Raw genomic sequence first — 57,671 nt, forward strand, 5'->3', positions numbered from 1 at the left:
AGTAATAATAAACAGGTTAAATTGCTTTTAAACAAAGCTATTTAACCTGTTTAATTAAAAAATCGATACTAAATATATAATTGAAGGTCCAAAACGAAAAACTAGTTAAAATTCAAAAAGTTTTAAATCCGTATACCAACCATTATTTAAAATCTAAACGCTTTAATAATTTAACACCTTAGATATTTTTTTAATATTTTGATTTAAGAAAAACTTAAACAACCTAGTAATTAATATTAGCCAATTTTAAATTTTAAATTTTTTTCATGAAAAAAAGAGTTAACGTTAGGAAAACAAATAAAGGAGAAAAAGTAGTTATAAATGTTTCTGACAGGCCTCGATTTGGGCAAATAGAAAATATCCTACTAAAATTAAATAAATTCCCAATAATTAGAGAATTTAAATTTATTAAAAAAATTATTCATAAAATTTGCGGTGTCCCTTTATCATCTAGTTTTAGTCGTGAATTTTCATTATTAAGACCAATTATTGAAGTTGGTGAAAATACAGCTTTATACGATACTCTTATTACAGGGTGCGGCTTAATAAAAATCGGGAATAACTGCTCCTTTTCTCATCGAAATATGATCGTTTCAAGCGCCCATAATATTGACGACTTTCATAAAATAACTTTAAGACCTGTAACTATAGGCAATAATGTTTGGATAACTTCGAATATAACTATACTAGGAGGAGTTACTATAGGTGATAACACCATAATAGGAGCAGGAAGTATTGTTAATAAAGACATACCTTCAGGAGTATTTGCTACTGGGAACCCATGTAAGGTTATAAAAGAAATTAATTTTAAAAAATAATAAATAATTAAAATAATTTAGGAAACTAAAACCATACATGAAAGAAGCAAAACGCGTAGCTAAAAACACAGGGATTTTATACGCACAAATGGGTATTACCGTATCAATGTCGTTATACACAACACGTTTAGTTTTAGCTGCTTTAGGGGCTGAAGATTTTGGGATATTCAATGTTGTTGGTGGTGCCATCGTCATGCTTACTTTTTTAAATACGGCCATGGCGGCAGCTTCACAACGGTTTATGTCCTTTGCGCAAGGCGAGGGCAATTTTAAAAAGCAAAAAAATATTTTCAACATAAGTTTAGTATTGCATTTTTTGATTGCCATTATTGTCATTATTTTATTGGAAATCGTAGGATATTTTCTATTTAATGGGATTTTAAAAATTGCACCTGAACGATTGGATGTTGCTAAACTTATTTATCAATTTCTAATAATAAGTACGTTTTTTACCATTATTTCTGTACCCTATGACGCTATAATTAATGCGCACGAAAACATGCTATTCGTTGCCATTTTGCGTATTGGAGAAACCATATTAAAATTGGCCATTGCTCTATTTATAACCTATACTATTTTTGATAGACTCTATGTCTATGGGCTTTTAATGGCTTCCTTATCCATAGTATTAATGGTTGTACGCCAAATTTATTGTCATAGAAAATATGAAGAAGTAGATATCAATTTAAAAAAATATTTTAACAAACCGTTATTTAAAGAAATGACCGGTTTTGCTGGTTGGAGTTTTTTAGGCTCCTCCAGCAGCATCCTAACTAATTACGGCCAAGGTATTGTTATAAACATGTTTTTTGGCACAGCCGTAAATGCGGCTCAAGGTGTATCTGCACAAGTAAGTGGCCAGTTAAGTACGTTTGCAAGAACCATGCTTAAAGCTTTGAATCCTCTAATAGCAAAAAGCGAAGGTGCTGGAGACAGAATCCTCATGCTTAAAGCCTCTTTTATTGGTAGTAAACTTAGCTTTTTTCTTTTAACTATTTTTTATGTACCTGTTATACTAGAAATGCCCTATATATTTGGCTTTTGGCTTAAAGAAGTCCCAGAATACGCCATCATATTTTGCCAATTAGTCTTAATCAGGAATTTAATAGAGCAACTCTATATCACATTAATATCGTCAATTGCAGCCGTTGGCAATATTCGAAAGTTCCAAACCTATACTGCTATAATCAATTTTTTACCTTTAATAGCAGCTTATATCCTGTTTACTTTGGGTTACCCACCCTACGCCCTATATTTTGTATTTATCATTTACTCCCTATCTAACGGTTTAATTACACTATTTTTCGCAAAAAAAGAATGTGGTTTATCCATTAAAGAATATTTTAAAGATGTGATATTAAAGTGTATTCTATCTTTTTTAATAGTCCTATTATTAACAGCTATTCCTAATCACTTTATGCCAGAAGGTTTTCTAAGGCTTATAACCGTACTCGCAGTTAGTACCATCTTCTTTTTTATTGTTGTTGGCCTTATCGGCTTAACAAACTATGAAAAAAATATGGCTAAAACCATATTAAACAATGTATACTCTAAATATAAAACCAAATTATAAATGAAAAACCTCTCTGTTTTTGTGTGTTCATCGGATGCCTATTCGGATTTATGGCCTATTTTTTTCGACCTATTTCATAAGTATTGGCCGCAATATAACGGAGCTATTTATTTAAATACCGAAAATAAAACGTATAAGCATCCACATTTAAACATTATTTGTACAAATGTTGGGCACCAAAGTAGTTTTGGTAAAACTTTAAGAAAAGGGTTAGATAAAGTTGAAACTGAAGATATTTTGCTATTAATGATTGATTTCATCTTTATGGGGGATGTAAATACTGATAAAATGGCAGAGTATTTCAAACATTTTAAAGATCATAATCTAGACTCTATTTGCCTATATTATCAAAATTATAGAGCCTTTGAAACAACCAGTTCTAAAGATATTCTAAACGTGATACCACCTTCCAAAGATATGTTTTCATTTCAAACAGCTTTTTGGAAAAAAACAATGCTTTATGAAATGGCCTTGCCACATGAGAACCCATGGACATCTGAATGGTTTGGAACAAAACGAGCAAATAAAATAAAACTAAAATTAGCCTGTCTAGCAAAAGACGTCGTAATACCTATAAATTATGATTTAGCGGGTTGTTTGCATAAAGGCCAATGGCTAGAAAATGCAAAAGAACATTTAGAAAGTATTAATTACAAAATTGATTACAGTAAAAGAGGATTTTATGTAAAACCTAAAGCCTCTATAAAACAAAGATTAAAAGCAAAAAGAATGTATGTTTCCCATGGCTTAAAAGGTAGCTATTGGGATTTAATGCGTAGATAATTAAAAAAATATTTAATCAAGAACAACAGTCAATAAGCTTTATCATGAAGGTAATAGTATTGACCTTATCAATGTATTTTATTATTATCCCTATTTCATTCAATAAATTATATTTCCTTTTTGGGAAACAAAAACAAAGTTATAAAAGTCTATTCATAATTAAATAAACAACCCTATGAACCAATATTCGATACTTGTAAATACCTGTGATAAATTTGAAGACTGTTGGGATCCTTTTTTTAAATTATTCTCTATTTATTGGCCCGATTATAAAGGTAAAATATATTTAAATACCGAATATAAAAATTATACTTATGGTGAATTAAATATCATTCCTCTAAAAGTTGCTGAAGAAAAACAAGATGGCCACCTTATTACTTGGAGTGAATGTTTAATACGTGCTTTAAATAAAATTGATACCGATTTTGTTTTGTATATGCAAGAGGATTACTTTTTAAAAGACAACGTAAAAAATGATATAGTTAATGAATATGCTCAATTAATGAGTAAACATGAAGATATAGCTTGTATTCATTTAACAGATCAAGGTCTTATTAGTAAAGAAAGTGAACAGAAATATAAAGGACTAAATCCTGTAAAATTAAACCAACGTTATAGAGTGAGTTGCCAAGCTGCTTTATGGAAAAAAGAAATTCTATTTAAACATCTGCGGTCTTATGAAAACGCATGGGAATTTGAAGAATTTGGATCTCAAAGAAGTGCCATTTATAATGATGATTTTTATTCCGTTGATAAAAATTGGATTAAGCTCAATCATTTTGAAATTATACCTTATGTATTCACAGGAATTATACAAGGAAGATGGTTTGAAGAAATAATACCTCTTTTCAAAAAACATAATATAGATATGGATTACTCCATACGAGGTTTTGTGAACGATAGACAATCAAAGCCATTTAAAAACAGGGTCGAATATCGATTGAAGAAAATACCTAAAATTTTAAAAAATCAAATAGAATTATTAAAGCTTAAATCGAGTAATAAATAAATTTGTTTTGTCCTAATGAGTTATAAAATATAAAGTAGAGTTTCATAATGCTAATTAACTAAAAAAAACATACTCAACACCTATTTTATACTCAGTATGAATTATTCTATAAAAATAAATTTAAGGACTAAATATAATCGTTATTTGCCTCTGTTTCATTATTTTTTTTACTTATACGCGCATTTTTTTTGGGTTAGAAATAGATGAAAAATTTAGGTAAGGTGTTTTTATTCAATATATTTAACATCTTATTTCACATTTTTTTAACCAATAAATGCATCTATTTATATTCAAAAATAAATTTATATGAATAACCTAATTATATACACTCTCAAAACACTCCGTAAGATCTATCAAAAAATCAAGAAACAACCTTCTTATTTTGTGCGTGGTATTCAGGACAAAGAACAAGCTTCTAGTGCCTTATATAACACGTTATTATTTGATGCTCCTTGCATGATTGCCCGTTTTGGTGCATTTGAGTTATCCATGTTATTAAATTATTTGGCTATACAAAACCATAAATATAAAACACGTTCTTATTTAACAGGCAAAACAGAACAATGGTGGTGGAACAAAAAATTAATGTATAGTATGCAAAATAATGCAGGTTTTTTTCCTAATGACGTAAAACATATCTCTCGTTTTTGCAAATTGATGTTAGAGGATATAAAAGAAGTTGATGTTTTAGGTTCGTGGTTATCCATAGAGAAGCAAGTAGATATGTATAGGTCAAAAAACTCATTAAATGTCCATCTACTTTTACTAGAGCCATTTTGGTCTAAAACCCCTTGGACCGCTGCTTTAAAAGGCAAAAAAGTATTGGTAGTACACCCCTTTAGTGAAACTATTGAAGCACAATATAAAAAGAGAAATCTTTTATTTGATAAAGAGGTTCTTCCTGATTTCGAATTAAGTACTATAAAAGCAGTACAAAGTATAGGGGGCAAAAGTTCATTTAATTCGTGGTTTGAAGCTTTAGAGTATCTGAAAGCAGAAATTGATAAAGTAGATTATGATGTATGCCTAATAGGTGCAGGTGCTTATGGTTTTCCGTTAGCAGCTCATGTAAAACGTAGTGGTAAAAAAGCAGTTCATTTAGGAGGTGCTTTGCAACTATTATTTGGCATTAGAGGAAAACGTTGGGATAACCCTGAATACGCTACTAAAGTTTGGAATTTACAAGAAGGGAGTTATACTAATTTAATAAACGAGCATTGGGTAAGGCCAGGGGAAATAGACAAACCAAAAAATGCAGAACAGGTAGAAGGGGCTTGTTATTGGTAATAATAGAATCAAATATTGGGTATAAAAAGCCAAAGAAGATTAAAGCTTATAATATATTTAATTAAAATTTAGATGATACAAAAATTATTTTACATATTGGTAAAAGCAAAAAGGAAAATAATTAAAATTGTTACTTGTTATTTTGAACAGATTTATTGTAAAATTATTTTATATGGACAGAATGTGAAATTTAAAAAAATAAGTTCTAATGGAATACCGTATGTAATGGTTGCAATTGGTGGTAGTTTTTCTATTGGGGATAACTTTAAAATGAATAATGGATTAAAGGGAAATCCTATTGGGCGACCACAGAAGTGTACTTTCATAGTTGATAAAAATGCCGAATTAGTGATAGGAAATAATGTAGGTATTAGTCAAGTAGCAATTGTCTGTCATTCACGTATTATAATAGGGGATAATGTGAAAATTGGTGGTGGGGTTTGTATATATGACACAGATTTTCATTCGTTAGATTCAAATATAAGGAATGATGATAAAGAAGACAGAGATAACAAAATTAATTTACCTATTGAAATTAAAAAGAATGCTTTTATAGGGGCTCATACTACAATTTTAAAAGGAGTGATTATAGGTGAAAATGCTATTGTAGGAGCTTGTTCATTAATAGCTAATGATATACCATCTAATGAAATTTGGGCAGGTAATCCGGCCCGTTTGATAAAAAAAATATAGATTAAAATGTTTTTTAAGATAGAATTATTTATGAATTTTAAATTTTAGTATAAACAGTGAAAAATAAAATACTTCCTTACCTTATAATTGTTTTAACCTTCGTTTCAATTACACAATGGTTGAATATAGATACGAGTAATTTGACAGTAATTTGGTGGGGTATATACTTATCAATTCTTTCATTATTTATTTCAAGCAAAAAACTTTATTTTAAAGGCCAATCAACACCCTTTTTTATAAAATTATTTTTAATATTAATAGGATTTGAATTTTTGAATGGTATTGTTTTAGCTGAAGGTTATTGGGATTTTAAAGCATTAATAAATAATGCATTGGCATTTTTACTCTGCTTATCTATTTATGTATATTCCACTCCTCAGTTATTGAGTAAAACATTAAGTATTTGGTTTAAGCTAGCCTTAATAGCTTTCTTTTTATTTTTACCAATTATGCAGCCCGAAGCACCTGCTAAATATTTAATACCTATTTTATTTATATCGTTATTTATTAAACCATTACCATTTAAAACCAAATTAATCATTTTACTCTTTTTTAGTTTTGTTTTTATATTCGGTGGCTTAGGTGCAAGATCTTCAGTAATAAAATATTTAATAGCGCTATTAATGGGGGTAAGTGTATATACCAATATCTATAAAAGTAAAATTATAATTCGTATTGCTCATGGTGTATTAATGTTTTTACCGTTTGTTTTGTTAATTGTTGGGCTTTTAGGAGTTTTTAATGTATTCAAATTTGATGAATACCTGCCTAAATCTTTAGATATTGAAGTAACAAATTCTTATGACAAGGACGAAAAAGAAAACCTTAATGCAGACACCAGAACTTTTATTTATGAGGAAGCAATTATAAGTGCAATAAATGGACACTACGTTATGCTAGGGAACTCTTTATCGAGAGGATATAAGTCTCCCTATTTCGGAGACGGTGACTTTTACGGAAGAGGAGAAAGATATAACTCTGAAGTATCAATAATAAATGTTTTTACTCATTTTGGGATTATTGGAGTGTTGGTTTATTTTGGGATTTTTTATATGGCGACTTATAAAGCAATTTACCAGTCTAAAAACAATTATATCATAATGTTGGGTGTGTATGTTTCTTTTAGGTGGGTGTTTTCGTGGATTGAAGATTTTAGTCGTTTCGATTTAAATTATATGTTTATCTGGATTATGATAAGTATGTGTTTTTCTGAACAGTTTAGGAGTATGAATAATAAACAGTTCGAATTCTGGGTACGTGGTATTTTCGAAAAACGTTATCGTAGACTAGAATTCCTTATTAATAAAAGAAAAATGAAATGATTATTAAAGAAATAGCAATATTACTAACTTGTCATAACCGCAAGGATAAGACAATAGAATGCTTAGAAGTTCTTTACTTAAATAAAATACCAGAAGGTTATTCATTTACTGTTTTTTTAGTAAATGATGGTTCTACTGATGGAACGAAAGAAGCTGTAAAAGAAAAATTTCCAAAAGTAAACATCATTAAAGGAAATGGTAATTTATTTTGGAATCAAGGAATGCGTTTGGCATGGAAAACAGCTTCTAACACAAAAAAATATGATTTTTACCTCTGGTTAAATGATGATACCATACTAGAAAAGAATGCCGTAAAATCTCTTTTTGAATGTTATACTGAGGTATTACTCGAAGATGAAAAACCGGCAATAATAACTGGGGCTTGTAAATGTTCAACTAAAAGTAATACGTTTTCTTATGGTGGTAGAACTGAAGAAGGTGCAGTTATACCAAATGGCAAATTACAAAAGTGTACATATATAAATGGTAATTTTGTTTTGATTCCTGATTTTATTTATAAACAATTAGGTAATTTATCATCAGACTATACCCATGGTATGGGCGATTTTGATTATGGCTTAAGAGCTATTAAAGAAGGTTTTAATTGTTATACAACTAAAGGGTTTATTGCAGTTTGTGCACCAAACGAAGGAATTCAGGGTTGGTGTAATCCTAAGAACTCACTCAAAAAAAGATGGAATTTATTACATTCTCCTCTGGGTTTAAATATTAAAGAATATAATACATTTCGTAGAAAATTTTGGGGTACTAAATGGCTTTTATTTGCTTTAAAGGCATATGTAAAAGCAATATCCCCTACTACTTATAATAAAATTTCAAACAAATAAAAAAAATGCAATTAGCACCTATCTGTCTATTTACCTACAATCGTTTAAGTGAAACCAAACAAACGGTAGAAGCTTTACAAAATAATTTTTTAGCTAAAGAAAGTGATTTGTTTATTTTCTCTGATGGTGGTAAAAATGAAGTTTCAAAAGTAAAAGTACAAGAAGTACGTGCTTATATTAAAACTATTGTAGGCTTTAACTCTATAAATATAGTTGAATCTATAGAAAATAAAGGTTTAGCAAATTCTATTATTTCTGGAGTTACACAAGTCGTTAATAAGTACGAAAAGGTTATTATTTTAGAAGACGATTTAATAACATCCCCTAATTTTTTAAATTTCATGAATCAAGCTTTAGATTTTTATAAAAACGATGCTCAGGTTCAATCTATTAACGGGTTTTCATTACTTATAAATTCGAATGTTAACGATGTCTATTTTCAAACAAGACCCTTTCCATGGGGTTGGGCTACCTGGCAAAATAGATGGAGAGAAGAATTGTTTAACAAATCTGAAATAAAAAAAGAAATTGATTTAAATAAAGAGCTTTTAAAAAATTTCAAGAAAAAATGCGGTAGTGATATTTCTAAAATGCTGGTAGACTCCGTTAATGGAGTTAATGATTCTTGGTATGTGAGATGGACCTATAACCATTTTATTAATAAAACCATTTCTGTGTACCCTAAAGAATCATTAATTGCTAATATTGGATTTGGACCGGATGGTACCCATTGCAACGGCATAAATACCTACAAATATAAACTCTTAGAAAAAACCCAAACTAATTTTCGTTTTTTAAAAAACAAAAGCTTGGATAAGCAGACGGAAAAAGATTTTTTAAAATACTTCACATATACTTATAAGTTTAAAGCTCGTTTAAAATATTTGTCAACAAAATCTGGGCGAAAAACTTTGAAAGATGACATAATGGAAAAGTTAAAATAAATTATGATAAAGTTTATAAAGAAACTTAGAGATTTATACTTAGTAAAATTTAGATGGCGGCATTATAAAATTGGTAATAACTTTCATTCTGGTCGAGGCGTAAAAATATGGGCTAAGAATTCAATTATAATCGGTGATAATTTTTATATCGGAAGATATTCTCAAATTGAATGTGATTCCCTCATTGGTAATAATGTTATTTTTGGCAACAATGTAGCCTTAGTTGGTAAATTTGATCATCATTTTCATCAAGTAGGCGTACCTACAAGATTAGCTTCACAAATTAGAGATCAGGATTACAATTGGAAAGGTATACATTCAAAAGTTATTATAGATGATGATGTGTGGGTTGGTTATGGCTCCATTATTATGTCTGGAATTAAGATAGGAAAAGGTTCTATAATTGCAGCGGGTTCTGTTGTTACAAAGGATATTACTCCTTACGCAATTGTAGGAGGTAACCCTGCAAAATTTATAAAATTAAGATTTAACCCGGAAGAACAAAAGAGACACGAGTTATTACAACAATCAAGTGGTATTGAAAATAATGAACCAAACGGATAGCAAGTATTTTATAAATACTATAAATGTGTATTCTTTTTGTATGGCAAAAAGAGATGCACATTTTGCATAGGTTTAAAGATTTAATAACAAAAATAGATCTAACTTTTTTAGCGTTATTAACAATTATTATTTCATTTCTTGTATGGCCTCTCATTATTAGACGTTACCATACATTTTAACCAAACAAAAATAATATTGAGTTATGAAGAAAAGATTAGAATATATAGACCAAATAAGAGGACTAGCAATCATGCTTGTTGTAATTGGTCACATTATACAATTTAATAAAATTCAAGGAGGAATGAAAAGCTCTATTTTTAATATTATATATTCATTCCATATGCCATTATTCTTTTTTAGTCAAGAATGGAATTCAATTAAAATGAATGACATTATTAATACAATTACGTATCCTAACCTTTGGTTTTTAAAAACCTTATTTGAAATATTTTTGTTTTACGGATTTTTTGTTTGGATTTCTTCTTTGAAAAATAAAAGTAATAATATTTTAAAAGATATTTTAATTTTTATTTTTATATCAGTATTAACTATTATTTATAGTCTTATTAGTGAAAATAAAAATTTTTCATCCTTATTTTTATATACTTTATTTTTCTATATGGCTGTTTTTATATCAAAATATTCAATGCTTGAAAAATTAGTTATGAATAAATGGGTTTTTGCTTCAAGTTTTATTCTTTTTATAACACTAATCGGACACTGGAAAATTGAAGGAACAATATATGATGATATATTAAAACTTATTATTTCAACCTTTTCTTTTATCCTCTTTTTAAATTTAACTATTAAGTTTAAATGGAACCCTTTTATTTCAAAGCAAATAATGACTTTTGGACAATACTCTTTAGGAATATATGTAATTCAATTTCATTTAGCAAAACTGACTATAAATTCTCATACACAAATCTTTGATGACATTAACCCAATTTTACTTTTCTTCATTTGCTTAATAATATCAATTCCTATATGCTACCTATCTGTTTGGATTTCGAAACTTATTGAATTGAATAGTCTATTGAATTTTATATTTCTAGGTAAAAAATTAAATGTCAAAAAAGTTAAACTAAATTAATTATTGAATTTTAAAATTATTATTTAAACAAAACGTATGGTAACACCAGTAACTGTTGCACAACCTATTATTTTAAATAAATCGATATATTTTAGATTATTCAAAATAAAAAACTCCTATAAATCAAATACTTATTATTTATACCGATTGATTAAAAAAGGTTTTTTCATGATTTTTTTAGTTGTGTAACAGCCACGCCGCGTATAATTTATTGCTGGTAATCGCCTATTCCGAAAGTCCTTTGAGACTTTCATAGTTCGTGTTTTTTTTACTGCATAACAACGTTACCTCTGTAATAATAAAGGTAAAATTCTATTATAATAACCTCCTATTACAGCCTTATAAAATACTATAATAAAATCTCAAAATCAATTAATAAAGTCCTTACACATATGAATTTAACAGATATCGTTAAAAACAAAATTTATAGCCAACCGCTTTCAGACATAAAAACGGATAGCAAATGTTTTATAAGTACTATAAATGCCTATTCCTTTTGTATGGCTAAAAAAGACCCACAGTTTGCAGAGATACTAAATACTAGTGATTTACTACTGCCTGACGGTACCAGCATTGTACTAGCCTCTAAATTATTAGGGGGTAAAAAAATTAAAAAAATTGCTGGTTGGGACATCCACCAATACTTGCTTTCTGAAGCCCATTTAAAAGGCTTAAAGGTATTTTATTTAGGAGCTTCTCAAAGCACCTTAAAATTGATTGAAAATAGAGTTACCCAAGAGTTTCCTTCCGTAAACGTAGCAAGTTATTCACCGCCTTATAAAGCAACATTTAGCAAGGAAGATAATAATGAAATGATCACTCAAGTCAATGCTTTTTCTCCAGACATTCTTTTTATAGGCATGACAGCTCCTAAACAAGAAAAATGGGGGCAAGAATTTAAAGATGCACTCCATACTAACGTAATATGCTCAATAGGTGCCGTATTCGATTTTTATGCCGGCACCGTAAACAGAGCCCCAAATTGGGTTCTTAATTTGGGTATGGAATGGTTCTATAGACTGGTAAAAGAACCCAAACGCATGTGGCGTAGATATTTAGTTGGGAATACAAAATTTGTATATTATGTATTTGTCGAAAAACTACAAGCGCTATTTAATGTATCAAAAAAACACTAAATACAAGATTTAATAAATAAAACTGTATTTTATATATTAGAACATATTAACTTGTTCTTGAGCAATTAAAAACTATATTTTGAGTTTTCATCGATGTTTTTTAATGTACAAAGAAAAAAAGAAAAAAAACGTAGTATTCACTTCTAAAAATACTATTATTGTAACCAAATAAGCATCTACAATTCTAAAAAAACTAAATTTTAGAGAGGACGTAGTTGTTCTGATTAAATAACCTGACAACGGTATAAACCTTATATATAAAAATAAATACTAAGTATTAACAAATGATCCACCATAAATATTAAGCCATTTTGTCTTTGATTATTTACAATACCTCGATTTCATGAAATTATTTAGGCAATATAAACTATGTCTCTTAAAAAATACATCTCTCAACTATGACAATTAATCGGATCCTACTTAATACACCAATATATAACCCGAATACAGGTATAATAGTTCCAGTTCTCTTACTTATTAATGTTTTGTCCCTAATCTTAATATAATATAATATGCAAAATAAAGAAAAATTTCAAGATTATATGTTTATCGACGACGACGAGGACATTAATATTCGTCAAAAAATCGAAAAATACTTAACCTATTGGAAGTGGTTTGTATTAGGGCTTTTTCTTGCCATAATGGGCGCTTACTTCTATTTGCGCTACACCCCAAACTCCTACGAGATTTCTACAACTATTTTGATTGATAATGAAGATGGTGGTGGATTACCTACAGAACTGGCTGCCTTTGAAGAATTAGGCCTAGGTGGAGGTAATTCTAAAAATATTGAGAATGAAATGGGTATTTTAACCTCTAGAAGTTTAATGACCCGCGTTGTGAACAAACTAGAGCTCAATATTAGCTATTTTAAAGAAGGAAATGTCATAGATCAAGAAATCTATAAGGAAGATCTTCCTTTTAAAACGGCTTTTTTTATTAAAGATTCTACATTTTTTGGGCGTAAAACATCTTTTACTGTTAAAATTCTTTCTGATACAAAATTTGAATTATCGCATGGTGCAGATACACCAACAGTAACCCATACATACGGTGAAAAAATTATGATCACCGATGGTGAACTGATTATTACACCAAAACAAATTACAGAAGCCGATATTAATACGGTTTATATTGTTAATACAGCTCCTATAAAAGATACCGCTAACGGCTATAGAGAAAGTATTGATGTGAGTTTATGGAATAAAAAAGCAAGTATTTTACAACTAACTTTAAGGAGCCCCGTAAAAATAAAAGCAGAACGTATTTTAGATGAATTAGTCCTACAATATAATAAGGATGCCATAGAATATAAAAGTTTGATAGGTAATAATACCAATACCTTTATTAACGAACGGTTAGAGCTTATAGAACGTGATTTAACACAGGTTGATAAAACCGCTGAAAACTTTAAAACAAGTAATAAACTAACGGACATTGCTACTGAAACTGGTATTGTTTTACAGACCAACTCTGAAGTAGGAAAACAAATTATTGATTTAAGAACCCAATTGAAACTGGTAGATTATGTGATGGAAAATATGAGCTCTGATTCTGATAATTTAATTCCAGAAAATTTAGGCCTTAATTCTAACCAGGTGAACTCCAGTACCACCCAGTACAACACCTTATTGCTAGAACGCAATAGACTCATGCAAAGTTCTGGAAAAAACAATCCCATCCTTCTAAATTTGAATGCACAATTAGCGCAATTGTATAATAGTATAAATCAAGGTTTAGTCAATTTAAAGCGAAGTTTAACGATTTCTTTAGGGCAAGCACAATCTCAGGAAAAACGTATTGATAGCAAAATAACCTCGGCACCGAAACAAGAACGTCAATTTAGAGACATACAGCGCCAACAGCAAATTGTTGAAACACTCTATTTATTCTTATTAAAAAAACGAGAAGAAAATTCAATTTCTCTAGCGGTAACTGTTCCAAACGCCAAGCTTATTGATTCGGCAGACGGTAGCTCTGATCCCGTAAGTCCTAACAAAAAAATGATTTATGCTATAGCATTGTTCTTAGGTTTGCTTATACCTTTTGTTATCATATCCATAGTATTTATGTTAGATACTAAAATACACAATCAAGAAGATGTAGAAAACAGCTTAAAAGCGCCTATTATAGGTAATATTCCAAAAACCTTAGAGAAAAATAAAATCCTTACAAAGTCTGATAGAGGAAATATTGCCGAAGCCTTTAGGATGTTAAGAACCAATATGAATTTTATGTTGGGTAATTTGAAAGACAACTCTAAAACCATATATATTACCTCTACTATTCCTGGTGAAGGAAAGACATTTGTAGCTATTAATTTAGCAACCGTTCTTGCGATGTCTAATAAAAAAGTACTCCTTATTGGTGCGGATATACGTAAACCAAAAGTGGCAGAATATTTAGATATGACAACCACAGATAAGGGGTTATCCGTTTTTATGGCAGATAACAGTATTGAAATAAAAGATATTATAGAGCCCGCTAAAAATGGCGCATTCGATCTTATTCAGTCTGGAATGGTACCTCCAAACCCTTCGGAACTTTTGATAAATGGAAGATTTGACGAGGCTTTAACTTTCGGAAAACTACACTATGATTATGTAATTGTTGATACGGCACCGGTAAACATGGTAACAGACACCTTACAAATTGCATCTAAAGCCGATTTGTTTATCTATATTGTTCGTGCTAATTATTTAGACAAAAACCTTTTAGATGTTCCTGAGAAATTATATATCGAAAAAAGAATTCCAAATATGTCTGTAGTAATAAACGGAACAGATGTTAAAAAAGGTTATGGCTATGGCTATGGCTATGGCTATGGAGAAGACGAAGTGAAGCAATCTTGGTTTAAAAGGTTAATTTCTAAAAAAAGTTAAAATCTATTTTCTAATAACTTACTCATTATCTATTTTTAAATTAACTTTTTCTTTACATAAGCCATAATTTTCACAAGGCTTTTTGGAAAGAAAAAGTTAATAAAATTCATTATACAACTCTAAAAAAAGGTATTCAATATAGCTGGATTTAATAATTTAATATATTTAGTTATGTACTTTTTAATTATCTCTATTAAATCTATTTTCAACACCATTACCAATAAAACTTTATATTTTAGGCAATAGCTAACTTAATTTAATAGGTTGTTTACTGTGATTTATAAATATGAGTAGAATAGAGCTTATATTTTTCTTATAGCAAATATTTTAAGACTGTTTGTTAACACATGTTTTATAAAGAATATCCTTAAAAACACTAACAGTTTAAACATAAATAGATTCTTTCAAAGAATATGATATGATAGATTTTCTTTATTAAAAAAAGCGTAATAAATAAATCATCTATTAAGTTAATATTTATTTTTTTATATAAAAAAAGCCTTGTAACATTTACAAGGCTTTAATTTTTTATTTAAAAAAATTATTTTCCTGCTCAAACCAAGCTCCTCCAATAATAAGATTTCCCCAAGCGCCATAATCTTCGGGCAAACCATAACCCTCAACAATTTGTTTTTTAGAAGGATAACCGACACTGCTATTAAATAAATAATAATTTTTTAAATCAACATCATTGTAATACAAATTAGCCATAGCGGCAAGAACAGAATTATGTCTTCTCCCCACAATTGACAAAGGTTCGTTATTGTAAAACCGTATATCATTCCAACCTCCGTTAGCTGAATTTCTTAAATATTTAGATTGTCCCATAATCAAAGTTTTAAGGCTTTTTTGAGTAATACCGTCCGTCGTACTACTTCCTGCATAGCCTAAAATTGTTAAGTTCGTTGACCCTTGGACTATGCCATCTGTTGTTTTATAATCATAAAGTTTATCTCCGGGAAAGTGATTTGCCATTGCGTCCAAATGTGCCATAGAAATTAATGTCGTCAAACTTACATTGGTATAATAAACACCGTATGAATTATCATAAACACTTTTGTTTCTTATCAACTCCCAAAAGGTTCCATCAGAAAACGTACCGTATTTAATAACATTTTTAAATAATTCTCTACAAAAATTTTCTATTTCAAGATCACTATTACTGACTGCCCATGATTCCAAATATATTAAAGCATCTAAAATTCTATTATTAAATATATCTTGTGCCCAAGCCATTGTATAATCCATGTTAGAATTTCCGTTAACATCTTTAATAGGATATGGATCGCCGTACTCATAAGGATATATGCCTTCGGGTTTAAATTTAGATATACCGCTTATATCCCATCCAACTCCCCAATATGTTTCCGTATAACTTCTAAACCATTTATACAAAATATTTTTATACGTTGCGAACCACTCATTGATTAATGCTTTTTCCTCATCGGTTAAAACATCTTGAACATGCTTAGTAAGCGTATATGAATCCTTCATTTTTTTAATAGAAGACGTTTGAATCATATATGAATTCATAGCACGCAGATCTGTCATACCACTAAAATAAGAAGTATTCAAATCATTAGCCCTAATAGTAGCTAATATTTCTGAAGCAACAGCATTAGCTACTTCTACATTATCCAGTGCATAAGCATAAAGTGCAGAATGAGATAAAATTTGTCTTTCTTTATAATACAAAGGAGATTCACCATAAGTAGGTCTATACTGTGTTGGGTCTTCTTTAAAAGAATCTAAATTATCTTTAATAACAATAAAATCATCTGTAAATCCAACACCAGTAATATAGCCATTAGTAAACCGATCTCTAAGCGTTTTTTTCGCCTCAGCAGTAAATAAATAATTTTTACTTTCAGCACTCACAATAACAGTAACATCCCCTGTGCCTGTAAATAATTCACCATTACCATCAAGCGCTTCAACAGTATAGGTAAAGGTATCACTAATTTCTGAACCGCTTATAGGAGCAACATACTCAATAGTATGATCTTCGTTTACTGTTATAGTTCCATTTGTTGGTTTGGATACATCAGAAATTCTAACTTCATGAAAATTAGGGATATTATCATTTATTAAAACATCAAAAACTTGTGTTTTACTGGATCTGACCGTAAAATTATCATCTCCAACATAATATGTATCAACGTCTTCATTACTACCAGCATCTTTGGTAACAGCGGCTTCCTCTACGAAAAGCTCTTCATTTTCAGTACTACAAGATAAGAGTATCGTTGATAATAGAATTCCTATTGGTAGCATACGTTTTGCGCGAGGTTTGTTTATTAATTTCATAGGTTAAGTGTTTTGGGAATTCAAGAATACTACTTTTATCACGAAAAACGCTATAACACAATATTTATTCGATGAAATACATTGTTTGTGCGAAATTAACCTAATATTTAATCGATTAAAGGTAGAAAATCGATTACGAAACTTAAAACTTAGTGTATATAGGTGTGCCATTGCTTCTACAAAAACGTATAACCATTGCCAAAAAAACGAACCTTTAAAATTAAAACCGAAATTAAACGCCACAATGTGACTAATAGCATCGCCTACAGTTTCTGAAACTCTTAACCCCACAGCATTGGGATAAATAACTTTATTTAAAAATGAGGGAAATATTTGCGAGTTAAACTCCGTATGTGTAAAACTCATAAGATCAGGGAATTCGCTAATATCTGGGTTACAAATTAATGTTGAAGCTGGGGTTAGTTCCATACTTTCAATTACTAAGATTAATTAGCAGTCTAAGAACTAAAAAATACGGTAAACTACCAAACGTTTGCTGTTATTAAATTGCGTTTTACTCAAAATATGGGCATATTTTTTTGAGATGCACTTTCCTTATAAATAGCTATTCACATTAAAAAACATTAAAACCTCAAATTCAAAAACCTTTTAGGGTACTAAACCCGTAATCTATAAAGGTATTTTAAAAATTTAATTAGAATGTGTAACTAAACGTCAATAATGGTGGTAATCATGATTTATGAAGTAGTAAATCGTGTAAATTCGAGAATTTCAATATTAACTGGGTTTTATAGATCTCATTTTCAGAAAAAGATTAATCAATCAAGAACAGAACATGTTTCAACTTGTTTTTGGCATATTTGATAACCTTAAGTAGATAAACCAATTACAATATTTTAAGAACCCATTTTTAATACTGGCTTTTTATTCTATCAAAGGTTCTAAATTAATATAATTATAACTAACATCGCCAATATGTTTGTAGGTAGTATCATTTTCATGCAATTGGCCCCAGCCAAAATTATGTTCTAAATCTTCCCCTTTATATTGCTCCAATATATTTCCAGAAAGTAAGATGTACTCATTAAAAGGAATTTTATTTTTTAACAAACGATGGGCTATAATAACATCTTCGCCCATAAGTTTTATATTTTTTCCTATTTGAACGGCACTAATTTTTTCTCCAAAATGCAAAATTATTTTTAAGCCTAAAACATCGGGAATATCAACACCTTTTGCGCGATACCCATATTTTTGATCCAACAGATTTAATTGCTTATAAAATTCGGTGTAAAATAATCTACATTGTTCTACCAAAGCTTTGAATGTGGGTAATCGTCCTGTTTTAAAAAATAAAATGGCATCACCTTCAATCTCCGAAACTTTTAATCCTATGTTATTGGAATAAATGACCTTATTTAAAAGTGCTGGTATTATTTGTGAGCTTAACTCAATATCGGTGGAACTCATAAACTCAGTGAATCCGCTAATATCCGGGATACAAATTAATGTTGGCGCTGGTGTTTGTTCCATGATTTTAAAAATTAGTTTAATTTAAAAGTATAAGAACTATAAAATATGAATGAAAAACAAATATTTCTTAATTATTAAACCACGTTTTACTTACAATTGATTCCATTTTTAACATGATGCTCTTTTACTTTATTATTTCTTCAAATTAAAAAATAGACCTCAACACTTTTATAAGTTCTTTATTCATAAAGATTATAACCTTAAATATATCTTTTTAAATGGCCTTATAATTTATTTCCAAAGACTCTCCCACCCTAAGCCTTTAAAACAAGGACCTTGCGTGAATTCTGCAAAACCAATACCTGTATGAAAACCATTCCATTCCATAACCTGAACGTTATCATTTTCATCTAGAATCAGATCCCAACCAATACATTTTACAAAAGGCATGGAACTCTGCAATTCAAGTGATTTTTTAATGATTTTATCAAAATTTGGAATTTTCTTGTTCCTGAATTCAAACCCTGTATCTGGATGAGTATCTAGCGTATACCAAGATTTAGAATAACCTAAATTATTCAATTCACCATTTTCCACATCAACAGGAATGGATATTTGTGAACTTGACATAACATGAGAGTCTCGATTTCTTCCAACTCTAAGATAAACAGCCCTTACTGATGCTTTGCCATCATTAGTCAATACAGTGAGTACACGAATAGTAGAAACCGAATTAGGCATTATTTGATTAAAAAATGAATGTTGTTTAATATACTTTTGAAAAACACCATCGCCCAAACGCTTCACTTGACTAAGATTAAAAGATTCCTGATCCACAACTATGACTCCCATACCTTGCGCAGAATTATTGATCTTAAAAACAACTTTATCCGTATCTTTAAATAAATATTGAGCAACATGAGTATCTTTAATACATTGATAATTTTCTGAATAAAACGTTCCATTTACAAAATGCCCCACATCTGGAAAATCGAAACTATTAAAGAGTTTTTTTGATAAAGGTTTCAAAAAAGAAGTTTTTCCTACCTCACCTTGAAGTTTAGGCACAATAACGCTTCCGAAATAATTTTCCGGAATCCATCCTTCTTTAAATTCGCCAACCATAGCACTATAAGCTTTAAGCCATGGCGCATAACCACTCCACCCTAATACATCTTTTGCATATTCATTAGACAGATTAATCAACTTGGGGTTAGTTCTACCTTTAATAGACTCAATAGTTTTAAGGGCATTTTTAGCCATAGTATGATGACTATGGTTATAATTATACTTTTTAATAAAATTTACAAATTGTTTGGAACTAGATATAAGTTTTGCTTTCATAGAAGTAACTGAAATATTTATATATGATCTTAAAAAAAATAAGCCAATTTACTCTCGAAATATTACCTGTAAATTTTATAAACAGACAACCTCTTAAAAGTAATTATCAAACCATTATGGAGAAAAACTCTTAATTAAATTTTTTTTCTCTAAACAAAACAAGTGCCTATTTATTATATTTTTCTAAACCTATTTTTACTAATACGCTTTTAATTTTTTGTTTTAATTTCACTTTGGAAGTCTCAGGATTTATAGGCTCCAGTAAGACTTCTGGCCAAAGCATCTTCATCGTATCCCTGTATAAAACATAATTTGGTTTTGACCGATACTTTGTATCTATATGAAGCATAAGATCTAACAATTCACGATTGTTAAAAGGTGTAAAGGTATCATGAACAATATCCCACTCTAACTGACTCTGCGTTTGCCAACTACCCGTACTCACTTCCCAATGAAATAAGTCTAGAATGTTATAACCTTTATTATTTTTTGATTGTTTAACTTCATCATACCACACCAACATACGTTCTTCGATAAAAGGAATCCCTTTCCATTTAGGGTAGGTATCAATGAAATCTTGACTAGAGTTAAATTTAGGATGAACCCCATTTTTATAAAAGAAACAACGCCCTGTTTCTGAGCAACTTCCTTTAACAGACATTGTATCCTTTGGTAAATTCTGAGAAATACCATAAGCAATAGTACCCCAATCATCGAGATGTGCCATATCTGAATTTTCTAAATACACTTTTTTGAATGAATCAGTAATAGGAATGCGGCAATCCATAACCTGATGAGGTATTTTAAGTTTGCTTGTTAAAGAAACAGGTATCCTTATATCATTGGAATTTTTATCGAGATTTCTATATTGCAACGTGTAAAACAACATGTGCTCTGCAGCATCTTTACTAGCGCTTAGTAATATTCGGCTATCATAACCACTTGTAAGACCTAAACCAAGATTATACTTTTTACTACCAGCTTCCATTGTAAGTTTTAAAAGCTCGGCAAATTTTTCTTTGGATTCTTCATAACCACCAATTTCTAAATTTTTAATTGGCCAATATCTTGTTTGCTCTAATGACTCACTTTTTAAATAATGATTCGCCACTAAATGGTATACATCTTTATATAATGAAGTACCACTAGGAAACCAGTGCTCCTTACTTCCTTTTACATAATCTGAATTATGGTAGCTCTTGTAACGCTCCCCTTCCACAATAAGGTCTTTGGTAACTAGTTTTAAAAGTAAAGGTTGTGAAGCCGCATAAAAGTCATTATTGTATTGCGTGTAAAAAAAAGACTTTAAACCACAGGCATCATTAAAAAAAGTAAAAGTATTGTTCTCCTCAATAATTAATACAAACCTACCAACTAACTCGTACAAAACCTCAGCAATACCTTGCTCATTATTTTGTTCCAATAGAGATTCTAAAATAGAAGTATTTGTTAGGTCTGATTTCCTTGGGTTCAATATATGCCCGAGCAACACTCCTTTTTTACCGTTAGTGGTAACTACAGTTTTTAAACAATCTGGATGCACATACAACTCATGCTCTCCTAATAATTCCTTATTCCAGCCCTCCAATTCAAAGCAAGACTTTGGTGATAGTAAAAATTGTCTTCTAAATTTTAATTTTTCTAAACTCATACTTTTAATCTCGCATATTTTGTTAAAATGATAACTTTAGCTTCCAGTCATTTAGTTTGTTACTCCATTTACCTTAAGGAAATATAACATACCGAAATAGGCCGACTTTTTTAGTTTCATTTATACCTTTTTAAAATATTTTTTTTAGCTCATTATAAATCAAAAAACGGATTGAGCTATGCTTTTTATAAATTATTTATTCAGGCAAACTTACATTATTTCTTCGATATGATTTGTATTTGATATTTGGATTCATCTGTACCTTAGTTGGTTTTCTTAAATCGAAGCTAAAATACGTTCTTAAATTATTATAAATATACTAATTGTTTAGTCTTTTTTTAGCTATCCCTATTTTTTTTTTAATAGTTCGTTTTAAACCATTTTTAAATTATATTAATACGCACTGTAATATCATTTTCATAGGTTTCGTATTGTTCGGTTTCGTGCATTCTAATACCATTGTTTTTCGGTTGAGTGTTTTCTGTTTTTTTATGGCTATAATTTCAACACAAACATATTAGTTAACAGGTAGCTTCAGTAAAAACCATAGTTTATTCACTTAAAAAAAGAAGCAACTAATAAAAAGACTCGCTAATACTAATTTTGTAAGATATAATTTTTAGGGTTACTATTTTGAATTCTAGTTTCAAAACAATCTCCTAAACTAGATTATTTGAAGACATATTATTTCTTCTCTTAAACCATTTTACCACTTCATACCAAATAACAGATAAAAAACCAATACCAATACTTGTAATTATGAGTGAAGTATTCAATATTTCGAATTGGAAGAATTTATTAAAGGGTTTAACAAACAATAACAATGCGCTAATAAAAACGGTAATACCAATGATTAAAGAAATTAATCTATTTTTATACTTGATGGTGGTAAAAACTGAATAATAAAAAGAACGGTTTACAAAGGTTAGAAATATATTGGCCGACATAAGAACCGTAAAGACCATCGTTCTTGTAATAGATTCGTTATAACCTTGCAACACTGCATATTGATAGGCCATAAGAACTCCTACAGTAATCATTAATCCCTGAATAACACTGGTTATTAACTCTTTCCCTTTAAAAAACTTAGTGGTAAAAGGACGAGGCTTTTGATACATAGTATTCTTTTCCATAGGCTCATTTTCATAAACAATAGAACAAGTAGGCCCCATTATTAATTCTAATAAAATAATATGCACAGGAGATAAAATGTTAGGATAAACCCAACCTAATACCAACGGAATGAATACCGTTAATATTATAGGTATATGGATGGATATAATATACTGAATGGCCTTTTTTAAATTACTATAAATTTTTCTGCCCATAGCCACAGCATCTACCATTTTAGACAAATCATCATCCACTAATATCAATGACGCAGAATCTTTTGCTATTTCAGTTCCTTTTTTCCCCATGGCAATCCCAATATGAGCACTTTTTAATGCAGGCCCATCATTTACGCCATCACCTACCATAGCAACCACTTCTCCATTTGCCTTTAATGCATTGATAATTTTTAATTTGGCATCTGGAAACATTCGTGTAAATATTTGAATTTCAGAAACTGTTTTTAACAATTCAGAATCGGGTATTTTCATTAACTCATCACCAGAAATACTGTATTCATAACCTCTAAAACCAATTTGCTTTGCAATTGCCATGGTGGTTGCAGAATTATCGCCTGTAATGATCTTTACATTAATTCCGGCAGTATTAAAATCTTCAAAAACAGATTGGATATTTTGCTTTGGAGGATCATAAAAAGCCACTAACCCTTTGAAGGCAAATTTGAAATCTTGTTGTTTAGAAGGGAAAACATCTCCATTAAAAGTAGTGTGACCTACTCCTAAAACGCGATATCCATCATTTGCGAGCAAGTTTATAGCTTCTTCTATTTCTTTTCTTTCTTTAGGTGTAAGAATTGATACGTTTAGCAAGGCTTCTGGCGCTCCTTTGGCGGCAATTATTCGATGGCCTGAATCGTCCTGAAAAATATGCGTCATCATTGGTGGTTTCCCATTCAAAGGATATTCGTGAAACATTTTATAGTTTGGTCTTTCATCTACCGTAAAAAGACGTTTATAACTTTCATGCAATGCTATTTCCATAGGATCGAAAGGAATAGGTTCGCTTGCCCACATAGCCATACGCACAAGTTCTTTTTCATTTTTATTTAGCGTTTCTTTAGTTGAAGTAATTTTTCTGCTTACTGCACAATAAAGCTTAGCAAGGCTCATTTTATTTTCTGTAATTGTTCCGGTTTTATCCGTACAGATCACCGTTGCACTTCCTAAAGTTTCAACCGTTTTCATCTCTTTTACAACAACTCCCATTTTCATAAGTCGCCAAGCACCCATAGCCATAAAGGTTGTAAAAGCAACGGGAATTTCCTCTGGTAAGATACTCATAGCAAGCGTTAATGCTTTCAGTAAACTATCTAGTAAATTATAAGACTTAAAATAATTAACACCCCAAACCAATATAAAAACGGCAATACCTGCGATAACCATTTTCTTTACAAAATTGTTAATTTGTAATTCTAACGGTGTTTTTTCTTCTAATACATCTTCAAGACTTTTACCTATTTCACCTAATTTGGTTGCATTACCAATATGGGTTACCGTTGCAATAGCCAATCCGCTAGCTATCATGGTGCCCATATATATTACATTACGTTCCGCTGTTTGATTTTTGTTGACCGAAAAAGATTCTCCTGTAAGTATAGATTCATTAACCGAAAAATCATTAGAATGAACAATAATACCATCTGCTGGAATTGTAGCACCTTCCTCAACCATCATACTATCTCCAATAACTAGTTCTTCACTATTTATTTCGATAACTTTACCTGCTCTAATAACCTTGCAATTAGGTTGTGTGTATATTTTTAATTTTTCTAAAGCATTTCGACTTCTAGAATCTTGGTACAAGGAAATTGTAGCAACCAATACAATGGCGACAGCTAAAAAAAGGCCGTCACCGAAATTTCCTGTTATAAAATATATTGTAGAAGTAACCAATAACAGTATAACCATTGGTTCTTTAATGATATTCTTAATGGCATAAATAAATCCGCTTTCTTTCTTAAAATTCAAGATGTTTTGCCCATACTTTTCACGTGCTTCAAGTACTTCACTATCTGTAAGACCTTTTATATTGTAGTTTTCAATGGCCATTTATATTTTTATTATTAATGAAAGAATGAAATTGAAACACTTTTTAGAAGAAGAAATATCCGAGAATTACAAATACCTCATTTTCAAATTGTAAAAAAGCAAATCCTTTTCCATAAAGCACTAATGTATTTCCGTTCTATCGTCCTGTGATAATATGGTTTCTTCACTATCCGATTAAATTCCAATATTTTTCATAGTCATGTTAGGATATAAAACCATGAAGAAATTATTCTTCTATCAAATATAGCATCCTCTTAAAAAAATGGCAATGATAATTATCAGGCAGTAAAGATGTTAGTTGAAGCTAACAGAGAAACGTATTTTACAACTCATGTTCTTATTAAATATAAATTATTGGAATATCCGCCATAGCTGTAAATAGTTTCTGCCGCTTTAAACTATTTAATTTTCTACTATTATCTAATTCATTAATATCAACTTACAGCTCACTATTTAAAAAAACAATATTTTACTAAATTCTGAAGTACTGATATCTATCATTTCGAAATACGCTTTATAAGTCTATTTTGGTAATTAAAATGGTTAATTATGATACAGATAAAAGACCCCACAAGTATTACTTTTTCTACGACTAAACAGAAGACCCAACTAAAAGCACTAGGGTTTCTATTCTGTATATCATTTATTTGTTTTACTGGTTGTGCCAATTTTAATAAAAAAAACACCGTATTAGATTCAAACACTACTAATAATCCACCCATAAAAAAAGAAAGCGTTCTAAAGAAACCGGTTATTAATAATAAAATTGTTGTAAATAAAGATGTCCCTATACGTGTATACTTTAAGTGGATGGACAGTCTGGTTACTGTTCTCAATCAAAAAAATAGTTATCCCATTGACGAGTATATTATTGTAAGGTTTAATCCTTGGATATTAGATACTTTGGCACATACCGATTATTATTACTTAAAAGAAAAAGGTGTTTTTAATGAAGATTCGCAGGCGCTATTTGCACTTGTAAAAGACCAAATAATTAGTATTCCAGATTCTCTACAAACTCAGAAAATAAAGGAACGAATGGCAAACACTTATATCGATGTTAATATACCCGAATTTAAACTTCGAATTATAGAAAACGGTAAAGTTAGCTATACGTTTCCTGTTAGAGTTGGCCAGAATAACAAACGGTATTTAGAAATGGCAAAACGCGAAGTTGATATGCGGACAAAACCTGGAATAGGAAAAATAGTAAGAGTTAACAAAACGCCTGTTTTTATCAACCCAAAAGACAACCATAAATATTACGCCACAAAACGAGATGATAATAAAGTCACCAAATTACCTGCAATACCTTGGATAGAGCCAGAAATTGATGGTCGTCGTTTTGGGCAACTTATTCATCCTACAACTAATATGGCTACTTTGGGTAAGGCATATTCTAACGGCTGTATTGGCTTAAGAGAATCTAATGCTTGGTTCGTGTATTATTATGCTCCGTTAGGCACAAAAGTATTTATTAGATACGAATTGCAAGGTAAAGATGATGAAGGTGAAAACATCCAGTTTGCAAATATCTACCCCGGTTTTGAGAATAAAACATATCGAAAAGAAGCTATTGAATCTGCATTTAAAGCTATTGACGGAAAACCGACAACAGCTTGTGATTGTAGAGTTTTGGAATGATAGAAGTCTTTTGCCGCAAATATCTAGGAGACTAATTATTTTCTTTAGCTATTTTAATGGCTGAATGAATCTCTTCAACTACAAAATCATTTTCTATAAATGAAAACACCTCATTTTTCTCAAAATCTTTTCTTAAGTCTTTTCCAATACCAGAAATAATAACTTTTATTTTCCTCGCCTTATAGGTTTTTATTATTTCTTTTATACTTTGATACCCTGTAGCATCAATTAATGGTACATACCGCATTCTAATTATAATAACTTTAGGCTGCAAATGTGTATTGGTAATGGTTTCCTGAAATTGTCTGGCCGCTCCAAAAAATAATGGCCCATTAATTTCATATAAAGTAACACCTTCAGGAAGATCCAATAATTCATCATCAAAAAGATGTTCACTTTTTCTGTTTTCAGATGAAAATCCCTGAATATCCATAGATTTACTCATTCTTTTCATAAACATAAAACTAGATAACACAATCCCAATTTCTATAGCAATTACCAAGTCGAAAACAACGGTAAGAAAAAAAGTGGTAAGTAAAATAATAATATCCATTCTATTGCCTTTTAGAATAGATCTGAATTGTTTCCATTCACTCATATGGTAAGCAACAACCATTAAAACACCGGCTAAACATGACATAGGTATTAATTTAGCATAGGGTCCGAATAAAAGCATAATGGCCAATAAAACCAAAGCGTGAACGATACCAGCAATGGGTGTTCGCCCTCCATTTTTTACATTAGTTGCTGTTCTTGCAATGGCTCCTGTTGCAGGAATACCTCCAAAAAGAGACGACATTATATTTGCTCCTCCCTGCGCTACCAATTCCATATTTGTACGATGTTTACCCCCAATCATTGAATCTGAAACCACGGCAGACAGGAGTGATTCTATACTTCCCAAAATAGCAATGGCAAATGCTGGCTGAATAAGTGCTTGAATGGTTTCGAAATTAACATTTGGAATATGTGGTAAGCCCAATTTATTTGAAATAGTTCCAAAATTACTTTCAATAGTATCCACAGGAATATCAAATATAACCACCACTATAGTAGATAATAATATAGCTATAATAGACCCTGGGATTTTTTTAAATAGCTTTTGAAAATAAATTGTAATAAATATTGTTACAACAGCAATACCAATAGCATACCAATTAATTTTGTAGAAATTATTAAAATACACCACCCATTTATCTATAAAATTAGCAGGAACTTTAGCAATATGAAGCCCAAAAAAGTCATTAATTTGAGAGGAGAAAATAACAAGTGCAATCCCACTTGTAAACCCCACAATAAGAGAGTAAGGAATGTATTTTAGCAAATTTCCAAGCCGAGCTAATCCAAAACCAATAATAATAAAACCGGCCATAAAAGTAGCAATGGTTAAGCCATCTGTACCATATTCTTGAACAATACCATAGACAATAACAATAAAAGCGCCAGTTGGCCCTCCAATTTGAACCCGGCTACCTCCAAAAGTAGAAATAACGATACCTGCAATAATGGCTGTTAAAATTCCCTTTTCGGGAGAAACACCAGAGGCAATAGCAAAAGCGATGGCCAATGGTAAAGCAACAATTCCTACAATTAATCCCGAAAGAATATCTTTAGTCAATGTTTCTTTTGATATCCCTTCTTTTAAAAGAGAAAATAATTTTGGTACAAATTCTTTGTTCATTAGTTTACTAATTAAATATTGATTTTTAACCTGTTATTATTTCTTAATAATTTGCATTATAATCAATAGTTATATTCAACAAAACAGCTCTCGCAACACGCATTAACGGTATCTGTAGCATTAAACTTAAGACTATAATAAATGGATAAATAATTTTGAAAAACCCACTAATATTATCCAATGAATACCCCAATACAATTAAAGGGACAAAAATGATAAGCACGATAGGATAACTAATCCATAAAGCCGCTGTATAAAACCCTGGTTCCAACTTAAAATCTTGCTTACAATGCGGACATTTATCAGGCATTTCTAAGATTCTTGAAAACACAAAAAGTCCTGGATTATTGAATAAATTTCCGATTTGACAACGTGGACATTTTAGTTTTAAGACACTGTATCGTTTTGTTCCTTTTTGCATAAAATAATAAAACAAATAGTCTTTAATAATAAGGGTTATACATATAATCGGAAATAGTTTGCTTTAAATTTTTTGGTCTTTCTATTCTGGTAATACCCAATTCAAATGCTTTTTCAGCGACAGATAAAGCAATCTCCAATGAAATGCTCTGGATTTCATTTAATTTAGGATATATGGCACCTTCAACTATGTTTTTATCGCTTACCATTTCAGAAAGCGTTTTAGCTGCAGTTAGGAATATTTCGTCTGGAATTATTGTCGCTTTTGCAACAATAACCCCTAATCCTATTCCTGGAAAAATATAAGCATTGTTTCCTTGTCCGGGACGATATTCCTTTCCATTAAGTTTAACCTTATCAAAAGGACTACCGCTTGCAAAAACAGCCTTCCCCTTACTCCACAAATAAGCTTGCTCTGCTGTACACTCCGCCTTTGATGTTGGGTTAGACAAAGCAAAAATTATAGGACGTTCATTAATGTCACTCATAGCCTCAATCACCTCTTTTGAAAAAGCTCCAAAGGCTCCAGTGGCACCAATTATTGCATGTGGTTTAATTGTGTTAATCGATTCGATAAAATTTAATTGATTATGATTGTGGGCATAGGGTAAATTATGTGGCATTAAATCTGTTCTTCCAGAGACAACTAATCCATTTATATCAACAAACCATAAGCGCTCCAAGGCTTCTTGTTTGGTTAATCCTTCTTTTACTAATGCCAAAACCAACAAATCGGCTATTCCTGTTGCTGCAGAGCCGGCACCTAAAAACATAATTTTTAAATCTGAAAATAGAATATCTGTAATCCGTGTGGTTGCATACAAACCTGCCAAAGCAACAGCTGCGGTACCCTGAATATCGTCATTAAAACATAATGTTTTATCTTTATAAATATTCAATAAAGCATAAGCATTAGGCGTTAAAAAATCTTCAAATTGTATTAAAGCATCTGGATATTTTTCTTGAACAGCCATTACAAATTCATTAACCAACTCTAAATATGCCTCGCCTTCAATTCGTTCTTTGGGATACCCCAAATACATTATATCTTCTCGTATTTCTTTATTATTCGTACCTACATCTAGCATTACTGGCAAGCATTGATTAGGGTGTATTCCGGCGCATGCCGTATACAATGCTAACTTGCCTATAGGTATTCCCATACCGTTTGCCCCTAAATCCCCTAAACCCAAGATTCGCTGTCCATCGGTTATCACAATAACTCGTATATCCTTTTCTGGCCAATTTTCAAGAATTTTTAGCATTTCCCCCTTATCATCAGGTGTTATATAAAAACCTTTAGCTCGTCTAAAAATATGAGAAAATTTTGTACAAGCTTCACCAACTGTAGGTGTATAAATTATAGGCATAATTTCTTCTATATATTCACTGGCTATTCTATAATAGAGCTTTTCATTTCTGTCTTGAAGCGCAGAAAGCATAATATATCGTTCAATATCCGAATCTTTCCGGCGCAAGCCCTCTATCACACGCTTCACTTGAACGCTTTGATTTACAATAGAATACGGAAGCAAACCTCGCAATCCTAATTGTTCCCTTTCGTTTTTTGAGAAAGCCAACGATTTACTTATTGTACCATCATATAAAACCTCAAAACCTTTTTTATTAGTAACCATTATATAAATTATATTGTCGTTACGCATTAGTAACGATTGCTTGTAGAAATCCAGAACATCTAAGAAGGACTGCTCCCTCTATTAATAAAACTAATTATGTATTCATAATACATATTAAGTTAAATCGACCACAAAAATACAACAAAAGTTATTTCAAAACCCAACAAATGTTATGTTTTTATATGTTATTTGTCATATATTTGACTGATGAAAAACTTCTATTCACAATTTGATTTTCAAAGTAAGCTCCTTTTTGAAGCATTAACTTCTAATGAAAAAAAATTAGTTCTCGAAACTATGGAACCGTTAATAATAAAGAAGGGAAGTCTTTTGTTTTATGAAGAAGGTGTTCCTACAGGAATCTTTCAAATTAATAAAGGGAAAGCAAAAAAGTTTAAACGCGGTTTTTCGGGAACAGAACAAATTTTTTACATCTATACGCCTGGCGATGTTTTAGGATATCATGCTTTATTTGGTGAAGAACGCTATCAAGATTCTTGTGAGGCATTGGAAGATTTGGAAGTAAACTTTATACCCAAAGATGTTTTTTTTCAACTTTTAAAGGAAATACCTGCTTTACAACAAACTTTTATAAAAAATATAGGTCATGAATTTGGTGTTCTTGCTAATATTATTGCTGTATTAGCACAAAAAAATCTAAATGCACGCTTGGCTATTAATTTGCTTATTCTTGATAATCGATTTCAAAAACAAGACGAAAGAAGTGGTATTGATTTAACACGAGAAGATTTGGCTAATATTATTGGCACTTCTCCCGAAAGTTTGGGAAGAAGCCTTAAACAGTTTAAAGATGAAGGAATTATTGAAATACATAAAAAAATTATTTATATAAAAAACAAAGAACATATACTGCAATTATTAAATATTGATTTTGAGCTTTTAAAGGCTTGAACATGTTAGTCACTTCTCACCTACATAAAAATTGATCTATTCAACGAGTCTTTTTATTCTCCAAGCTAGTTTCCCCATTAATAAAAGAGTTAAAAAAAAGCGTTGATAAGATATCTTACCAACGCTTTTAATAAAAATTAACTTTATTTCTATTTAAAATTAATTATTTACAAAACGTTATCCATGATATTTTGAACACATTCAGGGTTTAATAACGTACTAGTATCTCCTAGATTACTGGTGTCATTACTTGCTATTTTTCTAAGAATACGACGCATAATTTTTCCAGAACGCGTTTTCGGTAGTTCATTTGTAAATTGAATTTTATTTAGCTTAGCAATTGGGCCTATTTGTTCGGTAATAATTTGATTGATTTCTTTTCTTAAATTATCATGGTTTCTTCCTTCTCCTGTTTCTTTTAAAATTACATAACCATACAATGCATTTCCTTTTACATCGTGTGGAAAGCCAACTATTGCACTTTCAGAAACCGCTGGATGTTCATTTATAGCATCTTCTATTGGTGCAGTTCCTAGATTATGACCAGATACAATAATAACATCATCCACTCTACCTGTAATTCTGTAATAACCAACCTCATCTCGAAGTGCGCCATCGCCTGTAAAATACATGTTTTCATAAGCTGAAAAATAAGTATCTTTATAACGTTGATGGTTTCCCCAAATAGTTCTAGCCATACTTGGCCAAGGGAATTTTACACATAAACGACCATCGGCTTGATTGCCTTTTATTTCTTTACCATTTTCATCCATTAATACGGGCTGAACACCAATAAACGGTAGTGTTGCATACGTTGGTTTTGTGGGTGTACAAAAAGGAATAGGCGTTATCATAATACCTCCTGTTTCGGTTTGCCACCACGTATCTACAATTGGTGATTTTTTCTTACCAATATTATCATCATACCAGTGCCAAGCCTCTTCGTTAATTGGCTCTCCAACAGTTCCTAAAACTTTTAAGGATGATAAATCGAACTTTTCAACGTGCTCTACGCCTTCTTTGGCTAACGCTCTAATCGCCGTAGGTGCAGTGTAAAATTGTGTAATTTTATGCTTTTCTACAATCTCCCAAAAACGACCATAATCTGGATAGCTCGGTACGCCCTCAAACATAACGGTTGTTGCTCCATTTGCTAACGGACCATAAACAATATAACTATGTCCTGTTATCCATCCAATATCTGCCGTACACCAATAGATATCATTTTCTTTATATTGAAAAACATTCTTAAAAGTATAGGCACTATAAACCATATAGCCTCCCGTTGTATGCACCATTCCTTTTGGCATACCTGTAGAACCAGAAGTATATAGTATAAACAAAGGATCTTCAGCATCCATAACAGTGGCAGCAAGTTCGTCTGAAGCTTCATCTAATAAAGGTTGAAGCCATTCATCACGTCCTTCTTTCATATAAATATCTGTATTGATACGCTTTACCACTAAAACAGATTCTACACATTTACAATCGTTTAATGCGTCATCTACAATCACTTTTAAATCGATCGTTTTTGCACCACGATATGAACCATCTGAAGTAATGACCATCTTGCAATCACTATCATTAATTCTAGTTGATAAGGCTATAGATGAAAAACCCGCAAATACAACAGAATGTATTGCTCCAATTCGAGCACAAGCTAATACGGAAATTGCTAATTCTGGAATCATAGGCAGATAAATACAGACGCGATCTCCTTTTTTAACTCCTTTAGCTTTCAATACATTTGCAAACTTATTTACACGATGATATAAGTCTTGATAAGTAATGTGCTGTGCTGCTTCTTTGGGATCATTTGGTTCAAATAATATAGCTGTTTTATCGCCTCTTGTAGACAAATGCCTATCAATGCAATTTTCCGTAATATTTAATTTTGCACCTTCAAACCATTTGATTTCTGGTTTTTTAAAATCCCAACTTAATACATTATCCCATTTCTTTCGCCATAGAAAATGCTCTTCAGCTATTTCTTCCCAAAAAGCTTCGGGATTACGAACAGACTTTCTATATACTTGATAATATTCTTCTAAATGTTTTATGTGATAATTACTCATTATTAATTAGCTTTTTATTTATGAATCCCGATATTATGGGCTTGATATATTAATTTTATTTCTTCTATTATGTTAACATCATCAATGGTTGATGGTGTATTATACTGATGTTCATCTGCTATATTTCTCAATAATTTCCTTAAAATTTTGCCCGAACGTGTTTTTGGTAATCGCTTAACAACTAGCACATCTTTAAAGGATGCAACAGCTCCTATTTCACGTCTTACATCTTGTACTATTTCTTTTTGAATCTTATTATCTTCAGAAATTTCATCAGATTTTAAAACAACCAATCCTAATGGTTTTTGTCCTTTTATTTCACAGTGAACTCCAAAAACAGCACATTCTGCAACTGCTTTGTGTGAGGCTACAATTTCTTCCATTTCGGCAGTAGATAATCTGTGTCCAGCTACATTTATAATATCGTCTACACGACCAGTGATAAAAACATAACCATCCTCATCTTTATACCCACCATCTCCAGAAAAATAATAACCTAGAAAACGATCTAGATAACCCGCTTTAAAACGCTCTGGATTCCCCCAAAGATTACTTAACATTCCCGGTGGTAATGGTAATTTTACTGCAACAAACCCTTCTACTCCAGCTTCTACTTCTTTTCCTTCTTTATTTACAATTTGTATATCATAACCACAAACAGGAAAGCTTGCAGACCCAGGTTTTATAGGTTGTAATTCTACACCAACCATATTAGCCAACATGGGCCAACCACTTTCAGTTTGCCACCAATGATCTATAACGGGTACTTTTAATTTTTCTTCTGTCCAAGTTAAAGTTGCCACATCACACCGTTCTCCCGCTAAAAACTGATATTTTAAACAAGACATATCAAATTGCTCTAGCAACTCTCCATTTGGATCTTCTTTTTTTATAGCTCTAATCGCTGTTGGAGCCGTAAACATTACTTTTACATTATGCTCACTAATAACACGCCAAAAAGTTGAAGCATCTGGTGTTCTTATAGGTTTGCCTTCAAATAAAATGGTTGTATTTCTATTTATCAAAGGTCCATATACAATATAACTATGCCCAACAACCCAACCTACATCACTAGCTGCCCAAAAGGTATCTCCTTCATCTAGACCATAAATATATTTCATAGAGAATTTTAATGCCGTGGCATAACCACCTGTGTCTCTAATAATTCCTTTCGGTGTTCCTGTAGTTCCGGAGGTATATAATATATAAGAAGGGTGTGTAGATTCTACAAAAACAGCTTCAATTGATGGAGATTTTTCTACTAAGGTTGCGTAATCTACATCGTAATCTTTCTTCGGAATCTCAACATCTAATTCTCTATCGAATACAATAACATGTTCTGGTTTATTTTCGGCCTTATCAATTGCTTCATCTACAAAAGGTTTGTAAGGAATAATACGTTTTATTTCTATTCCGTTAGAAGCCGTTATAATGGCTTTAGGTTTACAATCATCTATTCTAATAGCAAGTTCGTGCGGTGCAAAACCACCAAACACCACTGAATGAATAACACCAATTCTAACACAAGCCAACATAGCATACAATGCCTGCGGAATCATTGGCATATAAATAATGCAAGTATCTCCTTTTTTAAGTCCTAAATTTTGCAATCCACCAGCAAGCTTTGAAACTTCTTGGTGTAATTGATTGAAAGTAATATGTTGCTTAGTATTTGTAACTGGAGAGTCAAAAATAATTGCATTTTGAGTACCAAAACCATCTTTAATATGCTTGTCTATGCACAAATAACTTAAATTAAGTTGTCCATCTTCAAACCATTGATTATGATCGTATTTATCTTTAGATAGAATTGTTTTTGGCGCTTTAAACCAATCCAATTTATTAGCGTGTTTAGTCCAAAATTGTTCTGGATACTGAATGCTTTCTTGGTAAAATTCTTGATAATACATAACTTACTTTTTATTAGAATTAAGTAAGCCAAACCAATTAGGATTAAGCACATTAAGCTTGATGAGTACCCAAATAATAACCACAAAACAAATACCCATAACTATAGATAGCACAGGACTTACATTTGTAATATTTTCGTATTTGAACCTTAAAAATAGCGTAGCAATAGCATAGATACTAATTATAATATCTGAGGCTAATGGAGTGATGCGAAATTTCATGTCTTTAAACTTTAATTAAACTTAGTTTGTTTGCACACAAAACCAATTTTAAAAAAAGACTTTAAAAGACTTTTATTCTAAAAGCTCCAGTATTTCTGAAACTATTTTTTTTACTGAGAAAGGTTTAGTTAAATATTTATCAGCTCCAAGATTTAACCCTTTCTCAATATCTGAAGCTTTATTTTTGGCAGTTAAAAACACCACTTTGGTATCTTTTAAATTGCTCGTATTTTTTATATGTGTTAACGTTTGATATCCATCTACATTTGGCATCATAACATCTAGCAAAATAACATTAGGAATCTCATGTTTTAATATCTCTAAAGCCTCACTTCCATCTCTTGCAATAAACACTTCAAAGCCTTGTTTTTTGAAAGTGTATTCTAACGACATTACAATATTTGGCTCATCGTCAACAATTAAAATTTTCTTCTTCATACTTTAAGTCAACAATTTACTTAAAAGGGATGGTAAAAACAAGCATTGCTCCATTTTTTACATCTTTTTTTGCCCAAATTTTTCCTTTGTGTTTTTCAACAATTTGCTTAGTAATCGCTAAGCCTAACCCGCTTCCTTGCGGTTTTCTTGTATTTTGATCTTTAGATTGATAAAATTTGTCGAAAATAAAATCGTGATCTTCCTTCGGAATCCCTTTACCATTATCGGTTACAGAGATTTCAACTAACTCATTTCCTAATCTATAATCTATTTCTATCTTCCCTACTTTAGGCGGACAAAACTTTATGGCATTAGATAGCAAATTGGTTAATACTTGAAGTATCCGATCTTCATCATAACTTGTCATAAAAGCATGTAAATTACTATTAATAATTTGCACTTCTTTTTTTGCTGCAATTTGTGAGATACTACCAATAGCTTTTGCAATCGTTTTTTGAATGTCTTGATATTGTAAATCTAAATTTAATCGCCCTGTTTCTAATTTTTCAAAATCTAGAATATTATGTATTAACCGCCCTAAACGCTCAGAATCTTGAAGAATATTTTTTAAGAACTGCGCCTTTATTTCCTGTGGCATATCATCATCTTCATCCATAAGCAACTCCGTAGCTGCACGAATACCAGTAATTGGTGTTTTAAGCTCGTGCGCAACCGTATCTAAAAACTCATCTTTTTGTTTGTCTTTACTTATTAATTCTTCATTTGCTTCTTTTAATTTTGAAGACAATTGAGAAAGCTCATTTGACTTATCTAGCAAAACTTTATTACTAACAATGTTTTCTTTAGATTCTTCCAAGATCTTCAAAACTTCCACTAAACTAATCTGCTCCTCTTTAACCACACTTGCTATTAATATTTTGGCTGAAGCCGAACCAATACTACCTGTTAAAAGTTTTTCAGAAAAATTAATTAAACGTGCATCTGCCAATTGCGTATCTTGAGGTAGTTTATACTTGGTAAAGAAAATAGCCAAAGCACGTGTCGCTCTTTTTTCACCTAAAAACCGAACCAAAACATTTTTAATATCCTGCACGTAAGCTTCACCTTTCCAGACCAAAGCACTATCTTGAAGTGATGAAAAATTATTACTATCTACAAACATTTCTGCATAGTTACGTTCTCTATAGTTCCCTTTTGCAATTAGCGAAAACACTAAATAACTCATAAGATTAAATGTTATACTCCAAAAGAAAGCATGCGCTGGCGGACTTAAAAAATCGATTCCAAACAAAGCGTAAGGTTTTAATGCTGTAATACCCAATAAACCATGATGTATAAAACCGCTTGTACCAGTATAAGCTTGAAATGTAAATGGCAGAACCAAGGTGTAAACCGCAATACAGAAACCTACAATTATACCCAGAATAGCAGCTTTTGATGAACCACGATTCCAGTATAAACCAATAAAAAATGAAGGTGCTAATTGAGAAATAATTACAAAAGAAATTAAACCTATTGAGTACAATGATAACTCACGTGAAAATGACACATAGAAAAAATATGCAGCAATTATAATTGTAAAAATTGAAATACGACGAATATTCTTTATGTATTTAGAATTTCGTTCCGGTTGGTTTTTTATAAACTTATCTAAAAAACCATAAGGAATAATTAAATTGTTACTTACCATGGTTGACAAAGCAACGGTTGACACAACCACCATAGAAATAACAGCAGAAAACCCACCGAGAAAAACGAGGACCGCTAAAAAATAATTATCATTTTCTAAAGGCAACAACAATGTATAATATTCAGCATTTGAATCTGAACCAAATGTGAGCTTTCCTGCCCAAGCAATAAAAATAACAAATACGTTAAATAACAATAAGTATAACGGAAATAACCAAATCGCTTTTTTTAGATGCTTCTCTCTATTATTTTCTAAAACTGAAACTTGAAACTGTCTTGGTAATAAAAAAATAGACATAAAAGATAATGCAATTAGAAAAAACCAATTAAAGCCATCTTCTACTCCGCCTAATGTTGTAAGCTCTTTAAAATTTTCGGTTATTGAAATTTGATTATAAATATCGGATGTACCATCAAATAAATAAAATGTGATATACACTCCAATGATTAAAAAGAAAACGAGTTTTAAAACCGATTCGAAAGCAACAGATGCGATAATTCCTTTATGTTTTTCTGAAGCATCTGTGTTTTGTGTTCCAAAGAAAGCTGCAAAAACGGCAAGTAATAAAGCAACATAAAATGTAGAATCACCTAAAATAGTTGATGAAACATAACTACTTTTATTGGCCATGATTTCGAAAGTTTCTGAAACAGCCTTTAGTTGTAATGAAATATAAGGCAGCGTTCCAAATAGACAGGTTAAAGTTACTAAAGCTCCTAAAAACCTATTATTTCCGTAGCGAAGTGAAATAAAATCGGCTATTGATGAAATTTTATGTTGTTTAGAAATCCTAATAATTTTTCTGAGCACTATTATCCACAAAGGTGCTGCTATAACTGGCCCTAAATAAATGGGTAAAAAATTAATTCCGGAATTAGCTGCAATACCGATACTTCCATAATAAGTCCAAGCAGAGCAATAAACAGCTAAAGATAATGTATATACATAAGGGTTATTAACCCATTTGCTTCTTCGTTTTTTTTCAGCAAGAAAAGCAACGAAAAACAATACTGCTAAATAAATAATTATTATGGTGATTATCGCGTAATTACTCATAATGACGTTTTAGTACGATATATGAAATAATAATTGAGATTAACCAAATAGAAAATATTGAAAAATACAGGGTTGGAATACCCCAAATGGCACCTTCAAAATTAAAAATTAAGATGAAAGGTATATTGAAAATTAAGAACAAAGCTATAGATAATACAACTAGCTTTTGTTCATGACGTTTTTTCATTTGGTTTGTTTTTTTTATTTCCGAGAAATCGAAAACAATAAAATATCTACTAATATAAGAAATCAGCATTACAAAATTGTAATGCTGATTTACTATAACTAATAAATTAAAATTAATTAATTTAAATAAGAACCATAATCTAATGATCTGAAGCTTCACCTGCTCCAGAAGGTATTCTTATACTCTCTACCATGTCTTGAACATTTTGAGGTGGAGCTGGTGTTAATCTAGAAACTACCAATGAAATTACAATATTTACAGTCATTGCTATAGTACCAAATCCTTCGGGAGATGTCCCGAACCACCAATCTTCACTTGTACCACCGCCAAACATATCTAGTTTAAACTTCATCATGTAGAACAGCATTAATACAATACCTACTACCATGCCTGAAATAGCACCTTGACTATTCATTCGCTTATCAAAAATCCCTAAAATAATGGCAGGAAAAAAGGAAGCGGCTGCAAGCCCAAACGCCAGGGCGACGACTGCTGCTACAAATCCTGGTGGATTAACACCAAAGTAACCAGCAATTAAGATTGCTACAAAAATTGAGATTCTTGCCGCTGTTAATTCTGCTTTATCAGAAATATCTGGTTTTAATTGTTTTTTAATTAAATCGTGAGAAATAGATGTAGAAATCACTAAAAGCAATCCTGCTGCAGTAGATAATGCTGCCGCAAGTCCACCTGCTGCAACTAAAGCGATCACCCAATTTGGAAGATTTGCAATTTCTGGATTAGCCAACACCATAATATCTCTATCTACATATAATTCGTTTTTCGCTTCACTTGCGTTAGAAACCATACGTTCTCCGTGTAAACCTCTAGCCTCTGTATACACTGGTTTTTTACCATCTAAAGAATTACCAGCTACATACTGGATTTTTCCATCACCATTTTTATCAGACCAAGCAATTAAGCCCGTATTCTCCCAGTTTTTAAACCATACTGGTATTTCAGAATATTCTTTATTACTTACTGTTTCTATTAAATTCGTTCTAGAAAATACCGCAATTGCAGGTGCTGTTGTATATAAAATAGCTATTAAGAATAATGCATAACCTGCAGATTTACGTGCATCTTTTACTTTAGGTACTGTAAAGAAACGCACAATAACGTGAGGTAAACCAGCAGTTCCTGTCATTAATGCTAAAGTAATTGCAAAAACATCCCAAGTGGATTTTGTTCCGCTTGTGTATTCATGAAAACCAAGCTCTGTATGCAATAAGTCTAACTTATCTAGTAAAAAGGCTCCGCCTTCTACTTTGCCTCCCATTCCTATTTGGGGAATAATGTTTCCTGTCATTTGCATAGAGATGAAAAAGGCTGGTACCATAAAAGCAAAAATTAACACACAATATTGTGCTACTTGCGTATATGTTATTCCTTTCATTCCTCCTAAAAGAGCGAAGGTTAAAACAACCGTCATCCCAATGACTACGCCGAGATTAATATCTACTTGTAAGAATTGCGAAAATACAATACCTACACCACGCATTTGTCCCGCAACGTAAGTAAATGAAACTATTAATGCGCAAATTACTGCTACTGTTCTTGCTGTGTTTGAGTAATATCGATCTCCAATAAAATCTGGCACAGTAAATTTCCCAAACTTACGTAAGTAAGGCGCTAGCAGCAATGCTAAAAGCACATATCCACCTGTCCAGCCCATTAGGTATACAGAGCCATCATAACCCGAAAAGGAAATAATTCCTGCCATACTAATAAAGGAGGCCGCACTCATCCAATCGGCTGCAGTTGCCATACCATTTGCCAAAGGAGAAACGCCTCCACCAGCGACATAAAATTCTTTTGTTGAGCCTGCTCTAGCCCAAATTGCTATTCCAAAATATAAGGCGAAAGTAATCCCTACTAATAACCATGTCCAAAATTGTACACTCATAATTTTTATTGTTTTTGTTTAGTTAAGGTTTACTCGTCGTAACCGTATTTTTTATCTAATTTGTTCATTAATCTTACGTATACGAATATTAAAATCACGAATACATATATCGATCCTTGTTGGGCAAACCAAAAGCCTAGCTTAAAACCGCCAAGTCTAATTTGGTTTAATTCTTCTCTAAATAGAATTCCACATCCAAAGGACACGACAAACCATATAACAAGTAATATTGCTAAATACTTGATGTTTTCTTTCCAGTACGCCGATGCGTTGTCTTGTTTTTCACTCATAGTTGTTCGTTTTTATAGATATATCATTGCTTGAAGCGAAATCGTATTTGCATCTAAAGCACCAAATTTTTGATTTTTATATTCTAAAGTTAATTTCGAGTTGTGACCGCTCATAAAAGCATTAATTCCAATACCTAGTGTAGACCTATCATCACTTACAGCATCATAAGTATGCGTACCATAACTTACATAAGGCTGGTATCTTGTTTTGGTTTTTTCACCATTTAAAACATAACCCACATGTCCATAAACCATGCTTCCTGTTCCATAAGCACTATACAAATAATTCTTACCGTAATCGCTATTTTGATATACAGCGTATGCCGTAATTGCGCTTCCATCCTCACCTATTGGTGCATCGTAAAAAGCATCTACAGCAAATATGGATACATCTTCGCCTTCAAGATTTGACGATAGCGCGGTACCTGTATCAATTACAGATCCTTTTGGATGCAAGAAGAAACCTGCACCTACATTAAATACTTTTTTTCCACCTAAGTATGTTCCTACTTTGTAAGGTAAAAAGTTAGATTCTTGATATAAAAAATTATAATCGAAATAACCAGCGTATGTTTTACCTGCATCTTTAGATCCTAGATTTGCACGACCATTGTAAACAGCATCTCCACCTGCAACAGCAGTTCGAGCATCTAAAGATGATACTGAAGCATCGTTTATGGCAACACGATATTGTAGTTTATCAAATTTACCTTTTAAGAATACACCTAAATGACGCGCAAATTGATCTGATAAACCAATAGTTGCCCAAGATTGACGGTTGTTATCCAACGTCATCATATTAAGTGTGCTCTGATTATTTAATCTTGAAATACCATTAAAGTAATGTAAACCTCCGCCAACAGTGTGGTCTTTACCTAAGTTGTATTGTGCCCAAACGTCATGAAAAAATAGCTGAGAACCATCCCCTTTTCCTGTTGGACTTAATGTAGAACTTGTTAAACTGTTTAAACCAAAGTGTGTTACGATTAAAAAATCTTTATTAATTTGCGCAAACATTAAAATACGAGCTCTTCGTAAATTAAAATTCAACGGGCTATTTTCATTCCCGTTTCCATCAAAAGATTCTTCTAAACCATAATTAGCCTGTACTTGTGCCCAAGAAATAAGCCGAAGATATTTAGAACCATCTTCGTTAAATTTAAACTTAAGACCTCCGTTATAATCTGGAGAGCCTTGAGCATATAAACACTGAAAGGACGCAAGACATAGCCCAAACAGTAGTAATAGATTGTGTTTTTTCATTCTTTGGTAGTTTAGTTAGTGAATAATTGGTTTTGTGTGCACCGCTAAACTCTGAAAAACAATCTGTTAAATAATAATTAATATATTTATTTGCTAAATAGATATACTTAATCTTTAAAACGCTCCCATTTTATAAGCATAAACTTATCCCCCAACTCGGTAACAACAACACCTGCTCCTTTAATATTCTCAGCGTTAGCAAAGTATTTACCTAGCTCAAGAGCATTTAATATCTTATATGTTGGATGGTAATTAGAATTATAAGGACGTTTAATATTATACTTCTTAACCCAGTTCATTATACTAACATGAGAAATACCTAAAATACGCTCAATCTCCCGATAGGTCAACCCTTCTAGATACAACTGAAGAGACTTGTTAACATAATAATCATCTATCTTCTTCCCTATCTTATTTACAGTAAAAAAATAGCCGCATTCCTTACACTTATAACGCTGCCTATCATTTACAATTCCACTCTTTATATTTCTATCTGAACCGCAATTTGGGCATAGTTTAATTTTCATATATACTAATTTAGCATAAATATATCAATTTAGCAACATATTATTTAATAGACTCTTAAATATTTCACTATATTAAGTGTTAATTAATAATAGAAAAACCGTGAGCACTAACAATTCGCAGAGAATTTATGATTTCTTAAAAGCGTATCCTCCGTTTGATATTCTTGAAAAAAATCAATTAAAACTAATTACATCAAAAATTAGAACACTCCATTTAAAACCTAACCAACTCGTGTTTTCTCAGAAAGAAACGCCGCATGAGTATTTTTATGTTGTAGTTCAAGGCGCTATAGAATTACGTGCAAAAATGGAAGAAAGCTCTATTTTATTAGATATTTGCGACGAAGGCGATGTCTTTGGATTACGCCCTTTAATTCAAAAAGACAACTATTTAATGAGTGCAAATGCAAAAGAAGAATCTATTATTTATGGTATTCCTATAGCGACATTTAAAGATATCATTAAAGAAAACAACAAAGTCTATAATTTTATAATTGCAAGTTTCACAACCAATATTAAAGACCTTTATTCTAAAAACGAACCAAGCGAGTTATTTGCAAATGAAGATATTATCAAAAAAAGCAATTTGTTTTTTGATAGTCAACTTGCAACTTACAGTACTAATCCCATTACCTGTAAAAAAGGTGCTTCAATAAAAGAAAGTGCTCAATCTATGAGTGAGCATCAAGTAGGCTCCATTGTGATTGAAAAAAACAATAAACCAATAGGCATTATAACAAATAAGGATTTACGATCTAAAATTGCTACTGGACTTGTTTCTATTGAAGAAAATGTAACACAAATAATGTCCTCTCCGGTTATTACAGTTTCAGACGATATAACAGTAGCCGAAGCTCAAATAATCATGTTAAAATATAATATCTCACATTTATGTATTACCACTAAAGGCGATACTAATTCTGACTTAAAAGGAATATTATCTGAGCGTGATATACTTATTTTAAGAGGAAACAATCCTTCTGCTTTTATAAAAAACATTAAACGAGCAAAAGATATTGAAGCTTTAACACTTATTCGTGAAAAAACAAGCACGCTTTTAGCTCAATATCTTGAGCAAAAAACACCGATAATTTTTATTTCAAAAATAATATCTGAAATTAATAAATCTATTACAAACAAAATAATTGAATTTTCTTTAAATGAAATGCCCTATACGCCTCCTGTAAAATTTGCTTGGTTATCACTAGGTAGCCAGGGTAGAAATGAACAATTACTATTAACAGACCAGGATAACGCTTTGGTTTTTGAAGATGTAAATGAAGAATTGCATAAAACAATAAAAGCCTATTTCTTAGAACTTGCTAAAAAGGTAACAGAAAAATTAAACAAAGTAGGATTTGAATACTGCCCAGCAGATATGATGGCCAGTAACCCTAAATGGTGCCTATCTTTAAGCGAGTGGAAAAGTCAATTTAACCATTGGATACAAAAACCTTCTGAAAAGAGTATAATGATGTGTACTATTTTTTTTGATTTTAACTGTTTGAATGGAGAAGAAGATTTAGCAAAAGAAATATCAAAAAGTATTATTAAATCGATTAATTCTTTTGATATATTTTTAAATTATCTAGGACGAAATGCTATACTAAACCCACCTCCTATTGGATTTTTCAGACAATTAATTGTAGAATCTAATGGAGCACATAAAAATGAATTCGATTTAAAAGCAAGAGCTTTAATGCCTTTAATCGATGCGGCAAGATTATTAATACTTTCTCATCAAATTGAAAACAAGGTTAATACCATATCCCGTTATCAAACTTTAGCAGAATTAGAACCTCAAAATAAAGACCTATATGAGTCTTGTATCGATTCATTTAAAATTTTACAAAGGCATCGATCTGAACAAGGATTATTAAACAATGATTCTGGAAGATACTTAAGACTTCAAACCTTAAGTAAATCTGAAAAACTGCGTTTAAAAGGATGTTTTAAACCCATAAAAGATGTTCAAGGATTATTAACTACGCGATATAAATTATCTCAAATAATGTAATAAACGGTTCTTCTTTACATAACAAAACCAATAACGTTAAGGCTCTCTTTTAAAAGATTTCAAAAATTAATAAACCTAATACTGTAAAAGCCTGTCCTAATGATACAAAAACAGTAATATTGGTCATATTTTGCGCTTGATATATTTTATTAGCAAAAAGTACACTTCCCAAGAAAACCTAAGCATATTGAACGTCTCAAGAAATTAAAAATAGGGAAAGAGGTTTAGAATTAGCTTGTAAAAGCTTTGATATATAGCTCCTCGAAACTTTACGAATTCTTAACTAAAAAAAATAGCTTAATTGATAAAGCTCATGATTAATCCCACTTATATAATCTATTTTTATCGCAAAGAATGATATATGCTTACTTTTAAAAACTTCAATATTGCTGATTGGTTTTCATTTTATAGAATATTTGCTGCACCATTTTTATTGGCTTTAATTTGGTTTGATTTAAGATTGATTTTTACTTGGCTCATATTAATAAGTTACTCTACCGATGCTATTGATGGTTACTTAGCAAGGAAATTAAAAATTACAAGCCCAAGAGGGTCGCAACTCGATTCTTTTGGAGACCAAATAACACTTATAGTTGGTCTAACTGGGTTATTATATTTTGAAAATGATTTCATAAAAGAAAACCTAATTTTAATTCTTATCGCTTTTGTTCCTTACATTATTCAAATGCTGATAGCGTATTTTAAGTATGGTAAAGCCACTGCTTTTCATACGTATTTAGCGAAACTATCAGCCGTTTTTCAAAGTTTATTTATCCTATGGTCGCTATTTTTTACACCAGAATATATTTTATTCTTTATAATGATTGTTATTGGGCTATTAGAAACCTTTGAAGAAATCACTCTCATTTATATGTACGATAATTGGGCATCAGATGTAAAAGGAATTTATTGGGCTTTGAGAGACAAGCGCCGCTTAAAAAAGTAAAAACATAAACAAATACGCTATGCGCACTTATTCATTATTTACAATCTTGCTATTATGTTTAGCAATCTTGCTAATAGATATTGCAGCATTTTATTGGTTACAGTCTATTACCAAATTAATTCCATCAGTACTTTTAAAAACTATTATTAATATTTTATTTTGGTCATTTACTGTTGGTTTAATATCGGCAATTATTGTCCTAAAAATAAAATTAGATGATATTAACCCAAAACGTAAACAATTGCTAATTTCATCATTGTATGGACTTACGATTTCTTCTTTTATTCCTAAATTTTTATTTGTTATAATAATCTCTATTTTATTTTTCAGCAACTATATATTTTCAGAAAAAGAATCCTTAATTATTATTCCTCTTATTGGTTTATTCTCTGGATTTCTACCCTTTTATATTGTAATGTATTCCATATTTAAAGCGGTGTATCATTTTAAAATCCATCGTCATAAAATAGAGTTTAGTAATTTACCTAAATCGTTTGATGGTTTAAAAATTGTTCAAATATCCGATTTGCATTTGGGTAGTTTTAATTACCGCTATAAAGTTTTAGAGAAAGCGATTAAGCTAATAAATGATTTGCATCCAGACCTAATTTTTTTTACCGGAGATTTAGTTAATAATTATGCTTGGGAACTGGTTGGCTGGGATAAAGTGTTCAAAAAATTAATTGCTAAAAAAGGTAAATATGCCATTTTTGGAAATCATGATTATGGTGATTATAGCCAATGGAATTCTGATGAAGAAAAAGAAGAAAACTTAAATAAAATTAAAAAGTTTTATAAAAATATAGATTTCAAATTATTATTGAATACATCCGAAATCATTCAAATTAATCAAGATAAAATAGTCGTAATTGGTATCGAAAATTGGGGAAAACCTCCGTTTAAGCAATATGGCGATTTGCAAAAAGCCTTAAAAAACACTTCAGATATTGTATTTAAAATTTTACTTTCTCATGATCCTAACCATTGGAACGAAGAGGTTATAGATGCAACAGATATCACACTTACCCTTTCCGGACATACCCATGGTATGCAAGCTGCCATTAATTTTAAAAATAATTCGTGGAGTCCTATAAAATATAAGTACAAACATTGGGCTGGTTTATATCAACATAATAATCAGTCTTTATATGTTAATAGAGGCCTCGGTTGGCTTGGGTTTCCAGGTAGATTGGGAATGCGACCAGAAATAACTTTAATTAAATTAAAGCGCAAAGAATAACACTTTAATTCTATTATATCAATGGCTTTTTAATAAAAAAATAATTCTTACTATTCTAGTTTTTTTACTCTAGTGAGCAAAATAAAAACCTCCTCAATCGTCTTTATAACTGATGGTTATCATTTACTATCTTGATTTATATGGATAAATTTATTTCATATTAACTTTTAATACTTAAAGTCATGAATAAAATAATCCTAGGTTTATTAATATTGGGATTAACTCCCCAAATAAATGCCCAAGAGCCAACCTTAACGGTACAACTTCCCGAAGTTTATATTGTTCATAATTATAAATACTTGAGCAGCGCAAATTCAGAAGAAGCCGCCATTCCGGTTGAAAACCTGCAAATAAAAGTAAGTGATTTCAATATAAAAGATTTAGATGTCTATACTGATGAAAATGATCTATACGATGTATATTTTATTATTCCAGAAGGAAAAGTACTTGCTTCTTATAACGATAAGGGAATTCTATTGAGTACTGCAGAAAGATATACTGATACAGAATTACCTAGTCTCGTTGTAAAAGCGATTAATAACAGGTTTCCTAATTGGTCTGTAACAAAAAACGTGTATTTAGTTAATTATCACGAATCTAGTAAGACAAAAAAACTATACAAAATCACACTTGAAAATGGTAATCGACGAATTAGAGTTAAAGTTGACGAAATGGGGCTTTTTCAATAGGATTTGAATATTTTATAAAGTCTAAAAATATTTTAGTATGAACGAAATACTAAAAGCAAAACTTTGGGTGAGTATTGAGTAACAGCAAAAGATATTGAGTCCCAGATTTCAGATATACTTCAAAAAAAAAGCAATTTGGACGCTTGTTGAAAAAAAATTGATACAATTCCTATTATCGATTTATATACGACTACAGAACAGCTAACAGAGGATTTGTTTTATCATGTTAATCTTGTAGTTTCAAAAAAAAGATACGCGAACTTGAGAGCATAATTGAGCCATTTAAAATGAAATAAAATCATTAATCTAGTTTCACCCCCTTAGAACATCCTAAACCTCAACTATAAGTTTTTATTGACTCAAACAGCCTTTCTATTGAAAATATTTGAATTCTAACCATAATAATTGCAGTTTTACAGTATCTTAATAGAGCTTAAAAAGTATTATGAATCTAGAATTCTTAAACAAACGCAATTCAAAGATTTTTGAGTTAATTTTTATTTCAGCCTTTTGGTTGTTATTATTTACCGCACCCCTATTCTTTCAGTGGATTAACGTCGATACAGTTAATTGGAACATCATTTTTAATGTTTGGTTCGATTACTTACCGCTACTCATTATATTTTGCATAAACAGAGTTATTTTAATTCCTCTGTTTTTATTTAAATCTAGAGTTTCTTTATATATACTTTCTGCAACGCTATTAATTGCACTAACCGTTCTTGGCTCTATAACAATACGGCAACAGGAAAACCCACAACAAGCACCACCATTACACGGGCAAAATCTACTGCAGTTTCCTGATTCTAATAAAGAACTCAGACAAAGAAAGACAAGAAAACAAGAAGCCCCAACATCTGCAACACCACCCTATATAAACCTTATATTATTATCAATTTTATTGGTAGGTTTTGATACAGGAATGAACCTTTCTGTAAAATGGGCACAGGGACTGCAGGAAAAAGCCGAGATAGAAAAAGAAAATATTAAAAATGAATTAGCATTTTTACGCAATCAAATTAGTCCGCACTTTTTAATGAATACACTCAATAATATTCATTCCTTGGTTGATTTCGATACTAAAGAAGCAAAAAGTTCCATTGCCAAACTTTCTGTATTAATGCGCCATTTGTTATACGAATCCGACGCAACGCCAACTACTTTAATAAAAGAAATAAATTTCATTAATAGTTATATTGAACTCATGAAATTACGGTTTAGCGAAGAGATTGATATTCAATTTAACTTACCAGAACAGCTACCCAATATCACTATTCCGTCATTACTTTTCACAAACATTCTAGAAAACGCGTTTAAGTACGGTATAAGCTATGATGAAAAATCATTCGTTCATATTAACTTATTTATTCATAAAAACGAGCTTGAATTTAGTATATCCAACAGTTTACATAAAAAGAAAAAACCCAAAGAACAGTCTGGGATAGGTATAGAAAACACTGAAAAGCGACTTAAATTACTTTTCAAAAATAATTATACATTTACCCATACAGAGCACGACAAGATATTTAATTCAACTATTAAGATACCTATATGATAACCTGTATAGCAGTAGACGATGAACCTCTAGCATTGAGGCAGATTGTTTCTTACATTGAGCAAACGCCATTTCTGCAACTTTCTGCAAAATTCACGAATGCATCATTGGTTAAGGAATACCTGAAAACTAACGCTATAGATTTGATGTTTTTAGATATTAATATGCCAGATCTTAGTGGTATGGAATTGGCCAAATCACTTAAAAATCCGCCTAAAATAATTTTCACCACAGCTTATAGTGATTATGCCATAGAAAGCTACAAAGTAAATGCTGTAGATTATTTGCTAAAACCAATTGAATACAACGATTTCTTATCTGCATCTACCAAAGCTGAAGACTTTATAAAAAAAGATACGCTTCTAAAAACAGAAATTAAAAAGACTGGTGATTACCTGTTTATCAAATCTGGACAAAAGCATATCCGAATCAATTTTAACGATATAGAATATCTAGAATCTCAAAAAGAATATGTCTGTATCCATTTAGTAAATAGAGCTCCTGTAAAAACATTAATTCGTCTTAAAAATATTGAAGAAGTATTACCTCAGGAAAATTTTATGCGTATTCACCGTTCCTTTATTGTTAACCTCAACCATATTATTACCGTAGAACGTAACCGAATTATTTACAGCGATAAAAGATTTATTGTTGTGAGCGACACTTACATCGATCAATTTAAAGAATTTATTAGTAACAACTTTTTCAGCTAAAATTCCATTGATTAAATACTGGGTTCCGTTGATATTACTTTTTTTTGACTCTTATCTTTTAGATCTTTATAGTAAGTTAATACTAAAAATAAAGAAATGATATATTATAGCAAAAAACTATTTACGGCGCTTAGCCTATTTTTGTCGGTTATTTCTGTGGCAAAAGCCCAATCTAACTATGCTATTGTAGATACAGGTGTAAAAGTATTTTATAGCGATAAAGGCATAATAGCAGAACCAACCAAAGCACAGCCTTACTATGGGCAAGATGCAACATACACTGGCAATCAACCATCTTACAACGATAATAACGACGGCACTATTACAGACCATGTTACTGGCTTGGTTTGGGAAAAAGATATGGGAGCAAAAATGACTTTTGATGAGGCCTTTAAAAAAGCTGAAAAATCAAACCTTGGAGGTTATACAGACTGGCGAGTTCCAACAATAAAAGAATTGTATTCACTTATTTTATTTACGGGTAAAGTTAAAGGCGCTGTTGCCATAGATAAGTTTATTGATACAGAATATTTTAATCAGCCACTTGGAAACACAAATATTGGGGAACGTGAAATTGATGCACAAACTTGGTCGGCAACAGAATATGTAGGCAAAACTATGAGAAAAGACGCCACTGTTTTTGGCGTTAATTTTGTTGATGGAAGAATCAAGGGCTATCCTAAATATAAACCCAGAACAGGAGATGAAAACACCATGTATTTCCGTATGGTTCGAGGAAATACTGAATATGGAAAAAATAATTTTATCGATAATCGAGATGGTACAATAAGCGATTATGCTACCGGATTAATGTGGCAAAAAACTGATGATGGAAAAGGACGAGATTGGGAATCATCTTTAGAATATGCCGAAAACTTAGAACTCGCAAACTATTCCGATTGGCGTTTACCCAATACCAAAGCGCTACAAAGTATTGTAGATTACTCAAGGTCGCCTCAAACAACAAATTCTCCGGCTATAAACCCTATATTCAACACAACAGAAATAAATGACCCAGAAGGAAAATCTGGACAGTACCCTTATTTTTGGACGAGCACAACACATTTAGATGGTCGAAATCCATCTGCTAGTGCTGTTTATATTGCTTTTGGCGAGGGACAAGGAAAAATGAGAGGAACATTAATGGATGTTCATGGTGCGGGCTGCCAAAGAAGCGATCCTAAAAGTGGAAGTAAAGATAATTACCCGCAGTTTTTTGGACCTCAAGGCGATGTTCGCTATGTATATAATTTTGTAAGATGTGTAAGAGATATAACAGAATAATAATTCAAATTTCTTAAATCTAGATTTTCATTGATGAAACAATGTATTCTATTTATACCTTTTTCTTTAAACTTATACAGTAAGTAAATTTGACTTTAATAAAAAAAAACATGAATATTAAACATATTAATTTTTTAGCAATCTTTATACTTGCCATTACATTATTTTCATGTAATAATGACGACTCAGAGATATCAGATGATGCTTCTACTTTGGACACAACAGACAAAACCTATCCAATTGTAGATACAGGTGTTTTCGAGTTTTACAGTAATGATGCTCTAATAACAGCACCAACTTCGGGGCAAGATTTTTACGGGCAAGACGCAACTTACAATGGAAATCAACCATCGTATACCAACAATGGTGACGGAACAGTTACTGATAACATAACAGGTTTAATGTGGCAACAAGATATGGGCGATAAAATGTCTTATTCAGATGCTGCAGCATTAGTCGAAACTATAAATTTGGGGAATCATACAGACTGGAGAATACCTACTATCAAAGAATTGTACTCATTAGCTAATTTTACAGGAAGATGCTTTGGCGATGATGCCGTAGACCTATTTATTGATACCAATTATTTTGAACAACCTATTGGAGATGAATCTATAGGAGAAAGAGAAATAGATGGACAAACTTGGTCTAAAACACATTATGCGGGACTTATAATGAATGGAGACGAGGCCATTTTTGGTTATAATTTTGTTGATGGTCGATTAAAAGGATACCCTAAATATAAGCCTGCAGATGGTTCTCTTAACACTATGTATTTTAGAATGGTAAGAGGTAACGAATCTTATGGCGAAAACAACTTTACAGACAATGGTGATGGTACTATTACAGACCTTGCAACAGGTTTAATGTGGCAACAAGCAGATAATGGTAATACTTACGACTGGGAAAACGCATTAGATTACGCCGAGTCACTTACACTTGCCGAACATAGCGACTGGAGAATGCCGAATGCTAAAGAATTACAGAGTATTGTTGATTATACACGAAGCCCTTCAACGACTTCTTCACCAGCGATAGACCCATTATTTTCTTGTACTCCTATTATTGATACCGATGGTAATTCTGGACAGTATGGTTACTATTGGTCCAGCTCACCATTACAAGATGGACCAACTCCATATACCGATGCCGTTTATTTTTGCTTTGGAAAAGCACAAGGCGTAATGAATGGCAATCTAATGGATGTACATGGTGCCGGAGCACAACGTAATGATCCTAAATCTGGAGATGCAACAGATTTTCCTGATAATTTTGGTCCACAAGGTGATGTTCGCTATGTTTATAATTTTATTAGATGTGTAAGAGATGTAAATTAAGCACTTATACCATAACGCACTTTTAAATTAACGCTCTTAAATAAGAAGCCAAAAATAATTGAATATGAAACACTTAAAATTTTTAATAATTATAATCATTGGTTTTTTAATTTTCTCTTGCGAAAAAGATTCCAATAGTGATAATATAGAGACACCAATAGATGATACAATAAGTAAACTTAGCGATGGATATGTTCTTTACTCTTTTATGGGAGACAAAACAATACATCTTATCGATACCATAGGAAATGATGTAAAATCATGGACATCTTCATTCCAAACTTCTGGGGGATCTTATTTATCTAAAAATAATAACCTTCTTCGTTTAGGGTCCACACCAGAAGCTAAAGCAGGAGTTTTTTCTAGTGGTGGTGCTGTTGGAGGAATTATCGAAGAACTAGACGATAATAGCAATGTTATTTGGTCTGTTCAAAAAGATAGTGACGATTCTACATTTCATCACGATTTTAAAGAGGTAGATGAAAATACAATAATTGCTCTTACATGGGAACTTCTAGAATACAATGGAGAAGAATACTGGAATGAAAACATATTACTAATAGACAAGACTAGCAATTCGGTTATTTGGGAATGGAGCGCAATAAATGACGGTGGCCTTATTCCAAACGATAATGATAAAACAGACTTTCTTCATTTTAACTCTATTGATTATAAAAACGGCTCTATTTTAATAAGTTCCAGAAGTCAAAATAAACTCTATTTAATCAATAAAGAAAGTAAAGAAATAACAACCACTCTATCTGTTAATGGCACTCTATCTGGTCAACATGATGCTACTCTTTTAGATAATGGAAATATTTTAGTCTTTAACAATAATGCAGGTAACAATAAATCAGAAGTATTAGAAATTACAAAGTTAGATGAGCTTATATGGCAATATTCAAATGATTTTTATTCTGATCATATATCGGGAGTTTATCGTTTAGAATCCGGCAATACCATCATTTGCTCGGGAATTGAAGCACGCATTATAGAGGTCTCTGAAACTGGAGAAGAAGTTTGGGACTATTCACCAGAGAGCACGAATACAAATAAGAGCTCTGAAATATTCAAGATTAGGAAATATTCTAGTTATTAAAAGTAAATAAGCGTTATCATTGTAATCTTACTTGCTATAGACTTCCCTATTTTAAAATGAAGTGCAATATATCCAATACTACTCTTACAAGTAGCTGCCATCGAAAATATTTCAACAAAAAAACATTTATCAAAATAGAATCTATATGAAATCGAAATATATTAAAAACTTCACCATAATAATGATCTTTTTAAGCCTTGCTAGTTGTAGTGAAGACGATAAAGTAACACCCCCTGAAACTATAGAAGTTCCTGATGTGTATTTAAAAATTTATGGTGCAACAAGTATTACAAGCGATGGCACTTATATTACCATAAATACAAATGGCAAACCAGACCATAAGAGTGTTTATTACCCAACTTCAAGTGAGTTATACGAAGATTTTAGTGGTACAACTTTCGAAGGTTATACTTTCAAAAAAAATCCCAATACAATAGCTTCTTTTGATTACACCTTTAAAATCCCTTTAAACCCAACAGTAGCTACTAATCATGCAGCAACACCACTTGGAGCCATCGGTGTTTCATTAAACGGAGTTCCTCTATTTAATCAATATGCAGGACCTAACCAGCCGCTTACAGACGAGTTTCAAAGTTTTGATAAATATTTGGGACACCCAACAGCAAACGGAACCTTCCATTATCATATTGAACCATTATATTTAACAACCGTAACGGCTAGCAGGTCTGCACTACTTGGTTTTCTTTTAGATGGTTTTCCTGTTTATGGTCCTGAAGAAAATGAAATGGACGTTACTGGATTAGATGCATATCATGGTCATAACCACGCTACCGAAGATTACCCTGATGGCATTTATCACTATCATATTACCAATACAGACCCTTATATAAACGGAAACGGATATTATGGAACACCAGGAACTGTAACACAGTAATGAAATACGCCCATTTAATTTTCCTGATTATTTGCATGTGTTCTTGTAAAAACGAAACAAATAAAACTGTTATTATTAAAAACATTCCAGCTTCATTTGTTTTAAAATCAAATACCACAACAAAAACCAGTTCACTCTATTTGGAAGACAAAATCTATTCAGGTTTCGTTTACGAACTACATCCAGGGTCCGTAGATACGATTTTAATAGAAAGTTATTACAATGGGTTAAAAGAAGGTGCTTCAAAAAAATGGTACACTGATAATAAATTAAAGGAATTGCGACATTATTCTTCTGGACAAAAAAACGGTAAGCAAATTGCCTTTTGGAAAAATGGAAATAAAAGATTTGAATATACAGCCAAAAATGATGCTTATGAAGGTGAATTAAAAGAATGGAATAGCTATGGGTTTTTATTTCATTTAGCTCATTATACCAACGGACAAGAGGAAGGCTCACAAAAACTATGGTATGATAACGGGAAAATTAGAGCAAACTACGTTATCATTAGTGGTAAAAGATATGGGTTATTAGGAACTAAAAACTGCGTAAATGTATCGGATAGTATTTTTTTTAATAAGTAGTATTTTACTCATTGGTTGTAATGGAAACAAAAAGCAGCTTCAGAATATAAAAGACACCATAGCTTTGCCTTACTATAATGACCCGACTTTTACCCCCGTATTTATAAAGGATAAATCTAGCGTTCAAAAAGAAATTACACATACTATTGCTGATTTTGAATTCTTAAATCAAGATAGTGTTTTGGTGAATCAAAATATAATTAAAAATAAAATACACGTTGCCAATTTTATTTTCACGACTTGCGGTAGTATTTGCCCAATAATGACAGATAATTTAAGAATAGTTAGTGATAGCTTGCAAAACAATAAAGATCTTGTCTTTCTATCTTATTCTGTTACACCTTGGATAGATACGCCAAGTAAACTAAACACTTACAAGAAGATTCATGACATAACCAATAAGAATTGGCAATTTCTAACAGGTTCAAAAAGTGACATCTATAAATTAGCGAGACAATCTTATTATGCCGAAGAAGATATTGGTTTCAGTAGAGATAGCACAGAATTTCTACATACCGAGCATTTAATTTTAGTAGACAAAAGCAAAAAAATTCGAGGTATTTATAATGGCACCGTAGCTTTAGATATGAAAGCGCTAATCAATGATATAAATACTTTAAAAAATGAAGAATAATACTTTCGTTAGCAGCGTACTCTTGTGAAAAAAAAGTAAAAGAGCACTGCTTTTAGTAAAAGCACCTTTATAAGTATCATCATATATTTATTCACCTAAGTGTAAAACTCAAATTTAGAATGAGCGTTCATACGCTGTATTTATTATATGATATCAAACGATATCATATAAAACAAAAAAACACTGAAAATCATACGATTAACAGTGTTTTTGTCTTCCCTATCTCTAGGTTAGTCGGGGTGGCAGGATTCGAACCTGCGGCCTCCACGTCCCAAACGTGGCGCGATAACCGGGCTACGCTACACCCCGAATAGTTATCTCTAACGGGATGCAAATATACTTTTTTATATAATATATGCACTAAATATTTTATATAATTTTTAAAAAAATTATTTTTAACCTTTATAAGAATAAAACAAGTTGCATTTAATATTAGCATAACCTGACATAAAAACTCACACAAACAGAAAATGAAAGAGCATAACCATTTGTATTTCAGCAAAATAATAACGTTTATTATTTTGCTTATTGGAGGCTTAAATATAAATGCTCAACAAATTATAACAGGCAAAATTATTGATAGCGAAAACGGAACTCCGCTTGAAAATGTAACAATTAAAGATAGCCTAAACCATATTGTTTCAATTTCTAATGTTTTAGGTGCTTTTAAACTGCAAAAATCTGGATTATATCAAATTGAAAAAATAGGCTATCAAGTAAAAATCGAATTTGTAAAATCTAACTATACTACTATTCAGTTAGAGCTAAACCCTTCTCACTTAAGTGAAATTATTGTTAACGCACACCATTTACCCCTAAAACTAAAAAAAGCAAATACAACTATAGACATAGTTACATCTAAAGATATTGAACGCGGAAACACAACAAACCCAATCCATGCTTTAAACAGAGTTCCTAGTGTGTTCATGCAATCGGGAGCTTTAAATACAAACAAAATTTCTATTAGAGGTATTGGTTCCAGGAATCTATATGGAACTTCAAAAATTAGAGCTTATTTTCTGGATATCCCGCTTACATCAGGGAACGGAGAAACTAACATTGAAGATTTTGAATTGAGCACGATCTCCCGCTTTGAAATTATTAAAGGTGCTGGCTCTAGTATTTATGGTGCTGGATTAGGTGGTACTATCCATTTAATTCCACAAAGCGCTTATTTAAATCAGACGTCGTTTCAAACTGATATTTCGTTTGGATCGTTCGGACTTATAAAAGGCCTATTAAATATAAATCACGGTACAGGTAAAAACAGTTTTAAAATTATACATAGCAACACACAAAGCGATGGGTACCGCGATAATAATAAATACAATCGGCAAACTTTTACTATCAACACTAAACACTTTTTAAGTGAAAAGGATGATATTTCATTTTTAGCCAGTTATTTAGATTTAAAAGCTTTCATACCAAGTTCTATAGACAAAAGCACCTTTACAAACAACCCCAAATCAGCAGCTTTTACTTGGGCACAATCTAAAGGCTACGAAGATTCGCAACGTGGTATTTTCGGGAGTTCTTGGAATCATCAATACGCAAGTAACCTAAAACAAATAACAAGTATTTTTACCTCATTTAAGAAAGCATACGAACCAAGACCTTTTAATATTCTAACGGAAAACACAGCTGCTTTTGGTTTAAGAAGCCGCCTTTTAGGATCCTTTAAAAAAGTAAATTGGACTCTTGGTGGCGAGTTTTTTAAAGACACCTATACATCTAGAACTTTTGAAAACCTATATCAAGATTTCCCTGTAGGAACAGGGAGCATTAAAGGAGACAAACTATCTGATTTTAAAGAAAACAGAACGTATTATAACCTTTTCTTTGAGACTAATTATCAAGCTTCAGAAAGAACAACATTTTCCCTTGGTTTAAACTTCAACAAAACATCTTACAATCTATTAGACCAATTTGTTACAAATGAAAACCCAGACCAATCGGGGGACTACAAATTCAAAGCTATATTATCTCCAAAAT

General features: G+C 31.3%; 45 protein-coding genes, 1 tRNA gene and 2 pseudogenes (1 of these 48 cut by a window edge). 29 read left to right on the plus strand and 19 right to left on the minus strand.

All coding sequences use genetic code 11. The features are described 5' to 3' along the window. The first annotated feature begins 266 nt into the window (after positions 1–266). The 14 genes and pseudogenes from M4I23_RS15660 (at position 267) to M4I23_RS15725 (ending at position 14,952) form a co-directional block, all read left to right on the plus strand. A complete protein-coding gene (locus M4I23_RS15660; RefSeq protein WP_249755036.1) occupies positions 267–818 on the plus strand; it encodes a hypothetical protein in 552 nt (183 codons plus the stop codon). 37 nt (positions 819–855) lie between these two features. Then, positions 856–2,391: an MATE family efflux transporter gene (locus M4I23_RS15665; protein WP_249755037.1), complete on the plus strand. Its 1,536-nt coding sequence runs from the start codon at positions 856–858 to the stop codon at positions 2,389–2,391. Beyond that, the gene (locus M4I23_RS15670) at positions 2,392–3,174 is read left to right on the plus strand and encodes a hypothetical protein (protein WP_249755038.1); all 783 of its coding nucleotides are present in this window, start codon (positions 2,392–2,394) and stop codon (positions 3,172–3,174) included. A gap of 175 nt (positions 3,175–3,349) precedes the next feature. Then, positions 3,350–4,183: a hypothetical protein gene (locus M4I23_RS15675; RefSeq protein WP_249755039.1), complete on the plus strand. Its 834-nt coding sequence runs from the start codon at positions 3,350–3,352 to the stop codon at positions 4,181–4,183. 306 nt (positions 4,184–4,489) lie between these two features. Then, entirely contained in the window at positions 4,490–5,470 is a 981-nt protein-coding gene (locus M4I23_RS15680; protein ID WP_249755040.1) for a hypothetical protein, read from the plus strand. A gap of 72 nt (positions 5,471–5,542) precedes the next feature. Then, on the plus strand, positions 5,543–6,163 hold the full coding sequence (locus M4I23_RS15685; RefSeq protein ID WP_249755041.1) for an acyltransferase: 621 nt from the start codon (positions 5,543–5,545) through the stop codon (positions 6,161–6,163). Between the two features lie 56 nt (positions 6,164–6,219). Beyond that, positions 6,220–7,485, plus strand: coding sequence for a hypothetical protein (locus M4I23_RS15690; RefSeq protein WP_249755042.1), 1,266 nt, complete (start codon positions 6,220–6,222; stop codon positions 7,483–7,485). Continuing rightward, positions 7,482–8,333, plus strand: coding sequence for a glycosyltransferase (locus M4I23_RS15695; protein ID WP_249755043.1), 852 nt, complete (start codon positions 7,482–7,484; stop codon positions 8,331–8,333). The genes M4I23_RS15690 and M4I23_RS15695 overlap by 4 nt, the downstream gene beginning before the upstream one ends. 5 nt (positions 8,334–8,338) lie before the next feature. Then, the gene (locus M4I23_RS15700) at positions 8,339–9,277 is read left to right on the plus strand and encodes a glycosyltransferase (protein ID WP_249755044.1); all 939 of its coding nucleotides are present in this window, start codon (positions 8,339–8,341) and stop codon (positions 9,275–9,277) included. Between the two features lie 3 nt (positions 9,278–9,280). Further along, positions 9,281–9,484 (plus strand): annotated as a pseudogene (locus M4I23_RS19965) (hypothetical protein); the annotation flags it as partial. Positions 9,485–9,604: 120 nt separating this feature from the next. Next, positions 9,605–9,778: pseudogene (locus tag M4I23_RS15710) on the plus strand (DapH/DapD/GlmU-related protein); the annotation flags it as partial. A 265-nt stretch (positions 9,779–10,043) separates the two neighbouring features. Further along, positions 10,044–10,934 (plus strand): acyltransferase family protein, encoded by an 891-nt coding sequence (locus tag M4I23_RS15715; RefSeq protein WP_249755045.1) that lies wholly within the window; start codon positions 10,044–10,046, stop codon positions 10,932–10,934. 392 nt (positions 10,935–11,326) lie between these two features. Next, positions 11,327–12,070 (plus strand): WecB/TagA/CpsF family glycosyltransferase, encoded by a 744-nt coding sequence (locus M4I23_RS15720; protein WP_249755046.1) that lies wholly within the window; start codon positions 11,327–11,329, stop codon positions 12,068–12,070. Between the two features lie 512 nt (positions 12,071–12,582). Next, entirely contained in the window at positions 12,583–14,952 is a 2,370-nt protein-coding gene (locus M4I23_RS15725) for a polysaccharide biosynthesis tyrosine autokinase (protein ID WP_249755047.1), read from the plus strand. Positions 14,953–15,480: 528 nt separating this feature from the next. Here the strand turns inward: M4I23_RS15725 and M4I23_RS15730 are convergent. The 6 genes from M4I23_RS15730 to M4I23_RS15755 all read right to left on the minus strand — a co-directional run bounded on the left by M4I23_RS15730 (position 15,481) and on the right by M4I23_RS15755 (position 24,867). Further along, positions 15,481–17,259, minus strand: a complete 1,779-nt coding sequence (locus M4I23_RS15730; RefSeq protein WP_249755048.1) for an Ig-like domain-containing protein — start codon at positions 17,257–17,259, stop codon at positions 15,481–15,483. A 3-nt stretch (positions 17,260–17,262) separates the two neighbouring features. Beyond that, on the minus strand, positions 17,263–17,688 hold the full coding sequence (locus M4I23_RS15735) for a hypothetical protein (RefSeq protein ID WP_249755049.1): 426 nt from the start codon (positions 17,686–17,688) through the stop codon (positions 17,263–17,265). Between the two features lie 456 nt (positions 17,689–18,144). Next, positions 18,145–18,753, minus strand: coding sequence for a DUF2652 domain-containing protein (locus tag M4I23_RS15740; RefSeq protein ID WP_249755050.1), 609 nt, complete (start codon positions 18,751–18,753; stop codon positions 18,145–18,147). A 231-nt stretch (positions 18,754–18,984) separates the two neighbouring features. Then, positions 18,985–20,037 carry a sugar-transfer associated ATP-grasp domain-containing protein gene (locus M4I23_RS15745; protein ID WP_249755051.1) on the minus strand — a complete coding sequence of 351 codons (1,053 nt, stop codon included), beginning with the start codon at positions 20,035–20,037 and terminating at the stop codon, positions 18,985–18,987. Positions 20,038–20,203: 166 nt separating this feature from the next. Continuing rightward, on the minus strand, positions 20,204–21,688 hold the full coding sequence (locus M4I23_RS15750) for a hypothetical protein (protein ID WP_249755052.1): 1,485 nt from the start codon (positions 21,686–21,688) through the stop codon (positions 20,204–20,206). A gap of 659 nt (positions 21,689–22,347) precedes the next feature. Then, the gene (locus M4I23_RS15755) at positions 22,348–24,867 is read right to left on the minus strand and encodes a cation-translocating P-type ATPase (RefSeq protein WP_249755053.1); all 2,520 of its coding nucleotides are present in this window, start codon (positions 24,865–24,867) and stop codon (positions 22,348–22,350) included. 549 nt (positions 24,868–25,416) lie between these two features. Here M4I23_RS15755 and M4I23_RS15760 point away from each other — a divergent pair. Beyond that, positions 25,417–26,511, plus strand: a complete 1,095-nt coding sequence (locus M4I23_RS15760; RefSeq protein ID WP_249755054.1) for a L,D-transpeptidase — start codon at positions 25,417–25,419, stop codon at positions 26,509–26,511. 31 nt (positions 26,512–26,542) lie between these two features. Here M4I23_RS15760 and M4I23_RS15765 read toward each other — a convergent pair whose 3' ends face one another. The 3 genes from M4I23_RS15765 to M4I23_RS15775 are packed head-to-tail and all read right to left on the minus strand — an operon-like array spanning position 26,543 to position 30,249. Then, positions 26,543–28,192 carry a SulP family inorganic anion transporter gene (locus tag M4I23_RS15765; protein ID WP_249755055.1) on the minus strand — a complete coding sequence of 550 codons (1,650 nt, stop codon included), beginning with the start codon at positions 28,190–28,192 and terminating at the stop codon, positions 26,543–26,545. A gap of 43 nt (positions 28,193–28,235) precedes the next feature. After that, positions 28,236–28,613, minus strand: coding sequence for a DUF983 domain-containing protein (locus M4I23_RS15770; protein WP_249755056.1), 378 nt, complete (start codon positions 28,611–28,613; stop codon positions 28,236–28,238). Positions 28,614–28,635: 22 nt separating this feature from the next. Further along, the gene (locus M4I23_RS15775) at positions 28,636–30,249 is read right to left on the minus strand and encodes an NAD-dependent malic enzyme (protein WP_158847864.1); all 1,614 of its coding nucleotides are present in this window, start codon (positions 30,247–30,249) and stop codon (positions 28,636–28,638) included. A gap of 207 nt (positions 30,250–30,456) precedes the next feature. On the opposite strand from M4I23_RS15775, the gene M4I23_RS15780 reads away from it, so the two are divergent. Beyond that, a complete protein-coding gene (locus tag M4I23_RS15780; protein WP_158847862.1) occupies positions 30,457–31,161 on the plus strand; it encodes a Crp/Fnr family transcriptional regulator in 705 nt (234 codons plus the stop codon). A gap of 167 nt (positions 31,162–31,328) precedes the next feature. On the opposite strand, the gene acs is transcribed toward M4I23_RS15780, so the two are convergent. The 9 genes from acs to M4I23_RS15830 all read right to left on the minus strand — a co-directional run bounded on the left by acs (position 31,329) and on the right by M4I23_RS15830 (position 42,686). Then, positions 31,329–33,236, minus strand: a complete 1,908-nt coding sequence (gene acs, locus M4I23_RS15785; RefSeq protein ID WP_249755057.1) for an acetate--CoA ligase — start codon at positions 33,234–33,236, stop codon at positions 31,329–31,331. 14 nt (positions 33,237–33,250) lie between these two features. Beyond that, positions 33,251–35,146: an acetate--CoA ligase gene (locus tag M4I23_RS15790; protein ID WP_249755058.1), complete on the minus strand. Its 1,896-nt coding sequence runs from the start codon at positions 35,144–35,146 to the stop codon at positions 33,251–33,253. A 3-nt stretch (positions 35,147–35,149) separates the two neighbouring features. Continuing rightward, positions 35,150–35,368, minus strand: a complete 219-nt coding sequence (locus M4I23_RS15795; protein WP_158847855.1) for a hypothetical protein — start codon at positions 35,366–35,368, stop codon at positions 35,150–35,152. A 72-nt stretch (positions 35,369–35,440) separates the two neighbouring features. Continuing rightward, on the minus strand, positions 35,441–35,806 hold the full coding sequence (locus M4I23_RS15800; protein WP_158847853.1) for a response regulator transcription factor: 366 nt from the start codon (positions 35,804–35,806) through the stop codon (positions 35,441–35,443). Positions 35,807–35,822: 16 nt separating this feature from the next. Continuing rightward, positions 35,823–38,513, minus strand: coding sequence for a sensor histidine kinase (locus tag M4I23_RS15805; RefSeq protein ID WP_249755059.1), 2,691 nt, complete (start codon positions 38,511–38,513; stop codon positions 35,823–35,825). A 326-nt stretch (positions 38,514–38,839) separates the two neighbouring features. Further along, positions 38,840–40,606, minus strand: coding sequence for a sodium:solute symporter family protein (locus M4I23_RS15815; RefSeq protein ID WP_158847849.1), 1,767 nt, complete (start codon positions 40,604–40,606; stop codon positions 38,840–38,842). Positions 40,607–40,635: 29 nt separating this feature from the next. After that, complete coding sequence (locus tag M4I23_RS15820) at positions 40,636–40,896, minus strand: DUF4212 domain-containing protein (RefSeq protein ID WP_158847847.1); 261 nt, start codon at positions 40,894–40,896, stop codon at positions 40,636–40,638. Positions 40,897–40,908: 12 nt separating this feature from the next. Next, a complete protein-coding gene (locus M4I23_RS15825; protein WP_249755060.1) occupies positions 40,909–42,159 on the minus strand; it encodes a hypothetical protein in 1,251 nt (416 codons plus the stop codon). A gap of 107 nt (positions 42,160–42,266) precedes the next feature. Continuing rightward, positions 42,267–42,686 carry a helix-turn-helix domain-containing protein gene (locus M4I23_RS15830; RefSeq protein ID WP_158847843.1) on the minus strand — a complete coding sequence of 140 codons (420 nt, stop codon included), beginning with the start codon at positions 42,684–42,686 and terminating at the stop codon, positions 42,267–42,269. Positions 42,687–42,786: 100 nt separating this feature from the next. On the opposite strand from M4I23_RS15830, the gene M4I23_RS19970 reads away from it, so the two are divergent. From M4I23_RS19970 to M4I23_RS15890, 12 genes are all read left to right on the plus strand, one after another. Beyond that, complete coding sequence (locus M4I23_RS19970) at positions 42,787–44,703, plus strand: DUF294 nucleotidyltransferase-like domain-containing protein (protein ID WP_249755061.1); 1,917 nt, start codon at positions 42,787–42,789, stop codon at positions 44,701–44,703. A 361-nt stretch (positions 44,704–45,064) separates the two neighbouring features. Then, positions 45,065–45,649: a CDP-alcohol phosphatidyltransferase family protein gene (locus tag M4I23_RS15840; protein WP_249755062.1), complete on the plus strand. Its 585-nt coding sequence runs from the start codon at positions 45,065–45,067 to the stop codon at positions 45,647–45,649. A 19-nt stretch (positions 45,650–45,668) separates the two neighbouring features. Further along, a complete protein-coding gene (locus tag M4I23_RS15845; RefSeq protein WP_249755063.1) occupies positions 45,669–46,889 on the plus strand; it encodes a metallophosphoesterase in 1,221 nt (406 codons plus the stop codon). Positions 46,890–47,071: 182 nt separating this feature from the next. Next, complete coding sequence (locus M4I23_RS15850; RefSeq protein ID WP_249755064.1) at positions 47,072–47,578, plus strand: nicotinate-nucleotide adenylyltransferase; 507 nt, start codon at positions 47,072–47,074, stop codon at positions 47,576–47,578. A 445-nt stretch (positions 47,579–48,023) separates the two neighbouring features. Next, positions 48,024–49,133 carry a sensor histidine kinase gene (locus M4I23_RS15855; RefSeq protein WP_249755065.1) on the plus strand — a complete coding sequence of 370 codons (1,110 nt, stop codon included), beginning with the start codon at positions 48,024–48,026 and terminating at the stop codon, positions 49,131–49,133. Next, complete coding sequence (locus M4I23_RS15860; protein ID WP_249755066.1) at positions 49,130–49,846, plus strand: LytTR family DNA-binding domain-containing protein; 717 nt, start codon at positions 49,130–49,132, stop codon at positions 49,844–49,846. Before M4I23_RS15855 ends, M4I23_RS15860 begins: the two co-directional genes overlap by 4 nt. A 96-nt stretch (positions 49,847–49,942) precedes the next feature. After that, entirely contained in the window at positions 49,943–51,130 is a 1,188-nt protein-coding gene (locus M4I23_RS15865) for a DUF1566 domain-containing protein (RefSeq protein WP_249755067.1), read from the plus strand. Positions 51,131–51,240: 110 nt separating this feature from the next. Further along, positions 51,241–52,467 (plus strand): DUF1566 domain-containing protein, encoded by a 1,227-nt coding sequence (locus tag M4I23_RS15870; protein WP_249755068.1) that lies wholly within the window; start codon positions 51,241–51,243, stop codon positions 52,465–52,467. A 64-nt stretch (positions 52,468–52,531) separates the two neighbouring features. Beyond that, positions 52,532–53,566, plus strand: a complete 1,035-nt coding sequence (locus tag M4I23_RS15875) for an arylsulfotransferase family protein (RefSeq protein WP_249755069.1) — start codon at positions 52,532–52,534, stop codon at positions 53,564–53,566. Between the two features lie 145 nt (positions 53,567–53,711). Further along, entirely contained in the window at positions 53,712–54,461 is a 750-nt protein-coding gene (locus tag M4I23_RS15880; protein WP_249755070.1) for a YHYH protein, read from the plus strand. A 140-nt stretch (positions 54,462–54,601) separates the two neighbouring features. Further along, positions 54,602–55,045 (plus strand): toxin-antitoxin system YwqK family antitoxin, encoded by a 444-nt coding sequence (locus M4I23_RS15885; protein WP_249755071.1) that lies wholly within the window; start codon positions 54,602–54,604, stop codon positions 55,043–55,045. Next, on the plus strand, positions 55,014–55,679 hold the full coding sequence (locus M4I23_RS15890) for an SCO family protein (protein ID WP_249755072.1): 666 nt from the start codon (positions 55,014–55,016) through the stop codon (positions 55,677–55,679). The genes M4I23_RS15885 and M4I23_RS15890 overlap by 32 nt, the downstream gene beginning before the upstream one ends. Positions 55,680–55,913: 234 nt before the next feature. Here M4I23_RS15890 and M4I23_RS15895 read toward each other — a convergent pair. Next, positions 55,914–55,988: transfer RNA gene (locus tag M4I23_RS15895), tRNA-Pro, on the minus strand. Between the two features lie 161 nt (positions 55,989–56,149). On the opposite strand from M4I23_RS15895, the gene M4I23_RS15900 reads away from it, so the two are divergent. After that, positions 56,150–57,671: the 5' portion of a TonB-dependent receptor gene (locus M4I23_RS15900; RefSeq protein WP_249755073.1), read on the plus strand. 776 nt of this gene lie beyond the right edge of the window; only the first 1,522 of its 2,298 coding nucleotides appear in the window; the start codon lies at positions 56,150–56,152; its stop codon lies off the right edge, out of view.

This window comes from Algibacter sp. L4_22, from assembly GCF_023473045.1.
In the GTDB taxonomy this organism is placed as follows: domain Bacteria; phylum Bacteroidota; class Bacteroidia; order Flavobacteriales; family Flavobacteriaceae; genus Algibacter.

Bases quoted from the DNA above. Each gene is read 5' to 3' on its own strand.
- M4I23_RS15660 (WP_249755036.1), top strand. From the start codon at position 267: ATGAAAAAAAGAGTTAACGTTAGGAAAACAAATAAAGGAGAAAAAGTA.
- M4I23_RS15665 (WP_249755037.1), top strand. From the start codon at position 856: ATGAAAGAAGCAAAACGCGTAGCTAAAAACACAGGGATTTTATACGCA.
- M4I23_RS15670 (WP_249755038.1), top strand. From the start codon at position 2,392: ATGAAAAACCTCTCTGTTTTTGTGTGTTCATCGGATGCCTATTCGGAT.
- M4I23_RS15675 (WP_249755039.1), top strand. From the start codon at position 3,350: ATGAACCAATATTCGATACTTGTAAATACCTGTGATAAATTTGAAGAC.
- M4I23_RS15680 (WP_249755040.1), top strand. From the start codon at position 4,490: ATGAATAACCTAATTATATACACTCTCAAAACACTCCGTAAGATCTAT.
- M4I23_RS15685 (WP_249755041.1), top strand. From the start codon at position 5,543: ATGATACAAAAATTATTTTACATATTGGTAAAAGCAAAAAGGAAAATA.
- M4I23_RS15695 (WP_249755043.1), top strand. From the start codon at position 7,482: ATGATTATTAAAGAAATAGCAATATTACTAACTTGTCATAACCGCAAG.
- M4I23_RS15700 (WP_249755044.1), top strand. From the start codon at position 8,339: ATGCAATTAGCACCTATCTGTCTATTTACCTACAATCGTTTAAGTGAA.
- M4I23_RS15715 (WP_249755045.1), top strand. From the start codon at position 10,044: ATGAAGAAAAGATTAGAATATATAGACCAAATAAGAGGACTAGCAATC.
- M4I23_RS15720 (WP_249755046.1), top strand. From the start codon at position 11,327: ATGAATTTAACAGATATCGTTAAAAACAAAATTTATAGCCAACCGCTT.
- M4I23_RS15725 (WP_249755047.1), top strand. From the start codon at position 12,583: ATGCAAAATAAAGAAAAATTTCAAGATTATATGTTTATCGACGACGAC.
- M4I23_RS15730 (WP_249755048.1), bottom strand. From the start codon at position 17,259: ATGAAATTAATAAACAAACCTCGCGCAAAACGTATGCTACCAATAGGA.
- M4I23_RS15735 (WP_249755049.1), bottom strand. From the start codon at position 17,688: ATGGAACTAACCCCAGCTTCAACATTAATTTGTAACCCAGATATTAGC.
- M4I23_RS15740 (WP_249755050.1), bottom strand. From the start codon at position 18,753: ATGGAACAAACACCAGCGCCAACATTAATTTGTATCCCGGATATTAGC.
- M4I23_RS15745 (WP_249755051.1), bottom strand. From the start codon at position 20,037: ATGAAAGCAAAACTTATATCTAGTTCCAAACAATTTGTAAATTTTATT.
- M4I23_RS15750 (WP_249755052.1), bottom strand. From the start codon at position 21,688: ATGAGTTTAGAAAAATTAAAATTTAGAAGACAATTTTTACTATCACCA.
- M4I23_RS15755 (WP_249755053.1), bottom strand. From the start codon at position 24,867: ATGGCCATTGAAAACTACAATATAAAAGGTCTTACAGATAGTGAAGTA.
- M4I23_RS15760 (WP_249755054.1), top strand. From the start codon at position 25,417: ATGATACAGATAAAAGACCCCACAAGTATTACTTTTTCTACGACTAAA.
- M4I23_RS15765 (WP_249755055.1), bottom strand. From the start codon at position 28,192: ATGAACAAAGAATTTGTACCAAAATTATTTTCTCTTTTAAAAGAAGGG.
- M4I23_RS15770 (WP_249755056.1), bottom strand. From the start codon at position 28,613: ATGCAAAAAGGAACAAAACGATACAGTGTCTTAAAACTAAAATGTCCA.
- M4I23_RS15775 (WP_158847864.1), bottom strand. From the start codon at position 30,249: ATGGTTACTAATAAAAAAGGTTTTGAGGTTTTATATGATGGTACAATA.
- M4I23_RS15780 (WP_158847862.1), top strand. From the start codon at position 30,457: ATGAAAAACTTCTATTCACAATTTGATTTTCAAAGTAAGCTCCTTTTT.
- acs (WP_249755057.1), bottom strand. From the start codon at position 33,236: ATGAGTAATTATCACATAAAACATTTAGAAGAATATTATCAAGTATAT.
- M4I23_RS15790 (WP_249755058.1), bottom strand. From the start codon at position 35,146: ATGTATTATCAAGAATTTTACCAAGAAAGCATTCAGTATCCAGAACAA.
- M4I23_RS15795 (WP_158847855.1), bottom strand. From the start codon at position 35,368: ATGAAATTTCGCATCACTCCATTAGCCTCAGATATTATAATTAGTATC.
- M4I23_RS15800 (WP_158847853.1), bottom strand. From the start codon at position 35,806: ATGAAGAAGAAAATTTTAATTGTTGACGATGAGCCAAATATTGTAATG.
- M4I23_RS15805 (WP_249755059.1), bottom strand. From the start codon at position 38,513: ATGAGTAATTACGCGATAATCACCATAATAATTATTTATTTAGCAGTA.
- M4I23_RS15815 (WP_158847849.1), bottom strand. From the start codon at position 40,606: ATGAGTGTACAATTTTGGACATGGTTATTAGTAGGGATTACTTTCGCC.
- M4I23_RS15820 (WP_158847847.1), bottom strand. From the start codon at position 40,896: ATGAGTGAAAAACAAGACAACGCATCGGCGTACTGGAAAGAAAACATC.
- M4I23_RS15825 (WP_249755060.1), bottom strand. From the start codon at position 42,159: ATGAAAAAACACAATCTATTACTACTGTTTGGGCTATGTCTTGCGTCC.
- M4I23_RS15830 (WP_158847843.1), bottom strand. From the start codon at position 42,686: ATGAAAATTAAACTATGCCCAAATTGCGGTTCAGATAGAAATATAAAG.
- M4I23_RS15840 (WP_249755062.1), top strand. From the start codon at position 45,065: ATGCTTACTTTTAAAAACTTCAATATTGCTGATTGGTTTTCATTTTAT.
- M4I23_RS15845 (WP_249755063.1), top strand. From the start codon at position 45,669: ATGCGCACTTATTCATTATTTACAATCTTGCTATTATGTTTAGCAATC.
- M4I23_RS15850 (WP_249755064.1), top strand. From the start codon at position 47,072: ATGAATAAAATAATCCTAGGTTTATTAATATTGGGATTAACTCCCCAA.
- M4I23_RS15855 (WP_249755065.1), top strand. From the start codon at position 48,024: ATGAATCTAGAATTCTTAAACAAACGCAATTCAAAGATTTTTGAGTTA.
- M4I23_RS15860 (WP_249755066.1), top strand. From the start codon at position 49,130: ATGATAACCTGTATAGCAGTAGACGATGAACCTCTAGCATTGAGGCAG.
- M4I23_RS15865 (WP_249755067.1), top strand. From the start codon at position 49,943: ATGATATATTATAGCAAAAAACTATTTACGGCGCTTAGCCTATTTTTG.
- M4I23_RS15870 (WP_249755068.1), top strand. From the start codon at position 51,241: ATGAATATTAAACATATTAATTTTTTAGCAATCTTTATACTTGCCATT.
- M4I23_RS15875 (WP_249755069.1), top strand. From the start codon at position 52,532: ATGAAACACTTAAAATTTTTAATAATTATAATCATTGGTTTTTTAATT.
- M4I23_RS15880 (WP_249755070.1), top strand. From the start codon at position 53,712: ATGAAATCGAAATATATTAAAAACTTCACCATAATAATGATCTTTTTA.
- M4I23_RS15890 (WP_249755072.1), top strand. From the start codon at position 55,014: ATGTATCGGATAGTATTTTTTTTAATAAGTAGTATTTTACTCATTGGT.